General features: G+C 71.2%; 39 protein-coding genes and 2 riboswitches. Of the genes, 25 read left to right on the top strand and 14 right to left on the bottom strand.

The window, feature by feature from the left end; all coding sequences use genetic code 11:
- Positions 1 to 118: 118 nt before the first annotated feature.
- Both AB0M73_RS42985 and AB0M73_RS42980 read right to left on the bottom strand, forming a co-directional pair.
- Complete coding sequence (locus tag AB0M73_RS42985) at positions 119 to 1,492, bottom strand: mycothione reductase (RefSeq protein ID WP_363904470.1); 1,374 nt, start codon at positions 1,490 to 1,492, stop codon at positions 119 to 121.
- Between the two features lie 64 nt (positions 1,493 to 1,556).
- Positions 1,557 to 2,099, bottom strand: a complete 543-nt coding sequence (locus AB0M73_RS42980; protein WP_363904467.1) for a kinase inhibitor — start codon at positions 2,097 to 2,099, stop codon at positions 1,557 to 1,559.
- Positions 2,100 to 2,382: 283 nt separating this feature from the next.
- On the opposite strand from AB0M73_RS42980, the gene AB0M73_RS42975 reads away from it, so the two are divergent.
- Positions 2,383 to 3,048, top strand: a complete 666-nt coding sequence (locus AB0M73_RS42975) for a polysaccharide deacetylase family protein (RefSeq protein WP_363904464.1) — start codon at positions 2,383 to 2,385, stop codon at positions 3,046 to 3,048.
- On the opposite strand, the gene AB0M73_RS42970 is transcribed toward AB0M73_RS42975, so the two are convergent.
- Positions 3,049 to 3,624, bottom strand: coding sequence for a TetR family transcriptional regulator (locus AB0M73_RS42970; RefSeq protein ID WP_363904461.1), 576 nt, complete (start codon positions 3,622 to 3,624; stop codon positions 3,049 to 3,051).
- Between the two features lie 106 nt (positions 3,625 to 3,730).
- Here AB0M73_RS42970 and AB0M73_RS42965 point away from each other — a divergent pair, with 106 nt between their 5' ends.
- On the top strand, positions 3,731 to 4,657 hold the full coding sequence (locus tag AB0M73_RS42965) for an oxidoreductase (protein ID WP_363904458.1): 927 nt from the start codon (positions 3,731 to 3,733) through the stop codon (positions 4,655 to 4,657).
- 81 nt (positions 4,658 to 4,738) lie between these two features.
- Here AB0M73_RS42965 and AB0M73_RS42960 read toward each other — a convergent pair whose 3' ends face one another.
- Complete coding sequence (locus AB0M73_RS42960) at positions 4,739 to 6,169, bottom strand: FAD-dependent oxidoreductase (protein WP_363904455.1); 1,431 nt, start codon at positions 6,167 to 6,169, stop codon at positions 4,739 to 4,741.
- 72 nt (positions 6,170 to 6,241) lie between these two features.
- Between AB0M73_RS42960 and AB0M73_RS42955 the strand changes: the two genes are divergently transcribed.
- Complete coding sequence (locus tag AB0M73_RS42955) at positions 6,242 to 6,949, top strand: TetR/AcrR family transcriptional regulator (protein ID WP_363904452.1); 708 nt, start codon at positions 6,242 to 6,244, stop codon at positions 6,947 to 6,949.
- A 51-nt stretch (positions 6,950 to 7,000) separates the two neighbouring features.
- Here AB0M73_RS42955 and lon read toward each other — a convergent pair whose 3' ends face one another.
- On the bottom strand, positions 7,001 to 9,340 hold the full coding sequence (gene lon / locus AB0M73_RS42950) for an endopeptidase La (protein ID WP_363904449.1): 2,340 nt from the start codon (positions 9,338 to 9,340) through the stop codon (positions 7,001 to 7,003).
- Between the two features lie 255 nt (positions 9,341 to 9,595).
- Here lon and AB0M73_RS42945 point away from each other — a divergent pair, with 255 nt between their 5' ends.
- From AB0M73_RS42945 to AB0M73_RS42935, 3 genes are all read left to right on the top strand, one after another.
- Positions 9,596 to 10,408 carry an SAM-dependent methyltransferase gene (locus AB0M73_RS42945; protein WP_363904446.1) on the top strand — a complete coding sequence of 271 codons (813 nt, stop codon included), beginning with the start codon at positions 9,596 to 9,598 and terminating at the stop codon, positions 10,406 to 10,408.
- Between the two features lie 142 nt (positions 10,409 to 10,550).
- A riboswitch (cobalamin riboswitch) is annotated at positions 10,551 to 10,653 on the top strand.
- Between the two features lie 35 nt (positions 10,654 to 10,688).
- Positions 10,689 to 14,345, top strand: coding sequence for a cobaltochelatase subunit CobN (cobN, locus tag AB0M73_RS42940; RefSeq protein WP_363904443.1), 3,657 nt, complete (start codon positions 10,689 to 10,691; stop codon positions 14,343 to 14,345).
- Between the two features lie 185 nt (positions 14,346 to 14,530).
- A complete protein-coding gene (locus AB0M73_RS42935) occupies positions 14,531 to 14,815 on the top strand; it encodes a hypothetical protein (RefSeq protein ID WP_363904441.1) in 285 nt (94 codons plus the stop codon).
- A 28-nt stretch (positions 14,816 to 14,843) separates the two neighbouring features.
- On the opposite strand, the gene AB0M73_RS42930 is transcribed toward AB0M73_RS42935, so the two are convergent.
- Genes AB0M73_RS42930 through AB0M73_RS42910 form a run of 5 tightly spaced genes read right to left on the bottom strand, consistent with a single transcriptional unit; the run spans position 14,844 to position 19,942 of the window.
- Positions 14,844 to 15,902, bottom strand: a complete 1,059-nt coding sequence (locus AB0M73_RS42930; protein ID WP_363904438.1) for a glycoside hydrolase family 76 protein — start codon at positions 15,900 to 15,902, stop codon at positions 14,844 to 14,846.
- Positions 15,903 to 15,920: 18 nt separating this feature from the next.
- Positions 15,921 to 16,994 (bottom strand): histidinol-phosphate transaminase, encoded by a 1,074-nt coding sequence (hisC, locus tag AB0M73_RS42925; protein WP_363904435.1) that lies wholly within the window; start codon positions 16,992 to 16,994, stop codon positions 15,921 to 15,923.
- A gap of 5 nt (positions 16,995 to 16,999) precedes the next feature.
- A complete protein-coding gene (locus AB0M73_RS42920; protein WP_363904432.1) occupies positions 17,000 to 17,995 on the bottom strand; it encodes an alpha/beta hydrolase in 996 nt (331 codons plus the stop codon).
- A gap of 26 nt (positions 17,996 to 18,021) precedes the next feature.
- Positions 18,022 to 19,209: a cytochrome P450 gene (locus AB0M73_RS42915; RefSeq protein WP_363904428.1), complete on the bottom strand. Its 1,188-nt coding sequence runs from the start codon at positions 19,207 to 19,209 to the stop codon at positions 18,022 to 18,024.
- A 31-nt stretch (positions 19,210 to 19,240) separates the two neighbouring features.
- The gene (locus tag AB0M73_RS42910; protein WP_363904425.1) at positions 19,241 to 19,942 is read right to left on the bottom strand and encodes a TetR/AcrR family transcriptional regulator; all 702 of its coding nucleotides are present in this window, start codon (positions 19,940 to 19,942) and stop codon (positions 19,241 to 19,243) included.
- A gap of 148 nt (positions 19,943 to 20,090) precedes the next feature.
- Between AB0M73_RS42910 and AB0M73_RS42905 the strand changes: the two genes are divergently transcribed.
- Entirely contained in the window at positions 20,091 to 20,879 is a 789-nt protein-coding gene (locus AB0M73_RS42905; protein WP_363904422.1) for a serine protease, read from the top strand.
- Positions 20,880 to 20,934: 55 nt separating this feature from the next.
- Here the strand turns inward: AB0M73_RS42905 and AB0M73_RS42900 are convergent, their stop codons facing one another.
- Positions 20,935 to 21,549 (bottom strand): LysE family translocator, encoded by a 615-nt coding sequence (locus AB0M73_RS42900; RefSeq protein WP_363904419.1) that lies wholly within the window; start codon positions 21,547 to 21,549, stop codon positions 20,935 to 20,937.
- A gap of 204 nt (positions 21,550 to 21,753) precedes the next feature.
- On the opposite strand from AB0M73_RS42900, the gene AB0M73_RS42895 reads away from it, so the two are divergent.
- The 3 genes from AB0M73_RS42895 (at position 21,754) to AB0M73_RS42885 (ending at position 23,548) form a co-directional block, all read left to right on the top strand.
- A complete protein-coding gene (locus AB0M73_RS42895; RefSeq protein WP_363904417.1) occupies positions 21,754 to 22,551 on the top strand; it encodes a serine protease in 798 nt (265 codons plus the stop codon).
- An 11-nt stretch (positions 22,552 to 22,562) separates the two neighbouring features.
- Positions 22,563 to 23,009 carry a GNAT family N-acetyltransferase gene (locus AB0M73_RS42890; RefSeq protein WP_363904414.1) on the top strand — a complete coding sequence of 149 codons (447 nt, stop codon included), beginning with the start codon at positions 22,563 to 22,565 and terminating at the stop codon, positions 23,007 to 23,009.
- A 146-nt stretch (positions 23,010 to 23,155) separates the two neighbouring features.
- Positions 23,156 to 23,548: a hypothetical protein gene (locus tag AB0M73_RS42885; RefSeq protein ID WP_363904411.1), complete on the top strand. Its 393-nt coding sequence runs from the start codon at positions 23,156 to 23,158 to the stop codon at positions 23,546 to 23,548.
- Between the two features lie 46 nt (positions 23,549 to 23,594).
- Here the strand turns inward: AB0M73_RS42885 and AB0M73_RS42880 are convergent, their stop codons facing one another.
- Together AB0M73_RS42880 and AB0M73_RS42875 are read right to left on the bottom strand one after the other, a co-directional pair.
- Positions 23,595 to 24,764 (bottom strand): 8-amino-7-oxononanoate synthase, encoded by a 1,170-nt coding sequence (locus tag AB0M73_RS42880; protein WP_363904408.1) that lies wholly within the window; start codon positions 24,762 to 24,764, stop codon positions 23,595 to 23,597.
- Positions 24,765 to 24,813: 49 nt separating this feature from the next.
- The gene (locus AB0M73_RS42875; protein WP_363904405.1) at positions 24,814 to 25,710 is read right to left on the bottom strand and encodes an AraC family transcriptional regulator; all 897 of its coding nucleotides are present in this window, start codon (positions 25,708 to 25,710) and stop codon (positions 24,814 to 24,816) included.
- Between the two features lie 125 nt (positions 25,711 to 25,835).
- On the opposite strand from AB0M73_RS42875, the gene AB0M73_RS42870 reads away from it, so the two are divergent.
- Entirely contained in the window at positions 25,836 to 26,915 is a 1,080-nt protein-coding gene (locus AB0M73_RS42870) for an aldo/keto reductase (RefSeq protein WP_363904402.1), read from the top strand.
- A 7-nt stretch (positions 26,916 to 26,922) separates the two neighbouring features.
- Here AB0M73_RS42870 and AB0M73_RS42865 read toward each other — a convergent pair whose 3' ends face one another.
- Complete coding sequence (locus AB0M73_RS42865; RefSeq protein ID WP_363904399.1) at positions 26,923 to 27,870, bottom strand: zinc-binding dehydrogenase; 948 nt, start codon at positions 27,868 to 27,870, stop codon at positions 26,923 to 26,925.
- A 91-nt stretch (positions 27,871 to 27,961) separates the two neighbouring features.
- On the opposite strand from AB0M73_RS42865, the gene AB0M73_RS42860 reads away from it, so the two are divergent.
- The 14 genes from AB0M73_RS42860 to cobA all read left to right on the top strand — a co-directional run bounded on the left by AB0M73_RS42860 (position 27,962) and on the right by cobA (position 40,695).
- Entirely contained in the window at positions 27,962 to 28,492 is a 531-nt protein-coding gene (locus AB0M73_RS42860; RefSeq protein WP_363904396.1) for a TetR/AcrR family transcriptional regulator, read from the top strand.
- Positions 28,493 to 28,553: 61 nt separating this feature from the next.
- On the top strand, positions 28,554 to 29,516 hold the full coding sequence (locus AB0M73_RS42855; RefSeq protein WP_363904393.1) for an SGNH/GDSL hydrolase family protein: 963 nt from the start codon (positions 28,554 to 28,556) through the stop codon (positions 29,514 to 29,516).
- A gap of 61 nt (positions 29,517 to 29,577) precedes the next feature.
- Positions 29,578 to 29,661, top strand: a riboswitch (cobalamin riboswitch).
- Between the two features lie 51 nt (positions 29,662 to 29,712).
- Positions 29,713 to 31,677, top strand: a complete 1,965-nt coding sequence (locus tag AB0M73_RS42850; RefSeq protein WP_363904391.1) for a putative cobaltochelatase — start codon at positions 29,713 to 29,715, stop codon at positions 31,675 to 31,677.
- Position 31,678: 1 nt separating this feature from the next.
- Complete coding sequence (gene cobO, locus AB0M73_RS42845) at positions 31,679 to 32,293, top strand: cob(I)yrinic acid a,c-diamide adenosyltransferase (RefSeq protein ID WP_363904388.1); 615 nt, start codon at positions 31,679 to 31,681, stop codon at positions 32,291 to 32,293.
- Positions 32,287 to 33,618 carry a cobyrinate a,c-diamide synthase gene (locus AB0M73_RS42840; RefSeq protein ID WP_363904386.1) on the top strand — a complete coding sequence of 444 codons (1,332 nt, stop codon included), beginning with the start codon at positions 32,287 to 32,289 and terminating at the stop codon, positions 33,616 to 33,618. The genes cobO and AB0M73_RS42840 overlap by 7 nt, the downstream gene beginning before the upstream one ends.
- Positions 33,615 to 34,367: a precorrin-2 C(20)-methyltransferase gene (gene cobI / locus AB0M73_RS42835; protein WP_363904383.1), complete on the top strand. Its 753-nt coding sequence runs from the start codon at positions 33,615 to 33,617 to the stop codon at positions 34,365 to 34,367. Before AB0M73_RS42840 ends, cobI begins: the two co-directional genes overlap by 4 nt.
- Positions 34,364 to 35,515, top strand: coding sequence for an SAM-dependent methyltransferase (locus tag AB0M73_RS42830; RefSeq protein WP_363904380.1), 1,152 nt, complete (start codon positions 34,364 to 34,366; stop codon positions 35,513 to 35,515). Before cobI ends, AB0M73_RS42830 begins: the two co-directional genes overlap by 4 nt.
- Positions 35,516 to 35,519: 4 nt before the next feature.
- A complete protein-coding gene (gene cbiE, locus AB0M73_RS42825) occupies positions 35,520 to 36,716 on the top strand; it encodes a precorrin-6y C5,15-methyltransferase (decarboxylating) subunit CbiE (RefSeq protein WP_363904377.1) in 1,197 nt (398 codons plus the stop codon).
- Positions 36,713 to 37,735, top strand: coding sequence for a cobalamin biosynthesis protein (locus tag AB0M73_RS42820; RefSeq protein ID WP_363904374.1), 1,023 nt, complete (start codon positions 36,713 to 36,715; stop codon positions 37,733 to 37,735). The genes cbiE and AB0M73_RS42820 overlap by 4 nt, the downstream gene beginning before the upstream one ends.
- A 73-nt stretch (positions 37,736 to 37,808) precedes the next feature.
- Complete coding sequence (locus AB0M73_RS42815) at positions 37,809 to 38,432, top strand: hypothetical protein (protein ID WP_363904371.1); 624 nt, start codon at positions 37,809 to 37,811, stop codon at positions 38,430 to 38,432.
- Positions 38,432 to 38,593 (top strand): hypothetical protein, encoded by a 162-nt coding sequence (locus AB0M73_RS42810; RefSeq protein ID WP_157494951.1) that lies wholly within the window; start codon positions 38,432 to 38,434, stop codon positions 38,591 to 38,593. Before AB0M73_RS42815 ends, AB0M73_RS42810 begins: the two co-directional genes overlap by 1 nt.
- Positions 38,590 to 38,895: a hypothetical protein gene (locus tag AB0M73_RS42805; protein ID WP_363904367.1), complete on the top strand. Its 306-nt coding sequence runs from the start codon at positions 38,590 to 38,592 to the stop codon at positions 38,893 to 38,895. The genes AB0M73_RS42810 and AB0M73_RS42805 overlap by 4 nt, the downstream gene beginning before the upstream one ends.
- Positions 38,896 to 38,900: 5 nt before the next feature.
- Positions 38,901 to 39,491 (top strand): precorrin-8X methylmutase, encoded by a 591-nt coding sequence (locus tag AB0M73_RS42800; RefSeq protein WP_363904364.1) that lies wholly within the window; start codon positions 38,901 to 38,903, stop codon positions 39,489 to 39,491.
- A complete protein-coding gene (gene cobA / locus AB0M73_RS42795) occupies positions 39,481 to 40,695 on the top strand; it encodes a uroporphyrinogen-III C-methyltransferase (protein WP_363904361.1) in 1,215 nt (404 codons plus the stop codon). The genes AB0M73_RS42800 and cobA overlap by 11 nt, the downstream gene beginning before the upstream one ends.
- Positions 40,696 to 40,779 lie beyond the last annotated feature (84 nt).

The following is a 40,779-nucleotide window of genomic DNA, read 5'->3' as shown; positions in this document are numbered from 1 at the left end:
CCCGTGCTACCCGCAAGAAGAGCACGAAGACCACGAGCCGCACGACCACAGGTCGGAAGACAACCAAGACCCAAGCCACACGTTAAAACTCAAGGGCGTCCTTCCCTGCATGAAGTCCTCAGTCGAGGGGGAGTTTCAGGAGGGCGTTTTCGAGGAGTTCGGGCATGGCGGGGTGGATCCAGTACTGGCCGCGGGTCAGGTCCCGGGCGCTGATGCCGAAGCTCATGGCCTGGATGACCAGCTGGATCAGGGTCGGCGCCTGCGGGCCGATGATGTGCGCGCCGAGCAGCTGCCCGGTGGCGGGGTCGGCGATGACCTTGGCGAAGCCGGTGGTGTCCTCCATGGCCCAGCCGTAGGCGATGTCGCCGTAGTCCTGACTGGCCGTCACATAACGGATGCCGCGCTCCCGGGCCTGCTGCTCGGTCAGGCCGACGGAGCCGATCTGCGGCGAGGAGAACACGCCGTGCGGCACGAAACGGTGGTCGGCGTCGATCTGCTCGTCGGGGTGGAGCAGGTTGTGCTGCACGACCCGGGCCTCGTGGTTGGCCACGTGCTTGAGCTGGTAATCGGAGCTGACGTCGCCCAGCGCCCAGATGCCGTCGACCGCGGTCCGCTGCTTGTCGTCCACGACGGCCCGGCCGTCGCGGTGCAGGGTGACGCCGGTGGCCTCGACGTTGAGCAGGTCGGTGTTGGGGATCCGGCCCACGGCGGCCAGCAGCACGTCGCCCTCGACGACCTCGGCGCCGCGCGGCGTCTCCAGGTGCAGGCGGATCGTGCCGTCGACCTTCTCGACGCGGACGGCCTTGGAGTACAGGCGCACGTCCCACTTCTTCGAGGCCAGCTCGGTGAAGCGGGTGGCGACGTCCTCGTCCTCGGCCCGCAGCAGCACGCCGGAGCGGGCGACCAGCGTCACCTCGACGCCGAAGGAGGCGAAGACGTGGGCGAACTCGGTGGCCACGAAACCGCTGCCCAGCACGATCATGCGGCGGGGCAGCTCGTCGAGGCGCATCACGTCCTCGTTGGTGAGGAAGCCGACGTCCTCGATGCCGGCCACGTCCGGCACGATCGGCCGCGAGCCGGCGGCGATCACGAACCGGTCGGCGGTGATGGTCTCGCCCGTACCCGTGTCGAGGGTCTTGGGGCCGACGAAGTGGGCCTGGCCCTCGTACACGGTGACGTTGGCGTTGCCCTCCATCCGCCAGCGGCGTCCGCCGGCGGCGATGGGGTCGATCCGGCCGAAGACCCGGTCCCGGATCTCGGGCCAGCGCACGCCGAGCAGCTGCTCGTCCACGCCCAGCCGCGCGGCGCCGGCCGGCGTGGCCGCCACGTCCGCAGTGTGCACGAACATCTTGGTGGGGATGCACCCCACGTTCAGGCACGTGCCGCCGAACACGCCCTTCTCGACGATCGCCACGTCCCAGTCGCCGAAGCGCTCGTCGACGATCGAGTTGCCGGATCCGGTGCCGATTACCACCAAGTCGAAGTGCCGCACATACCCATCAAACAGGACGGGAGGCCGGAGGATTCCCCCGGCCACCCTCGGCGTAAGGGATTCGTCAGTGTGAGTAGACCGGCGTGATGATCGCCCGGGCCAGCGTGTGGAAGGCCAGGTTGAAGCTGACGAACGCGGGCGAGGCGTCCGCCGTGACCCCCAGCTGCTCGACGTCGACGGCGTGCACGACGAAGTAGTAGCGGTGCACCTGGTCGCCCTGCGGCGGGGCCGCGCCGCCGTAGTTGGCGGTGCCGTAGTCGGTCCGGGTGTGGAAGGCGCCGGCCGGCAGCGAGTCGTCGCCCGCGCCCGCGCCGGTGGGCAGCTCCGTCACCGAAGCGGGGATGTCGACCACGAGCCAGTGCCAGAAGCCCGACGGGGTGGGGGCGTCCGGGTCGTAGCAGGTCACCACGAAGCTCTTGGTCTCCGCGGGGAAGCCGGCCCAGCTCAGCTGGGGCGAGATGTTGTCGCCGCTGACGCCGAAGCTGTTGAACACCTGGGCGTTGGGCAACTGCTGGCCGTCCGTGACGTCCTTCGAGGTGACCTCGAACGAGCCGACCGCGGGAAGCAGCTCGTAGGGGTCCGGTGCGACGGGACGATCGAGACTCATGGTGTGGCCTCCGTGACGCGGGGTTGTCGTCACCAACCCTAGTCCCGTCATTTCCCGCCAGCCTGTCGACGCGGAGCAACCTCGACACCCGATGAGGCGTCCCCAATTCGAGTGATTCTCACTTCGGGGTGGAAGGTTCTGTCACGTGCGTGTTGGTCTTGCGGCGGTTGCCGCCATTGTCACGGTGTGTCTGCTGGCCGGCTGTGAAGCCGGCACCGACCGTTCGATCGCGGACATGACGCCTGGCACCACGAGTAGCACTCCGACTCCGACGAGTAGCAGCGTGACGGCGACCACGACGACCCCGCCCCCGGCCGCCCAGCCGTATCCGTTCGGCACGGAGCAGGCCAAGGCCCCGGCCACGGTCGGCGGGAAGGCGCCGGTGGTGCGGCACATCGACACCGGCGGCAAGCCGTACGTGTTCATCACCATCGACGACGGCGCCGTGCAGGACCCGCACGCGCTGGACCTGATCAAGCAGTCCGGCGCGCGGCCCACGTTGTTCCTCAACGAGAACTACGTGAAGGGGCACGAGGACTACTTCAAGCAGTTGCAGGACAAGGACGATCTGGTCATCGGCAACCACACGGTGAACCACCCGGACCTGTCCAAGATGTCGTACGCGGCGCAGCGCAAGGAGATCTGCGACGACTCCGACGCCTTCGTCAAGGCCTTCGGCCACCGCCCGACCCTGTTCCGGCCGCCGTTCGGCAACTTCAACGCCGAGACCCAGCGCGCAGCCGCCGACTGCGGCCTCAAGGCCCTCGTGATGTGGACCGCCGCGGTCAACGACGGCGTAGTCCAGTTCCAGGGCGGCAACAAGCTCAAGGCCGGCGACATCGTGCTCATGCACTTCCGCAAGACCTTCGTGCAGGACTACACGGCGTTCGTCAACCGGGCCAGGCAGGACGGCCTCACCCCGGCCCCGCTGCCGGACTGGCTGGCGTGATCAGGCCTCGCGTGACGGCCTGAGCACGGCGAAGGCCTCGGCCATCAGCGCCGCCGGGTCGGCGGCCGGGTCGGCCAGCCACTGCCGACAGACGACGTCGAACACGGCCAGGGCGGCGCTGGCCAGCACGTCGGCCTCCAGTGCGGGGGCCGACCGACCGCGCAGGGCGTCGACGAGCAGCCTGCGCCAGCGGTCCTGCTTGTCCTGGTGTCGGGCCCGCAGGGTCGGCGTGTCGTGGATGAGGCGGAGCAGCGCCATGGCCTCGTCGCTGCGGTGCAGCATGGGGCCGAGCAGCACCGCGCAGGCGGCGTGCAGCGCCGTCCATGGCGGCTCCTCGGCCGGGCGGGCCGTGACGGCGGCGGCCAGTTCCTCGCCGAGGTCGTAGAGCAGGCCGAAAACGGCGTCTTCCTTGCTGGGGAAGTAGCGGAAGAAGCTGCGTCGGGACAGGCCGGCCGCCTCGGCGATCTCGTCCACCGTGGTCTGCTCGAAGCCGCGCCGGACGAACAGGGCGAAGGCGGTCTCGGCGATCTCGGTGCGCATCGCCAGCCGGGCCCGTGCCCGCAACCCCTCCGTCATGTCCCCTCCCGCATGACCCTGAGTGTAACGGAGGGCATCGGATGACACGGGTGGCACCGAGTGTCATACTCGGGGGACACACGCCCCCCGCACCAGGAGAGCACGGATGGCACAGCACTGGACCGAAGCGGACATCCCCGACCAGACTGGCCGCACCGCGCTGGTCACCGGCGGCAACACCGGCCTCGGGTTCCTGGAGGCCCTGAACCTGGCCAAGCGCGGCGCGCACGTCTACGTCGCCGCCCGCAACCCCGAGCGCGGGCAGGCGGCCCTGGCCAAGCTGCGCCAGCAGGCCCCGCCCGAGAACCTGGAGCTGGTGTCGCTGGACCTGGCCGACCTGGACTCCGTGCGCAAGCTCGCCACCGAGCTGCCGGCCCTGGACCTGCTGCTGAACAACGCCGGTGTGATGGCCGTGCCCCGCCGGCACACCACCAAGCAGGGTTTCGAGCTCCAGCTGGGCACCAACCACCTCGGCCACTTCGCGCTGACCGGGTTGCTGCTGCCGGGGCTGCTGTCCAAGCCCGGCAGCCGGGTCGTCTCGGTCAGCAGCATCGCCGCCCGGATGGGGCGGATCAACTTCGACGACCTCCAGCTGGAGCGGGGCTACGGCGCCAACGTGGCGTACAGCCAGTCGAAGCTGGCCAACTCGATCTTCGCGGTGGAGCTCGACCGTCGGCTCCGGGCCGTCGGCGCGGACGTCGCCAGCATCGGCGCCCACCCCGGCTACAGCGCCACGGAGCTCCAGTACAGCGGCCCGCAGCTGGGCGGCGGCGGCCTGTACGCGCAGTTCATGAAGATCGTCACGCCCCTCATCGCGCAGCCGGCCGCCCGCGGCGCGCTGCCGATCCTGCGGGCGGCGGTCGACCCCAACGCCAGGGGCGGCGAGTACTACGGCCCCAACGGCCCCGGCAACGTCCGCGGCTACCCCGTCGCCCAGTCCTTCCTGAAGCCGGCCTACGACCCCGAGGTCGGCCGCCGCCTCTGGGAAGTCTCCGCCGACCTCACCGACGTCACCTACCCCGAACTCTCCTGACACCGCGAGTCCCGCTCTGGGGCAAGCATGTGTCGAGTTTCGGAACTCGACACATAGCTGCCTGAGAGCGGGACTCGCGGTTTAGCGGCAGAGGATCTGAGTGTGGGCGGCCTGGAGGTCGGCTGCTGTTCCCTCGCCCTTGGTGCGCCAGCCGACAAAGCCGTCGGGGCGGACGAGGACGGCGCCGGATTCGTCGATGCCGGCGGCGGAGGCCCAGCCGGTTACGGGGTGGGCCGGGAGGTCCAAGGCTGAGGCGGCGGAGAGCCAGCCGGCGGCGTTGGCGCCGGTGATGAGGGTGAAGCCGTCGACCAGGTCCAAAGTGGACGTTCCCGGCGACACCCACAGGTGGGGGATGCGGCTGCCGGGGGAGCCGTCGAGCGTGAGGTCTTCCATGGAGGGCAACGGTTCCGGGTCGATGACGGCGGCGGAGTCGTAGCGGTAGCCGGCGATCACCACGGTCGCGTTGGCCATGCCGACGGCGGCCCGCTCGGCGGCCCGGGCCGGGCTGAGATCCCAGTGCAGTTCCCGGTGTTCGCCGCGGATCAGGGACTGCTCCATGACGAACTGGGCCACCGGCTTGCGTTCCTGCTCGTACGTGTCGAGCAGCGCATCCCCGCCAACAGCCAGCTTCCACGCCAGGTTGTGGCCGTCGGCGACCCCCGTGTTCAGGCCGAAACCACCGGTCGGCGGCACCACGTGGGCGGCGTCGCCGATGAGGAACACGTTGCCCTGCCGGAACTTCTCCGCCACGCGCGCCGTGGAGGCCCACGGCAGCAGGCTGATCACGTCCACGTCGAGGTCGGAAACCCCAGTGGCGGCGCGGATCCGCCGCTGGAACTCCTCGACCGGCATCGCGGGGTCGCCGCCGGGCACGTGGAATATCCACCGGTCGCCGTCGTCGACCTTCATCAGGATCCCGGTTGACTCCTCGTTGCGCAGCACGGTCATCGAGTACTCGGGCACCGGCAGACCGGCGGCCCGGAACAGCACGTTGAGCATGTGGCCGCCCAGCACGCCTGGGCCGGTCGTGCCGATGCCGAGCAGCTCCCGGACCCGGCTGCGCGCGCCGTCGGCGGCGATCACGTAGTCGGCCTCCACGGTCTCGCCCGACGCCGTGGTCACGTAGCCGTCGCCGACGGCCACCACCTCGGCGCCGAAGTCGACCCGCCCGCCGAGGCTTCGGACCAGCTCCAGCGCCGCCCGGTCGATGTGGTGCTGTGGGCAGCCACGGGAGGCCGCCGGCCCGATCTCGGGCAGCTGGATGTGGCCGCTGACCTCGGTGAGCTTGGTCAGGCTGGGGCCGGTGGCCACGCCCGGCTTCCGGTCGTCGACCTCGAATTCGATGCCGGCCCAGCGGGCGATCTCGGCCGACCGCGGGTTCAGGCCGAAGGCCCGCGGGTGGTCCGACACCGCCGCCCGGCGCTCCAGCACCCGCACCGAAACGCCCTGCCGGGCCAGGAAAACGGCGGTGCACAGGCCGACCGTGCCACCCCCGACGATCACTGCGTCCATGGTCTCTCTCCCTCATCTGGGAACGTCGTTCCCGACTTGGAAACACTGTACCCACTTAGTAGGGTGAGCGCCATGGCCCCACCGTTCACGCTGGTCTGGACGCGACTCACGGAGCAGCGCAGGCGTACCGCGCTGAGCGTCGAGCAGATCGTCGCCGTCGCGATCCGGATCGCCGACGCCGAGGGCACGCCGGCGCTGACCATGCGCCGGGTGGCGACCGAGGCCGGCACCGGCACCACCTCGCTCTACCGCTACGTCACCAACAAGGACGAGCTGCTGGAGCTGATGGTCGACGCCGTGCAGGGCGAGGGCGAGCTGCCGACGGAACCCTCCGGCGACTGGCGGGCCGATCTGACCCTGGTCGCCGACGGCATGCGGGCCTCGATGCTGCGCCACCCGTGGCTGGCCACCGAGCTGCGCAGCCGGCCGTCGCTGGGCCCGAACGCCTTGCGCCGCTCCGACTTCGCCCTCGCCGCGGCCGGCGGCGCGACCGCCGACATCACCGTCGCCTCGGCCCTGCTGGGGACGGTGGCCAACTACGTGCACGGGGCGGTGCTGGCCGAGCTGTCGGAGCGGGAAGACGTGCGCAGCACGGGAATGACCCAGGACGAGTGGCGCAATGCGGTGTCGCCGTACGTGCGGAAGGTCATCATCGACAGCGGGGACTACCCGTGGGTGGCGCGCCGCATCTTCGAGGCCGAGGACTTCAGCCACGACCAGCAGTTCGCCTTCGGACTGGACTGTGTGTTGGCGGGCATAGAAAAACGCGTGGCCCGCTGAGGAACAGCGGGCCACGCGATCATTCAATTCGTCTGGCCGAAGGCGGTTCGGTCAGGCGCTCAGCACCGGCGCGTTCACCGGTTGCAGGGCGATGTCCAGCACCTCGCGCACGTCGGCCACCAGGTGCACCTCCAGCTGCTCACGAACCGAGGCCGGGACGTCGTCCAGATCGGGCTCGTTCCGCTTGGGCAGCAACACCGTGGTGATGCCGGCCCGGTGCGCCGCCAGCAGCTTCTGCTTGACGCCGCCGATGGGCAGCACCCGTCCGGTCAGCGACACCTCGCCGGTCATGGCCACGTCCGAGCGGACGGGCCGGCCCGACAGCAGCGACGCCAGCGCGGTGGTCATGGTGACACCGGCGCTCGGGCCGTCCTTCGGCACCGCGCCGGCCGGCACGTGGACGTGCACGCCGCGGTCCTTCAGGTCGCCCACCGGCAGCTCCAGCTCGGCCCCGTGGGAACGGAGGTAGCTCAGCGCGATGTGCGCCGACTCCTTCATCACGTCGCCCAGCTGCCCGGTCAGCGACACCCCGGTTGAGCCCGTCTCCGGGTCGGCCAGCGAGGCCTCCACGAAGAGAACGTCACCGCCGACGCCGGTGACCGCGAGACCGGTGGCCACACCGGGAACCGATGTGCGCTCGGCCGACTCCGGTGTGTGCCGCGGCCGTCCGAGGAAGTCGGGCAGGTTGGCGTCGCTGACGGTCAGCGGCAGCTTGGTCTCGTCCACGGCCGCCTTGCGCAGCACGCGGGCGATGGACCGCTCCAGGTCGCGGACCCCGGCCTCCCGGGTGTACTCCGCGGCCAGCCGGCGCAGCGCCTCGTCCGTGACGGTCACGTCGTCGGTGGTCAGACCGGCGCGCTCCAGCTGGCGGGCCAGCAGGTGGTCGCGGGCGATGGTGACCTTCTCGTCCTCGGTGTAGCCGTCCAGCCGGACCAGCTCCATGCGGTCCAGCAGCGGGCCGGGGATGGAGTCCAGCATGTTGGCCGTGGCCAGGAACAGCACGTCCGACAGGTCCAGCTCGACCTCCAGGTAGTGGTCCCGGAACGTGTGGTTCTGCGCCGGGTCCAGCACCTCCAGCAGGGCCGCCGTCGGGTCGCCGCGGTAGTCGGAGCCGACCTTGTCGACCTCGTCCAGCAGCACGACCGGGTTCATCGAGCCGGCCTCCTTGATGGCCCGCACGATGCGGCCGGGCAGCGCGCCAACGTAGGTGCGCCGGTGGCCTCGGATCTCGGCCTCGTCCCGCACGCCGCCCAGGGCGACCCGGACGAACTTGCGGCCCATGGACCGCGCGACCGACTCACCCAGCGACGTCTTGCCGACGCCGGGTGGGCCGACCAGTGCGAGCACGGCGCCGCTGCGCCGGCCGCCGACGACACCGAGGCCCTTGTCGGCCCGGCGCCGCCGCACCGCGAGGTGCTCGATGATGCGGTCCTTCACGTCGTCCAGGCCCGCGTGGTCGGCGTCCAGCACCGCCCGCGCGCCCGTGATGTCGTAGGCGTCCTCGGTCCGCTCGTTCCACGGGATGTCGAGGACCGTGTCCAGCCAGGTGCGGATCCAGCTGACCTCGGGCGACTGCTCGGAGGTCCGCTCCAGCTTGTCCACCTCGGTCAGCGCGGCGTCGCGCACCTTCTCCGGCAGGTCGGCGGCCTCCACCCGGGCCCGGTAGTCCTGCTCCTCGGAGGCCGGCTTGCCGTCCAGCTCGGCCAGCTCCTTGCGGATGGCCGACAGCTGCTGGCGCAGCAGGAACTCGCGCTGCTGCTTCTCCATGCCCTCCTTGACGTCCTTGCGGATCGTCTCGGCCACGTCCAGCTCGGCCATGTGCTCACGGCCCCAGGCCAGCAGCTTCTCCAGCCGCTCGCGGACGTCCGCGGTCTCCAGCAGCCAGATCTTCTGCTCGTCGGTGATGTACGAGGCGTAGCCGGCCAGGTCGGCCAGCGCCGACGGGTCGTCGACGCCCTGCACCGAGTCGACCACCTGCCACGCGCCCCGCTGCTGCAGGATCGAGGTGACCAGGGTGCGGTACTCCTTGGCCAGCTCGCGGGTGCTCTCGTCGACCGGCGGTTCGTCCTGGACCACGGCCTCGACCCACAGGGCCGCGCCGGGTCCGGTCGTGCCGGTGCCGATCTTCACGCGGTCGGTGCCCCGCACCACGGCCGCGCGCTCGCCGCCGGGCAGGCGGCCGATCTGGGTGATCACGCCCAGCGTGCCCACCTTGGCGTACTTGCCCTCCAGGCGGGGAACCAGCAACACCTTCGACCCGGTGTCGCCGGCCTGCGCGGCCTCGACGGCCGCGCGGATCTCCGCGTCGGCGAGCTTGACCGGCACCACCATGCCGGGCAGCACGACCACGTCGTCCAGCGGGAGCACCGGGAGTGCCAGTGTTTCGCTCACGTCATCCTCCAAGGTTGAGTCGTACTGGCTCAACCAACTGGAGCCGGGAAGTGTTCCCGACCGTCTGTTCGCCGTGAGCGATCCCGGCCTTACGTCACCCTGCGTCAACTGGTTGACGGCGCGGCACACCTTGTACAACGCCCGGTGACGCGACAAAATCCCTGCGTGTTCGTGACCGCGGCGAGGTGGACAGCCGGTGACCGCGCCCCCACCATTAACACGATCGGGTGAAGTTTGGCGGAAGGGGTCGCGCGGATGCACCGTCCTCGGTGGATACCGGCCGACGTCAACCTGGACCGCCCCAATCCGGCCCGCATCCTCGACTACTTCCTGGGCGGGGCCCACAACTTCGCCGTCGACCGCGCCGCCGCCAAGAAGGCCGTGCAGGCCATGCCCGAGGTGGCCAACGGCATGCGGGCCAGCCGCTCGTTCCTGCGCCGCGCCGTCAACTGCCTGGTCGAGGCCGGTGTCGACCAGTTCCTCGACCTCGGCTCCGGCATTCCGACCGTGGGCAACGTGCACGAGATCGCCCACCGCATCGCTCCCGCCGCCCGCGTCGTGTACGTGGACAACGAGCCCATCGCCGTCGCGCACAGCCGGACCATTCTCGGCAACAACCCCCTGGTCGCGCCCGTGCGGGCCGATCTTCGGCACCCCGATTCCGTGCTCAACCTGCCCCAGGTCCGGGAGATGATCGACTTCTCCCGGCCGGTCGGCCTGATCGCCATCGCCGTCCTGCACTACCTGCCCGACGCCGACGACCCGCACGGCCTGGTCGAGGCCTACCGCGACGCCCTGGCCCCCGGCAGCTACATGGCCATCTCCCACGCCACCGTCGACTTCGTGCCGGAGGGGCAGCTCGGGGCCGTCAGCCAGGTCGAGGGCATCTACCGCCAGATCAGCGCCCAGTTGCACCCCCGCCCGTACGGCGAGGTGGCCAAGTTCTTCACCGGCCTGGAACTGCTCGACCCCGGCGTGGTCCCCGTCCGCCAGTGGCGCTCCGAGTGGAGCGACCAGAACGAGGGCAAGGTACATCTGTCCTACGGCGGCGTAGCCCGCAAGCCCTGACTTTTTTGCTACGTGAGTGGCTCATTTCGCATACAGGCGCACCTGAGCCACTCAGGTGGGGGTTCAGCGCGAAGTGAGCCACTCACGTGCGCATGAGGTGGATCTCGTGGGGCCGGGCCCAGCGGGGGACGCGCGGCATAGACTCAGCCGACCAGACGGCGGTGGGAGCGAGGAACCCGGTGGGAGTCCGGGGCGGTCGCGCCACTGTGAAAGCCAGACACTCCACCACCGGCCGTGATGTCTCTACCCGGGGCGCAGGACCCCGAGGAGGGTACGGCTGATGACTTCGCGCGTCCTGCTGCTCTCGACGGCAGACACGGACCTGTTGGCGGCCAAGGCCAGCGGGGCCGACTACACGGTCGGCAACCCGGCTCGGCTGGAGGTCGACGACCTGCCGGCGCTGCTGGCCGACGCCGACCTGGTGGTGGTGCGGCTGCTGGGCGGCCGACGGGCCTGGGAGGAGGGCCTGGCGGCGGTCCTGGCCAGCATGAAGCCGACGGTGTGCCTCGGGGGCGAGGCGACGCCGGACGCGGAGCTGATGGCGGCCTCGACGGTGCCGGCGGGCGTGGCCACGCAGGCCCTGGCCTACCTGGTCGAGGGCGGCCCGGCCAACCTGGGGCAGCTGGCCAACTTCCTGTCGGACACGGTGTTGCTGACGGGCGAGGGCTTCGAGGCGCCGGTCCGCACGCCGGTCTACGGCGTTCACGGCGAGCGCCAGCACGTGGAGGGCCGGCCGACGGTGGGCGTCGTGTTCTACCGGGCGCACGCGCTGGCCGGGAACACGGCGTTCGTGGACACGCTGGCCGACGCGGTGGAGGCGGCCGGGGCCAATGTGCTGCCGGTGTTCTGCGGCTCGCTGCGCGGCCTGGCCGCCGACGAGTCGGACGCCCTGTTGGAGGTCCTGAGCCGCTGCGACGCAGTGGTGGCGACGGTGCTCGCGGCCGGCGGGGTGGTGGCGGCGGAGGCCAGCGCGGGCGGCGACGAAGACGCCTGGGACGCGGGCGCGCTGGCGAAGCTGGACATCCCGGTGCTGCAAGGGCTTTGCCTCACGTCGTCACAGGCGGCGTGGCGGGAGTCCGACGCGGCACTGTCCCCGATGGACGCGGCGATGCAGGTGGCGATCCCGGAGTTCGATGGCCGACTGATCGGGGTTCCCTTCTCCTTCAAGGAGAACGGCCCGGACGGCATCCCGGTCTACGTGGCCGACCCGGAGCGGGCGGCCCGCGTGGCCGGCACGGCGGTGGGCCTGGCGCGGCTGCGGCACGTGCCGAACAAGGACAAGCGGGTCGCCGTCGTGCTGTCGTCGTACCCGACGAAGCACGCCCGGGTCGGCAACGCGGTCGGCCTGGACACGCCGGCCTCGGCGGTGATCCTGCTGCACCGCATGGCCGAGCAGGGCTACGACCTCGGCGGCCTCGATGTGTCCTCATTGGACGGTGACACGCTGATCCACCGGCTGATCGCGGCCGGCGGGCACGACGTGGACTGGCTGACCGAGGAGCAGATGTCCGGCGCGGCCATCAAGGTCCCGTCGGCCACCTATCGCGCGTGGTTCGACGCGCTGCCGGCCGGTTTTCGTGATGGCGTCACGCAACACTGGGGCGCGGCGCCGGGGCAGCTCTACGTCACCGACGACGAGATCTACGTGGCCTCGCTACAGTTCGGCAACGTGATGCTGATGATCCAGCCGCCGCGCGGCTTCGGCGAGAACCCGGTGGCCATCTACCACGACCCGAACCTGCCGCCCTCGCACCAGTATCTGGCCGCCTACCGCTGGCTGGACGAGGAGTTCGGCGCGCACGCGGTGCTGCACCTCGGCAAGCACGGCACGCTGGAGTGGTTGCCGGGCAAGGGATTGGGCCTGGCCGACGACTGCGCCCCGGACGCGGTGCTTGGCAGCCTGCCGCTGATCTACCCGTTCATCGTGAACGACCCGGGCGAGGGCACGCAGGCCAAGCGCCGCGCGCACGCCACCGTGGTGGACCACATGATCCCGCCGATGGCCCGCGCCGACACCTACGGCGACATGGCCAAGCTGGAGCAGCTGCTCGACGAGTACGCCACCGTGCAGGCGCTGGACCCGACCAAGCTGGCCACCGTGCGCGGCCAGATCTGGGAGCTGGTCACCAGTGCCAAGCTGCACCACGACCTGCACCAGTCCGAGGCGCCCGGCGAGGACGACTTCGACGACTTCGTCATGCACATCGACGGCTACCTGTGCGAGATCAAGGACGTGCAGATCCGGGACGGCCTGCACATCCTCGGCCGGGCCCCGGAGGGCGAGGAGCTGATCAACGACGTGCTCGCGGTGCTGCGGGCGCGGCAGGTGTTCGGCGGCAAGATCGGCGCCATCACGGGACTTCGCGCCGCGCTGGCCGTCCACTTCGGACTGGACGAGGAAGCGCTGCTGGCCGACCCCGGCATCAGGGTGGTGACCACCGGCGGACTGTCCGAACTGGTCGAGGGCCCGGCGCAGACCGGCGCCGACGTGATCGACCTGCTGGAGGAGCTGGCCCGCCGGCTGGTGACCGGCGTGCACGACAACGGCTGGGTCACCGACGGCATCACGGAAACCGTGCTGGGGGAACGGGTCGAGGCCGTGGCGGCGGTGCTCGGCTTCGCCTGCGACGAGGTGGTGCCGCGGCTGGCGCGGACCACCGACGAGATCCGCAACGTGCTGCGGGCCCTGGACGGCCGGTTCATCGAGCCGGGTCCGTCCGGATCCCCGACCCGCGGCCTGGTCTCGGTGCTGCCCACCGGCCGCAACTTCTATTCCGTCGACCCCAAGGCGATCCCGTCCCGCAACGCCTTCGACGTCGGCTCGGCGTTGGCCGATTCGTTGCTGGACCGGCACCGCGCCGACACCGGGGAGTGGCCGCGCAGCGTCGGCCTCACGGTGTGGGGCACCTCGGCGATGCGCACGCAGGGCGACGACATCGCGGAACTGCTGTGGCTGCTGGGAACCCGGCCGGTGTGGGACGACGCGTCGCGCCGGGTCACCGGCTTCGAGATCGTGCCGGTTCCGGAACTGGGGCGTCCCCGGATCGATGTGGTGGTGCGGATATCCGGCTTCTTCCGCGACGCCTTCCCGCACGTGGTGGCCGTGCTGGACGACGCCGTCGCGGCGGTGGCCCGGCTCGATGAGTCCGACGAGGACAACTACGTGGCCGCCCACTTCCGCCGAGACTTGGAAGAACACGGCGACGAGCGTCGGGCCACCACAAGGATCTTCGGCTCCAAGCCCGGCGCCTACGGGGCCGGCCTGCTGCCGCTGATCGACTCCCGGAACTGGCGCGACGACGCCGATCTGGCCGAGGTCTACGCCACCTGGGGCGGCTACGCCTACGGCCGCGGCCTCGACGGCGCGCAGGCCCGTGACGACATGGAGACTGCATACCGCAGGATCCAGGTGGCGGCCAAGAACGTCGACACGCGTGAGCACGACATCGCCGATTCGGACGACTATTTCCAGTACCACGGCGGCATGGTGGCCATGGTGCGCTCGCTGACCGGCGACAACCCGGCGGCCTACGTCGGCGACTCGGCGGTGCCGCACGCGGTCCGCACGCGCACGCTCGGCGAGGAGACCAAGCGGGTGTTCCGGGCCCGGGTTGTCAACCCCCGCTGGATCTCGGCCATGCGTCGACATGGTTACAAAGGGGCATTCGAGCTGGCGGCCACTGTGGACTATCTGTTCGGTTTCGATGCCACGGCCGGGGTTGTCGACGACTGGATGTACGCGCAACTCGCCGAATCCTACGTTTTTGACAAGGAAGTCCAGGACTTCATGCGCAAGTCCAACCCCTGGGCGCTGCGCGGCGTGACCGAGCGCCTGTTGGAAGCAGCCGATCGGGGACTGTGGTCGCAACCGGACGAGACCGTTCTCGACCAACTGCGCACGGTCTATCTGGAACTGGAAGGCCAGTTGGAGGAATAACCCGCGCCGTTTGACCCCAGACCGGTGACTTCACGCGCATTTCCGCGCCGAAGGTCCTTTAATGACAGGTAGCGCACAACGGGTTCGCCGCCGCGGAGACGATGCCGCGGCGGTGAACCCGGGGGCCGTCGGCGCCGTACCTGATAGCGCGCCGACCGGTCCGTCACTGGGGAAGGGGGTGCGCCGTGCGGGTGGAGTTGGTGGTGTTGTCCGCGATCGCCGGCGGCGGCCTCCTGCTGGGCTGGTGGCTCACCTCGCCCAGGTTCATCGGCCTCCTGGCGGCCCGCCGGCTGCGCCGGCTCAAGGCGGTGGCCCGCTCGCTGTCGCCGATGCTGACCGACGACCCCGACCCGATGGCCAACGTCGTCGTGATCAACCGGGCCGAGTCGACACCGGTTCCGGCCCAGCGCAGCGCCGAGCTGCCGCCGGGGGACACGATCGACACGCTGACCCAGCCGATCGTCAACTGAACCAAGGAAAGAACAGCTCAGGCCCGGGTCAGCTCAGACGCAGGGCCGAGTTCAGGCAGTCCAGCGCCGAGCTCTGCCGGCTGGCGTCGGCGAGGTCGAACGGTCCACTCCAGAACAGACCGAGCTGATAGGCCTGGTTGCGGGTCCTCCACACGGCCAGCGCGTTGCGCACGGTGAAGGACGTGTAGGTCGACGAGGGCGCGACCTCGTTGAGCGCCACCAGGTTCCGGACGAAGATCCCCTTGAACTGGGTCTGGTCCACATCGCATCGCTGAGCCTCACACGGCTCATGAAGCACACCGTTCCCATCGGTGAGCTTCGTCATCGCGGCGTTGGCGATGGAGGTGGCCGACTGCAACAGGTCCCGGCGCCCGGTGAGCCGGTACAGATCGGCAAGACCACCCAGGACCACACCCTGGTTGTAGGTCCACGTGGTACGCCCGTTGTTCTTGCAGTCGTCGGTCAGACCGTCGTTGACCAGACCCTGAGCATTGATCATGTCGGTGTGGGCGAACCAGTCCCACTCCAGCAGCGCCCACTGCTTGTAGTTGGCCGCCGCCGGCCCAGCGGTGCGCAGCGCCAGCGCTGCGGCCAGCGACAGGAACAGCTCGTTGGGAATCGCGTTCTTGTAGTCCCGGTTGCGTGACCACCAGATGCCGCCGCCGCAGGTCAGGTCCCAGCCGCCGGCCATGTCGGTGAACAGCGACTCGGCCGCCACCAGGTAGCGCTTCTCGCCGGTCTGGTCGTAGGCCTGCAGCCAGGTCAGGCCCCACCAGCCCTCGTCGTCGTAGTAGTCGTTCCGGAACGAGGTGCCGATGTTCTGGTCGTAGGTGTTGGCCGCGCGCTTCTCGCCAAGGTCGTTGCCGAGCAGACTGGAGGCGACCAGCTGGGCCTGCAGCGCGTTGGCCGAGTTCCACCAGTTCGTCGTGCGGTAGCGGCCGTCGTCCGGGTTGTACCAGTGGTCCAGTGTCGCGGACGCCTCAGTGATCCACTTGATGGCGGGCGACGGCGCCGTCGGCGCCGCCTGCGCGGTGACAGGCAGCGCCGACAGCGCGACGCAGAGCAGCGCACCGAGACGTGACAACATGGCCCTGATCGTGACAGATCAAGATCGGAAGGCCGCGGCGACTCCGAGGAACAGGTCGTTGCCGTCGACCTCGCCGATGGAGATCCGCGCCCCCTCGCCGGCGAACGGCCGCACCATCACGCCCTTGGCCTGCGCGAGCTCCGCGAACTCGGTGGTCCGCTCGCCCAGCCGCAGCCACACGAAGTTGCCCTGCGAGTCCGGCACCGTCCAGCCCTGGTCGCGCAGCGCGTCCAGCACCCGCCCGCGCTCCTTGGTGATGTGCTCGACCCGCTCGAACAGCTCGGCCTCGGCCGCCAGCGACGCGATCGCGGCGTCCTGCGCGAGCTGGCTCACGCCGAACGGCACGGCCATCTTGCGCAGCGCGTCGGCCACCGGCTCGTGCGCCACGGCGTACCCGACGCGCAGCCCGGCCAGGCCGTAGGCCTTGGAGAAGGTCCGCAGCACGGCCACGTTCGGGCGGTCGCGGTAGACCTCCAGGCCGTCCGGCACCTCGGGGTCGCGCACGAACTCGCGGTACGCCTCGTCGATCAGCACCAGCACGTCGCTTGGCACCCGGTCCAGGAACGCCTCCAGCTCCGCGCGCCGGATCGCGGTGCCGGTGGGGTTGTTGGGGTTGCACAGGATGATCAGCCGGGTCCGGTCGCTGACCGCCGCGGCGATCGCGTCCAGGTCCTGGTGCTCGTCCGGGGTCAGCGGCACCTCGACCGGGTGCGCGCCGACCATCTTGGTGATGATCGGGTACGCCTCGAACGACCGCCACGGGTAGATGACCTGGTCGCGGTCGTCGCACACGGCCTGCAGCACCTGCTGGATCACGCCGACGCCGCCGGTGCCGGTGGCCACGCGCGCCTCCGGCACGCCCAGCCGCGCGGCGATGGCCGGGATCAGGGCCGAGCAGCCCATGTCCGGGTACCGGTTGTGCGAGCGCAGCGCCCGCTCCATGGCCTCGACCACGCCGGGCAGCGGGTCGTGCGGGTTCTCGTTCGACGAGAGCTTGAACGCCGGGGCGCCGTCCGCGCCGACGGCCGGCTTGCCCGGCTTGTAGGTCGGAATGTCGTCCAGCGCGACGCGCAGCTTGGGTCCGGTGCTCATGGCCCTCACTCTACGAGCCGGTCTCGTGAGTGGAGACCCTCCAACCAGTCGACGGTCTCGGAAAGGGCGCGCTCCCGGACCGCCTCGGGCGACAGGAACAGGTCGTGCATGCCGCCCTCGACCGACACCACAGTCACGTGCGGGCCGATCTTGGAGGCCCACTTCTGCATGTGGGTCACGTCCAGCACGGTGTCGGCGCGCATCGCCTCCGGGCTCCACGCCTTGGTCTTGAGCAGGCTGTGCGAGGACCGCAGCAGCAGCACCGGCACCCGCACGTCCAGCCCGCGGTGCAGCCGGGCGTGCTGGCGGCGGATCGTGCGCAGCCAGCCGGCCCGCACCGGGAACCCGTTGGTGGGCTTCCAGTCGGTGTTGAAGTCCCACTCGCCGTTGTTGTCCCGGTGCAGGCTCAGGCCGTAGGGGCTCTCCAAGCCCTTCTGCACCACGGCGGTCGGGCTGACCCGGCCCAGCACGTCGACCACCCGGGTGCCGACGGTGCGCAGGAACCAGCCCTCGGCCAGGTCCATCCACGGGCTGTTGAGCACCAGCGCGTCCACCACGTTGTCGTCGCGCCGCTCGTGGGCCCACATGATGGAGATCAGCCCGCCGGTGGAGTGGCCCATCAACGTCAGCCGGGAGTGGCCGTCCTCGTCGTGGATGATGCGCGCCGCCGCGTCCAGCTCCTCGAAGTGGAAATTGAGGTCGGTGACGAAGTTGGGCAGCTGCCCCGGTTGCAGCGACCGGCCGTAGGCCCTGAGGTCCACGGCGTAGAAGTCGTAGCCGCGGGCCGCGAAGTGCTCGGCGACGTGGGTCTGGAAGAAGTAGTCGGTGAAGCCGTGCACGTAGAGCAGGGCCCCGTTCACGGGCTTGCCCGCGTTCACGCCCTTGGGCCGATACCGGACCAGGTGGGCGACATTGTCGCCACCCGGTCCGGCGCCCGCCGGCAGTGCGCCGAGCGGGAGCGTCAACACCTCGTAGTCGTCACCGAGCACATCGCGTTCCACGCCCGACAGTATCGGCCATGAGCTGGCTAAACCGGCCTCACGGCGAGCGGCAGCTTGGTCACGGCGACCATGGCGAACGGGTTGCGCTCCTCGACCCCGTCCTCGACCACCTGGATGTCGGCGTAGCGCTCGAACATGATCTTCAACGCCACCCTGGCCTCCAGCCGGGCCAAGGGCGCGCCGAGGCAGACGTGGATGCCCCGGCCGAACGAGGCGTGGTGGTTGGGGTCCCGGTGCAGGTCGAAGGCGTTCGGGTTCGGGTAGACCCGCTCGTCCCGGTTGGCCGCGGTCAGCATCGGCAGCACCATCTGCTTGGCCGGGATGGTGACGCCGCCGAGCACGGTCTCCTCGTGGGTCATCCGGGCCACCCGCGGGAACGGCGTGCGCAGCCGCAGTACCTCCTCGATCGCCGCCGGCAGCAGCGACAGGTCCCGGCGGACCTCGGCGATGGCGTCCTGGTTCTCGTGGAACGTCAGGATGCTGTTGCCCAGGGTGGCCGTGGTGGTGATGTGGCCGGCCAGCAGCAGCAGGCCGACGAAGCCGATGATCTCGGTGTCGTCGAGCTTCTTGCCGTCCTCCTCGACCAGGGTGAGCTGGCTGGTCAGGTCGTCGCCCGGGTTGCGGCGGCGGTCCTTGATGAACTCCAGGAAGTACTCGTTCATCTCGCGCATCACCGGCACGACCTGGGCGGTGAGCTCCTCGCGGATCTGCGCGATCGGCTTGTCCCGCGGGATGTCCCGGTCCAGCAGGCTGCTGGCCCAGCGGCGGAACACCGCCTGGTCGGACAGCGGGATGCCGAGCAGGTTGGCGATGACGATCACCGGCAGCGGATAGGCCAGCGCGTCGACCAGGTCGAACTCGGTGCCGGCGGCGTCGAGCAGCTCGTGGGTCAGCCGGTCGATGGCCGGCTCCATGTCGGCCACGAACCTCGGCGTGAAGGCCCGGCTGACCATGCCCCGCAGCTGCTTGTGCCGCGGGTCGTCCATCTGGACGAAGTTGCCCTTCTGGAACAAGGCGAAGTCGTCCTGCGACGGCACCAGCTCGGACAGGTCCGAGCCGAACACGCGCGCGTTGTGCAGCACCTCGTTGACCTCGGGCTGGCCCAGCACCATCCAGGACTGCGACCGCTCGTCGTACATGACCTGGCCCTGCGCCCGCAGGCCCTCCAGGTAGTCAAGGAAGTCCTGGAGGGTGGGCTTCGCGGTGGTGGTCATGGGAAATCCCCCTAGCTTTGAAGTTGTGTGCTCAGTCCTCCGGCGAGCTGCCGTGGACCGTGGCCGCGAGTGCGTTGTGGAAGTCCGTCAGCATCGCGAGCACCTTGGGCTGCAGCGCCTCGAGCACCGCCCGGTCGGGCGGGCCGGGCGCGTGCAATGCCTCGCGGACGGTGTGGGCCAGCAGTGCCGCCGTGGCCTCGTCGTCGTGCGTGTTGTACGGCCCCAACATCGGCCCGGCCAGGTAGAACCCGGTCTGCACGGCCGACATCACGTGGCGCTGGGCCTCGATGCTCTGGTCGGTGCGGACCAGCTCGTGCTCGCGCAGCACCTGGAACAGATCGCCGAACAGATCGATCTTCACCCGGCGCAGCGGCTGCATGGCCGGGTCCAGCGCGAGGTCGCCGAGGATCTCGATGTTGCGACTGAACATGGCCCGCAGCAACGGCCGCTTCATCACGCCCAGGTAGACCAGCTGCGCCTGCTCGGCCGGCAGCATCATGATCGGGTCCTGCCGGAGCTCGTCGAGCATCTCGCCGGTCAGCTGGACCGACTCCCGCACCAGCACGCTCAGGAACAGCTCGCTGCGGTTGCGGAAGTGCAGGTAGACGGTGCCCTTGCCGATGCCGGCCTGTTTGGCCACCTCTTCGATGGTCACCCGCTTGTAGCCCCAGCGCAGGACCAGGTCGGCGGCCGCGTCGAGGATCCGCTCCCCACGCTCGTGCTGCCCCGGCATCGTCCGCCTCCTTGACTCGTGACCAGATTTCTTATCCGGTCACGAGTCACGCTAGACCCGCGCCGTCGGGCCGTCAACGCCAATCGTGTGACACCCCGGCGAGTGGGTTTCCTTGTGACGGAGGGCACTGGCCTGTTCCGTTACGGGTATGCGAATCTCCAGGTCGAGCCGCCTGACCGTGGTGGTGGCCGCCGTCTTAGTCGCCCTCGCCGCCGCCGTTCCGGCGGCCGCCACACCCCGCGTCGTCGGCGGCGAACGGGCCAGCATCGTGGAGTACCCGTGGGTCGTCTATCTGACCGACGCCACCGGGTTCCAGTTCTGCGGCGGCACCGTGGTCGCGGCCACCAAGGTGCTCACCGCGGCGCACTGCATGGCCGACCAGCGGGCGGACAACCTGCGGGCGGTCGTCGGCCGCGAGGACAAGCAGAGCACCGAGGGGCGGGTCGTCACCGCCAAGTCCATCTGGGTCTCCCCGGACTACAAGGGCGATCCGACCAGTGGCTCCGACTTCGCGGTGATCACGTTGAGCCGTCCCGTCAACGTGCCACCGCTGCCGCTGGCCAAGGACATGTCGCTGTACCAGGCCAATGCCATGGCCACGGTGCTCGGCTGGGGTCGGACCGCGGAGTCCGGCGAGGTGTCGAGGTACCTGATGATGGCTCAGGTGCCGCTGGCCGCGGCTGACGCGTGCGGCAAGTCCTATCCGGAGTTCCGCGCCACGGCGATGGTGTGCGCGGGCTACGCCCAGGGCGGCGTCGACACGTGTCAGGGCGATTCCGGTGGGCCGCTGGAGATCGGCGGGGTGCTGATCGGCATCACGTCGTTCGGCGAGGGCTGCGCTCGGCCCGGTTACTACGGCGTCTACACCCGCGTGGCGTCGTATGAGCCGGCGATCGAGGCGCAGTTGGGCGGTTCGGCGCCGCCGACCGGATTCTGACCACTCTGCTGGCCGCGGCGCCCGTCCCGGACTTTTCCGGGGCGGGCGTCGTCGTTCAGGCCAGGACCAGCCCCACCGAGATGGTCAGGAACGCGGCCGCCGACACGGCGTCCAGAGTGGTCGTGACGCCCGGCCGCTGCAGCCGCCGCGACATGCGGCCGGCGGCGAGCACGATCGTCGCCTCCCAGCACGCGGCCAGCACCAGGAAGATCACGCCCAGCACCCCGAGCTGGAGCACGGCGTCACCCGATCCGATGAATTGCGGCAGGAACGCCAGGGAGAACAGCAGCATCTTCGGGTTCATCAGGTTGGACAGGAAGCCCTGCCGGAACGGATGGGTCACGACGACCGGTTCGTCCGACTCCTGGGGGCGCGGCCTCAGCAGGCCCCGGACGATCTGCGCGGCGAGGAAGGCCAGGTAGGCGGCCCCGAGCCAGCGCAGCACCTGGAGCAACGCGGGGTAACCGGCCAGCAGCGCGCCCAGGCCCGAGACGACGAGGCCGATCTGCACCGCGCTCGCCGTGTGCACGCCGGCCAACGCCCGCAGGCCGGCCCTCGTTCCCGCCCTTAACGACGTCCTGAGCAGCAGGAACGCGTCCATGCCCGGCGTGATGACCACGACCAGGCAGGCGAGCAGGAAGGCGGGCAGGGTGGTGACGTCGAACTTCACGGCAAAACTCCGGTCCAAGCGGGGCGTCGCAGAACAAACGCCCGTCGTCAGGCGCGCTGACAGCGGATTCTTCGTACTTACGAGATTCTAACGGGAGATTTTCCGGTATTGACACGTTCGGGTGAGTGATCTCGGTCGCGGCCCACCCCGGGTTGTGGATCGGCTACGGTCTGTGGCCTCCCCCTCCCTGTAGGAGTGCTCGCCGTGCCCTCTTATGTCCGGCGGTCGGCCGCCGTCCTCGCCTCGCTCCTGCTGTGCTCCGCGCCCGCTTACGGCGCCGGCGCCGGCACGCCCCGCATCGTCGGCGGCGACGAGGCCAGCACCACCACCACGCCATGGGTCGTCGCCCTGACCACCAGCAACGGCGCCTTCTTCTGCGGCGGCACCCTCGTCGGGCCGACCAAGGTCGTCACCGCCGCGCACTGCGTCACGCAGGCGCTGGCCACCGGCGGCATGACCACCAAGTCGCCGTCCGCGCTGCGGATCGTCGCCGGCCGCACCGACCTGCGCACCAGCGACGGCATGCAGGTCCGGGTCTCGTCGGTGTGGGCCGATCCGAGCTTCCGCGACGTCGGCACCGGGCACGACGTCGCCGTGCTGACGCTGTCCCGCTCCGTGCCGTACCGGACGCTGCCCCTGGTCGCCGCCGGCGACGCCTCCGGCTACGCCCCCGGCGTCGTGGCCACCGTGCTCGGCTGGGGCCGGGTCGGCGAGACCGCCGGGCCTTCGCCCACGCTCCAGTCGGTGCGGGTGCCCGTGGTCTCCGACCAGACCTGCTCCAGCGAGGAATCCGACTACGACGCCACGTCCATGGTGTGCGCGGGCTATCCCAACGGCGGCCGGGACGCCTGCGCCGGCGACTCCGGCGGGCCCATGGTCGTCGACGGCCGGCTGGTCGGCGTCGTGTCGTGGGGCGACGGCTGCGCGCGTGCCGGCAAACCTGGCGTGTACACCCGGCTGACCTCCTACGAAGACGAGGTTTCTGCCCAGCTCCACGCGTGATACCAAGTGGCATGACGCTTCATGCCACCCTGCGCCGCGAGTGGGCCGCCGACCTGACGCCGCAGCAGCTCTACGACCTGCTGCGGCTCCGGGTCGACATCTTCGTCGTCGAGCAGAAGTGCCCCTATCCCGAGCTCGACGGCCGGGACCTGGAGCCCTCCACCCGGCACTTCTGGCTGGCCGGCGACGACGGCCGGATGCTGGCCACGCTTCGGCTGCTGGAGGAGCGGGACGGCTCCTTCCGCGTCGGCCGCGTCTGCACCGCCGCCGACGCCCGCGGCAACGGCCTGTCCGGCCGGCTCATGGAGGCCGCCGTGGCCGAGATCGGCTCCGCGCCCAGCGTGCTGGACGCTCAGGTGGCCGTGAAGTCCTTCTACGACCGCTTCGGCTACGTGACCGAGGGTGAGGAGTTCCTGGAGGACGGCATCCCGCACATTGTCATGCGCCGCAACGGCTAGTCGGATGTGACAGTTCGTCATATCGACGGGTGAGCCCTTTGACGCTCCGTCATCTACTGACGAGCCTCTTGTGCGATCCCGCGCAGGTTTTCCGCTCACTAGCGTCCATCCGTGGATTCCCCTTCGAGCTCTTGGAGGTTCCCCGGATGACGCCCAGATCCACGGCCGTGTCGGCGGTGCTCGCCGCCGGCATGGCCGCGCTCGCCCTCGTTCCGCCCGCCCATGCCGGTGCGGTGCGCACCCCGCCCAACCATCCCGATCTGGGCTGCGCGGCCAATTCCGTGGCCAACCCCTACTTCAAGATCACCGTGACCCGAGGACTGCTCACCTGCGACGTCACCGAGGTCGGCGTCAGCGGCATGCCCGGCCTCCCGCCCTCCGGCGCCGATCTCAGCGTGTGGGGCCCCGACTCCTTCACCCATCTCACCCACGCCGACCCCGGCATCTACAAGACCGTCTGGCGCGGCGCCCACCCCGCCGGCGGACGCTGGTGCGTCAGCTTCGTCGGCGACGCCTGGGAGCTCTGCCTGACCAGCTGACGCGCGCGGCTCTGCGCCATCACCGCGCCCGCGTTCGGCCTGGGGGCTACTGCGCGGGTGCGGTGCGGGTGATGACGTCGACCGCGCGGTCGACGTCGGCAGGGGACAGGTCGGCTCGGGCGGTCAGGCGCAGGCGGGAGATCTGGTCGGGGGTCGACGGCGGGCGGAAGCAGCCGACCACGACGCCGGCGGTCCGGCAGTCGTTGGCCCAGGCCACGGCGGCCTCGGGGGACGGGGCCCGCACGGAGACGACGGCGGCGGTCGGGGTGCTGACCTGGAGGCCGGCGGCGGTGAGGCGCTCGGTGAGTTCGAGGGCGTTCTGGCGGGCCTGGCCGGCCAGCTGCGGCTCCTCCTTGAGGACGCGCAGGGCGGTCAGGGCCGCGGCGACGCTGCCGGGGGCGAGGCCGGTGTCGAAGATGAAGCTGCGGGCGTGGTCGACCATGTGCTTGATCACCCGGCGCGGGCCGAGGATGGCCCCGCCCTGGGCGCCGAGGGACTTGGACAGGGTCAGCGTCATCACCACGTTCGGCGAACCGGCCAGGCCGGCGTCGTGCACCGCGCCCTTGCCGGCCTCCCCGATCACGCCGAAGCCGTGGGCGTCGTCCACCAGCAGCGCCGCCCCGTGCTTGCCACACGCATGGGCCAGCGGCGCCAGCGGCGCGAGGTCCCCGTCCACGGAGAAGACGGAGTCGGTGACCACCAGCGCCCGCTCGTGCTTGCGCTTGGCCAGCGCGTTGGTCACGCCGGCCACGTCGCAGTGGCCCATGACCGCCACGTCGGCCTTGGACAGCCGCGTCCCGTCGATCAGCGAGGCGTGGATCAGCTTGTCGGCCACGATCGCCGTGCCCGGCCCGGTCAGCGCCGACACCGCGGCCAGGTTGGCCATGAAGCCCGAGGAGAACACCAGCGCCGCCTGCATGCCGCAGAACGACGCGAGCTCCAGCTCCAGCTCGGTGTGCAGCTCGGTCGAGCCCGTCACCAGACGCGACCCCGTCGACCCGGCCCCCCACTTCAGCGCCGCCGCCGCGGCCGCGCCGGCCACCCGCTTGTCCCGGGCCAGGCCCAGGTAGTCGTTGCTGGCCAGATCCAGCGCGTCCGACCCGGCCGCCCGCGGCCGCAGCTGGCGGGCCAGCCCCGCCTCCTGCCGGGCCTGCGCCCGGACGTCGATCCAGTCGAACACCTCGTCGGGCGCGGGAAGCGGGTTACCAGCGGTCACGCCCGCCAGTCTCGCATCAGGCGCCTGGCCCGCTGCCAGGACGGGTCGGTCAGGCGCCGACCTCGGTGTATTCCTGGATGCGGTGCATGTCGCGGCCGGGGGGCTCGCCGAACAGGCGCCGGTACTCGCGGCTGAACTGGGAGGGGCTGTCGTAGCCGACGGCGTAACCGACGGCGGCGACGTCGTCGGGGGCGGCCATCAGGCGCAGGCGGGCCTGCTGGAGGCGGAGCTGCTTCTGGTACTGGAGCGGGCTCATGGCCGTGACGGCGCGGAAGTGGCGGTTGAGGGTGGCGACGCTGACTCCGATCTCGTCGGCCAGGTCGGCGATGCGGATGGTGCGGTCGAAGTGGCGGGAGATCCACTGGGTGGCCCGTCCGACCAGCGACACGCGGCTGTCCTCCATGCCGATGCGGCGGACGGCGGCGCCACGGGGGCCGTTCATGAGGCGCCAGTGGATCTCGCGTTCGACGCCGGGCCCGAGCACGGTGAAGTCGGCGGGGCGGTCGAACAGCCGCAGCAGGCGGACGACGGCGTCCAGGAGCTCCTCGTCGGCGTCGGCGGTGACGATGCCGCTGCCGGCGTCGTCATCGGCGCGACTGCCGCCGCCGGTCTCCAGCAACAGCTCGGTGATCACCTCCTTGCGTAGGGGCAGCCCCAGCCCGATGAAGGGCTCGGCGGCGCTGGCCTGGGTGACCCGTCCGGTCACCGGCAGCTCCAGTGACGCGATCAGGTACTGCCCGGCCCGGTAGTCGTAGACCCGATCGGCCAGGGTGGTCTGCTTCGCGCCCTGGGCGACCAGCGCCAGCACGGGCCGGGTGAGACCGCCCATCCCGGCGGAGGTCGTGGTGCTGACGTTCACCCGCAGGCCGTCGAGCCACACCGGGTGAGTGGGGCTCGCATGCAGCCGGGCGATCCGCCCGGCCAGTTCCCGCATCGTCGTCAGCACGCCCCCATCGCACCAAACTTGCGCAGATCGTGCAACCGACGGCGCTGATCGTTCTAGGAGAGATGCGGATCCGCTGGTCAACTAGAAGAAGCAAGTGATCGGATCAGACAACAGGAGCGTGTGTCATGTCGCTGGACTCGTACGTCACCCTCGGACAGTCCGGCCTGCGGGTCAGCCCCTTCACCTTGGGCACCATGACCTTCGGCGAGGACTTCGGCTGGGGCAGCAGCCCCGAGGTGTCGGCCGACATCCTCGCCGCCTACCTCGACCGGGGCGGCAACTCGATCGACACGGCCAACATCTACACCGCAGGCCACTCCGAGCGCATCATCGGCGACTACTTCGCCGCCCACCCCGGCGTGCGCGACGGCGTGGTGCTGGGCACCAAGTTCTTCTGCAACCTCCGTCCCGGCGACCCCAACGGCGGTGGCATCGGCCGCAAGGCGATCATCCAGCAGCTGGAGAACTCGCTGCGCCGGCTCCGGACCGACTACGTGGACATGTACTGGGTGCACAACTACGACGGCCACATGCCGATCGAGGAGACCATGCGCACCCTGGACGACCTGGTCACCGCGGGCAAGATCCGCTACGTCGGCCTGTCCGACGTGCCGGCGTGGAAGGTGGCCGAGGCCGTGGTCACCGCCAAGTTCCGCTCGTGGGTGTCGGTCACCGCCATGCAGCTGGAGTACTCGCTGCTGGAGCGGACCTCGGAGGGCGAGATGATCCCGGCGGCCAGGGAGCTGGGCATCGGCGTCATGCCGTGGAGCCCGCTGAAGAACGGCTTCCTCTCCGGCAAGTACTCCAGCGGCCAACCGACGACCGCGGCCCGCGGCAACAACGGCTTCTTCCAGCCGCCGACCACCGCCGAGTACGAGGTCATCGACGCCGTCAACGAGATCGCCAAGGAGATCGGCGCCAGCTCGGCCGCGGTGGCGCTGTCCTGGGTGCAGGACCGGCCCGGTGTCACCTCGACGATCATCGGCGCCCGCACCATGGAGCAGTTCCGGTCCAACATCACCGCGCTGGACATCACGCTCAGCCCGGGTCAGCGCGCCCGCCTGGACAAGCTGTCCGAGCCGAAGCTGGCCTTCCCGGCCAGTGCCAACCGGCACGCGCCGGCGCTCGAGTTCGGCGGCATGACCGTGGACGGTGTGACCTACCCGGCGCACCCGGCGGTGGGCGCGGCGGCCGACCAGCGCTGAGTCGACGTCACGGCACCAGGACCAGCTTGCCGACCGAGCTCCTCTCCTCCAGCGCACGGTGGGCCTTGGCCGCCTCGGCCAGGGGTAAGACCTCGCCGATGACGGGCTTGAGCTCGGCGGCCAGCTCGAACGCCCGCAGCGTGTAGGCGGGCAGCAGACCGGCGTCGTAGGTGAGGCTGAGCGGGATGAGCTCGGCGCCGCCGGTGAAGACGTCGGTGGTGGTGATGGCGGCGGGCTCGCCGGAGGCGTAGCCGTAGAGCACCATGCGGCCGAACGGGGAAAGCAGGCGGTAGGCCTCGGCGGCGGTCTTACCGCCCACGGCCTCCAACACCACGGTGACTGGGCCGACCCCCTCGGTCCAGCCATCGCGGCTGTAGTCCACCACCCGGTCCGCGCCCAGGCTGCGGGCGAGATCGAGCTTGCTGGCGCTGGAGGCGGCGGCGATGACGGTGGCGCCGGTGCGTTTGGCCAGCTGGACCAACAGCGAACCGACGCCACCGGCGGCCGCCTCCACCAGCACCGTGTCTGCGGCGGTGAGGCGGGCGACGTCGATCACGCCGACGGCGGTGGCCCCCTGGGCGAACAGGGCCAGGGCCTGATGGTCGTCCAGGTCGTCGGGAATGGGGATGGCCGCGGCCGCGGGGACCACGGCCAGCTCGGCATAGCCGCCGAACTGGATGAAGCTGACCACCCGCCGGCCGACCAGGGTGGCGTCGGTGTCGGGACCGGCCGACAGCACGATGCCGGCGACCTCGATGCCGGGGGTGACGGGAAAAACGGCCGGTGGGCGGAAGCGCTCGTCGGGCTCGTGGGCCCGCAGCATGGTGTCGGCGTAGTTGACCCCGGCCGCCGCCACCCGAACGAGCAGCTCGCCGGGGCCCGGCGTGGGATCCGGCACGTCCTCCAGCACGAGGACCTCCGGGCCGCCATAGCGGTGGTGACGCACTGCCTTCATGATTCCCCCTGACCTGCGGACCGGCGGTCCGCTTGTGACGTCGACTATACGGACCGCCGGTCCGGTCGTGTCAAGGGGCAAGATGGGATCCATGCGAGTCGACGCCGTGCGCAACCACCGGGCGATCATTCAGGTGGCCGGCGACCTGCTGTGCCACCACGGCCCCGGGGTCTCCATGGACGCCATCGCATCGGCCGCCGGCGTCGGCAAGGGCACCCTGTTCCGCCGCTTCGGCGACCGTGACGGCCTGGTTCGGGCGGTGGTCGACGAGCGGACCGCGCAGTGGTGGATCGCGGCCAACGAGCGGGCCGCGGACGTGACCGTGCCGGCCCGGGAGCGGGCGATCCGCCTGGTCGACGAGATGTTCGAGCTGATCGTGTTGCGGCTGCGGCCGCTGATGGCGGCGATGGAGCGGACCGAGTGCACCGGCGGCGGCGCCTCGCTGCCGCGCTGGGGGGTCCAGCTGGCCGAGCTGATCGCCGAGGTCCGGCCCGAGGCCGACGGTGAGTTCCTGGCCAAGGTGATCATCGGCAGCATGCGCAGCGAGATGGTGGAGCCGGGACAGGAGGACACACTCAGGGTGAACGTGCTGGCCCTGACATCGAGCGTGTTGGGTGATTGACCCGCGCTAGGCCGATCCGACCACACTGAGCGGTCGATTCGCTGCTCAGCGTGGAGGAGCCATGACCCTGCGCCGCGTGCTCACGGCTGCGGTTGTTGTCGTCACGTCACTCGTCACCGTGGGAGCCGGGGCCGCCACCGCGGCCACGCCCGCCTACTCCCGCTATGTCGCCCTCGGCGACTCCTACACCTCGGGCCCGTTCATCCCGTTCATGCGCCTGGACCCGCTCGGGTGCGCGCGCTCCACCAACAACTACCCGGCGCTGCTGGCCGCGACCCTTCGCGTGGACAGCTACCGGGACGCCAGCTGCGGCGGCGCGGACACCACCGACATGACCACCTCGCAGAGCGTGCCGCTGGGCAGCAATGCCCCGCAGTTCAACGCCCTGCGCGCGGACACGGACCTGGTCACGCTGGGCATCGGCGGCAATGACGACGGCGTGTTCGGCAACGTCGTCGGCACCTGCCCCGACCTGCGCGACTCGGACCCGCACGGCGCGCCGTGCAAGGCGCACTTCACCGTGAACGGGCAGGACACGCTGCTGACCAGCATCGCCGCCACACAGGACAAGGTGACGGCCGTGCTGCAGGGCATCCACCAGCGGTCGCCGCACGCGAAGGTGCTGGTCATCGGCTACCCGCGCATCGCGCCGCCCACCGGCACGTGCCCGGACGTGCTGCCGTTCGCCGACGGCGACTACCCGTACCTGGACAGCATCGAGCGTGCCCTCAACACCGCCGTGTCCAACGCGGCGAGCGCCGCCGACGCGACCTACGTCGACACCTACACGCCGTCGCTCGGGCACGACGCCTGCGCCGGCAGCAACGCCTGGATCCAGGGCAAGAACTTCAACCTGTTCGCCGCGTTCCCGTACCACCCGCGCAAGGCGGGCATGGTCGGCGAGGCGGCGGTCATCGCCAGGGCCCTCGGCGTGAGCCGCAGTGTGACGTCCGCGGCGCCGCACGGGTCCGTCGCGAGTGTGAGCACCCTCACGCAGCTGGCCCAGGCCCTGCTCAAGGGCTGATTCGACTCCCCGCTGTCGGCGGCCGTCCAACTAGACTGCCCGCCGACAGCGAGGTGTGCGCGAGGAACCCGGTGCGAGCCCGGGACGGTCCCGCCACTGTGACCTGGCCGCGGTTCATCGACTGCGGCCCGGGAGTCAGGAACTCGGCCCCTCGCCCGACCGGACCCGGGCGTGGACACCCGAGGAAGGACCTGGCATGGCACCTCGCTTCCCGTTCTCCGCAGTAGTGGGGCACGACGACCTACGGCTGTCCCTGTTGCTCAACGCCGTGCACCCGGCCATCGGCGGTGTGCTGGTGCGCGGCGAGAAGGGCACCGCGAAGTCGACGATCGTGCGCGCGCTGGCCGCGCTGCTGCCGGAGTTGGACGTGGTGCCGGACTGCCGGTTCGCGTGCGACCCGGCCAATCCCGACCCCGACTGTCCGGACGGCCCGCACGCCGTGGGCAACGACCGTCGGCCGTCACGGCTGGTGGAGCTGCCGGTCGGCGCGACGGAGGACCGCCTCGTCGGCTCGCTGGACCTGGAGCGCGCGTTGACCGAGGGGGTCCGCGCGTACCAGCCGGGCCTGCTCGCGGCGGCGCATCGCGGCGTCTTGTACGTGGATGAGGTCAACCTCCTGCACGACCACCTCGTGGACCTGCTGCTGGACGCGGCGGCGATGGGGCGGGCGCACGTGGAGCGCGAGGGCGTCTCCGTGTCGCACGCGGCGTCGTTCCTGCTCGTGGGCACGATGAACCCCGAGGAAGGCGAGCTGCGGCCGCAGCTGCTCGACCGCTTCGGTCTCACGGTGCAGGTACTGGCCTCACGCGACGTGTCGACGCGCACGGAGGTCGTGCGCCGCCGTCTCGCCTACGAGGCCGACCCAGCCGGCTTCGCCGCCGACTGGGCCGAGGCCGACGCCGAGTTGGCGGTGCGCATCGTGAAGGCGCGCGAGGAGCTGCCGAACGTGGTGCTGCCGGATACGGAGCTGCGCCGCATCGCCGCCGTGTGCGCGGCGTTCGAGGTGGACGGCATGCGCGCCGACCTGGTCGTCGCACGCACCTCCATCGCGCACTGCGTGTGGCGCGGCGCGAACACCGTGACGGAGGAGGACGTGGAGGCCGCGGTTCGGCTCGCGCTGCCGCACCGCCGCCGTCGCGACCCGTTCGACGAGCCCGGCGTGGACGAGCAGCAGCTCCAGGACGCCATGCAGCAGGCCGCCGCCGAGCTCGAAGAGCCCGACAACGACCCCGACGACGACCCGGACGGCGGCGAGGCTCCACCAGATTCCCGCGGGCCAGATTCCCAAGCCCCGCAACAGCAACCGCAGCCGGGCGAGGGCAAGGCCCCGAAGGAGCAGGCCCCGGCCGCCCCCTCGTCGGCGTTCAAGGCGCGGCTGTTGCAGGTCCCCGGCGTCGGCGAAGGCGCTCCGGGCCGGCGATCCAGGGCCCGTGCGGCCGGTGGTCGCACGATTCGGTCGTCCATTGTGGACGGACACGGCCTGCACCTCGTCGGCACGGTCACGGCGGCGGCCCCGCACCAGAAGGCGCGCGGCCGTGACGGCGCGGGCCTCCGGCTCAAGGGCGAGGACCTGCGCCTCGCCGTCCGTGAAGGCAAAGAGGGCAACCTGGTCCTGTTCGCCGTTGACGCCTCCGGCTCGATGGCCGCGCGCCAGCGCATGTCGGCCGTGAGCGGCGCCGTGCTGTCCCTGCTCCGCGACGCCTACCAGCGCCGCGACAAGGTCGGCGTCGTGACGTTCCGCGGCACCGAGGCCCAGGTGGCGCTGCCGCCTACCTCCTCCGTGGACGCGGCCGTGGCGCGGCTGCGCAAGCTGCGCACCGGCGGCCGGACGCCACTGGCCGACGGCTTGCTCAAGGCGCACAAGGTGTTGACGGTCGAGAAGCTGCGGGATCCGCGGCGACGCCCCCTGCTGGTGGTCGTCACCGACGGCCGTGCGACCTCCGCGCGCCCCGGCCACGACCCCGTGCAGGACTCGCTCAAGGCGGCGGCGTTGCTGGCCAACGCCGGCGTCGCGGCGGTGGTCGTGGACTGCGAGCACGGGCCCGTGCGCCTGGGCCTGGCCGACAAACTGGCCGTGGCGCTGGGCGGCGTGTGCCTGCGGCTGGAGCAGTTGTCGGCCGAGCGGGTAGCCGGCGTGGTGCGAGCGACGAGGGCGGCCTGACATGCCACAGGGAAAGCCGGAGACCGTCCCCGAGGACGGCCTGACCACCCGGCAGCGCCGCAACCGGCCGCTGCTGGTGGTGCACACGGGCGTGATGAAGGGCAAGTCCACCGCCGCCTTCGGGTTGGCGCTGCGCGGCTGGAACCAGGGCTGGTCGATCGGCGTGTTCCAGTTCGTGAAGTCGGCGAAGTGGAAGGTCGGCGAGGAGGCCGCGTTCAAGGCGCTGGGCGAGGTGCACGAGCGCACCGGCCAGGGCGGGCCCGTGCAGTGGCACAAGATGGGCGAGGGCTGGTCGTGGACCCGCAAGCCGGGTTCGGACTCCGACCACGCCGCCGCCGCGCTGGAGGGCTGGCGCGAGATCCAGCGCCGGCTCGCCGCCGAGGAGCACGGCCTGTACGTGCTGGACGAGTTCACGTACCCGATGAAGTGGGGCTGGGTGGACGTCGACGAGGTGGTGGCCACGCTGCGCGACCGCCCCGGCTTCCAGCACGTCGTGATCACCGGCCGGGACGCGCCGAAGGCCCTGGTCGACGCGGCCGACCTCGTGGTGGAGATGACCAAGGTCAAGCACCCGATGGACGCCGGACAGAAGGGCCAGCGGGGGATCGAGTGGTAGCCCGGCTGGTGATCGCGGCCCCCGCCTCGGGCAGCGGCAAGACCACCGTCGCCACCGGGCTGATGACCGCGCTGCGCAAAAGGGGCGACCGGGTCGCGCCGTTCAAGGTCGGCCCCGACTACATCGACCCGGGCTATCACGCGCTGGCCGCCGGCCGTCCGGGGCGCAACCTCGATCCGGTGCTGGTCGGCGAGGAACGGATCGCGCCGCTGTTCCGGCACGGCGCCCACGACACGGACATCGCTGTGATCGAGGGCGTGATGGGCCTGTTCGACGGCCGTGTCGGCACCGACGGCTTCGGTTCCACCGCTCATGTCGCAACGTTGTTGGAAGCCCCGGTCGTGCTCGTGGTCGACGGCCGGGGCCAGGGTCGGAGCCTTGCCGCCCTGTTGCACGGATTTCGCAGCTATGACGCCAAGATCCGGCTGGCCGGGGTGATCCTGAACCAGGTCGGCTCCGAGCGGCACGAAGAAGTGCTCCGGGACGCCTGCGACGAGATCGGCCTGGACGTGCTGGGCGTGGTCCGCCGCGGCACCGGCCTGGAGGTGCCCTCCCGGCACCTCGGGCTCGTCACGGCGGCGGAGCACGGATCCGTTGCCGTGCAAGCGGTCGAGGCGATGGCCGACGCCGTCACGGCAGGGGTGGACCTGTTGGCGGTCAAGGCCCTTGCCGCCACCGCGCCGGAACTGGCCGCCGAACCGTGGCGGCCGGACCTGGAACCGGCCGCCGGCCGGCCGGTGGTGGCGGTGGCCGGGGGATCGGCCTTCACGTTCGGTTACGCCGAACATGTGGAGCTGCTCAAGGCCGCCGGCGCCGAGGTGGTGACCCTGGATCCGTTGCGGGACAAGCAACTCCCCGACAACACGGCCGGACTTGTGCTGCCCGGCGGCTTCCCCGAGCAGCATGCCGCCGAGTTGTCGGCCAACGAGTCGCTCCGGCAGGACGTCGCGGAGTTGGCCCTCCGAGGGGCTCCCGTGCATGCCGAATGCGGCGGCCTGCTCTACCTGGCCCGGGAGCTGGACGGCCTGCCGATGTGCGGCGTGCTCGACGCCACGGCCACCATGACTTCCCGACTGACCCTCGGCTACCGCGACGCTCTAGCCCCGGTCGAGTCAATATTGCACTCGATCGGGGACCGGGTGACGGGGCACGAGTTCCACCGCACCGCCGTCACGCCCCGGCACGGCGCCCAGCCGGCCTGGCGCTGGCGCGGGGCGGAGCCCGAGGGCTTCGTGCACGGCGGCGTGCACGCTTCCTACCTGCACACACATCCGGCCGGCGCCCCGCTCGCCATCCGGCGGTTCGTCGAAAGGTGCGCACAGTGAGACTGGTCGGACTCGGGGTCGGACCGGGTGACCCGGAGCTGCTCACGCTGGCCGGGCTCCGGGAGCTCAAGGCCGCGGGCCGGGTGTTCGTGCCGGTGATGTCGGCGGACGAGGAAGGCCGTTCCGAGGCCGTGGTCCGCGCGCATCTGCCGGTCGACGCCCCGGTCGAACGGCTCACGTTCGCATTGAACGACGACGTGCGCGGTTCACAACAACGTCGTAACGAACTGTGGGACGCCGCGGGCGCACAGGTGGCCGAACACCTTCGTGAGCACGGCGGCACCGCGGTGTTCGCGACCATCGGCGACCCGATGATCTACTCCACTTTCACCTATCTCGCGGCCACCGTTCGGCGGTTGCTGCCCGCGGTGGAAGTGGTGCTCAGTCCCGGAATCACGGCGATGCAGGCGGCGGCCAGCGCGGCCGGACTCCATCTGGTGGAGGGCACTGAGTCGCTGACCCTGGTGCCGGTGACCCGTGAGGTGACCGGGCTGCGGGCGGCCTTGCGGGGTGGCGGTACCGTCGTCGCCTACAAGGGCGGCCGACGACTCGACGAGCTGCGGGCCGAGATCGAGGCCGCCGGGGCGCTGGACCGCTCGGTGTACGCCGAGCATCTCGGCACACAGAGGGCACGGGTGCTCCCGCTGTCTGAAGTGACAGTGTCGGATTCTTCGGGATCGGTTGCTGCGCCGTACTTGTCCACTGTCGTGATACTTCCGCCCCGTGGCGGGAGAGGAGAGCAACTGTGAAGTCGGGGTTGGTGTCCTTCGTCGGCGCGGGTCCGGGCGCCGCCGACCTGATCACGCTGCGCGGCGCGCGCCGGCTGGCCGCCGCGGACGTGGTCGTCTGGGCCCCGAGCCTGGTGGACGCCGAGTGCATTCGCGAGCACGTCCGCGAGGACGCCGAGCTGATCGACCTGTCCCGGTCGGCCACCGAGGACTTGGTGGAGCTGTTCCGCCGGGCCGCGCGGGACAAGCTCCAGGTGGTCCGGATGATCACCGGCGACCCGGTGCTGTGGGGCGCGGTCCGCGACCAGGTGGACGCCTGCCGCCGGATCGGCGTCGAGACGGAGATCGTGCCCGGCGTGTCGCAGGTGTCGGCGGCGGTGTCCGCGGTCGGCCGCGAGCTGACCGACGCCGACCAGTCGCTGATCCTGACCCGGGTGGACGCCACGGCGCTGCCCGACGCCACCCAGATCCGTCAGTTCGCCGAGCACGGCGCGACGATGGGCGTTTTCGTCGCGGCGGCCCGCACCGGGCAGCTGGTCGAGGAGCTGACCGAGGGCGGCTACGCCGCGGACACCCCGGTCGTGGTGGCGTACAAGACGACCTGGCCGGACGAGCTGTTGCTGACCACCACGCTGGGTGAGCTGGAGGCGGCCGTCAAGCAGCGCAAGCTGTGGCGGCACACGCTGTTCCTGGTCGGCAAGGCGATGGCCCCGGGCGCCAAGGCCCGCTACCGCCGTGCCGAGACCACCGCCGAACCGGTCGAGGAGGCCGTCGACGCGACGGGGGAGCGCGCCGCGCGCCGCACGTCGTGGTCGGCCCGCGCCGGACGCACCAACCGGATCGCCGCCGCCCGCACCGAGGTGCCGACGCAGGCCTCCGGCGAGGCCTCGCAGGCAGCGTGGCGGGCCGTGCACAGCTGGCAGGCCGACGCCCGCACCAAGTCGCCGTCGTCGAGGCCCGCCGCCAAGCCGGACGTCGACCAGACCACGCTGGACATGCCGGCCGAGGAGCCGCAGAAGATGGCGGTCTCTCCGGCCGCCATCGCGCAGGCGCCGCGGACCACGGCGCGGGCCGACAAGCCCGCCGCCGCGGTGACGAAGCAGCAGTCGGGGGCCAAGCCGGCCAGGGCACGGACCACGCAGGCGAAGAGGACACGCAAGAGCGGGTGAACTGATGACGATCACCGTGATCGGGGTGGACGGGGCCGCGCTGCCACCCGGCGGCGAGGCCCTGCTGGACAAGGCGACCCTGGTCGTCGGCGGTCGTCGACACCTGGAGCTGCACGTCCGCAACGGCGCCACCACCATCGAGCTGGGGGCGCTGGACAAGGCGCTGGAGGCGCTGGCCGCGCACACCGCCGAGCACGGACCGGCGGTGGTGCTGGCCTCCGGCGACCCCGGCTGGTTCGGGGTGCTCAGGGCGTTGCGGGACAAGGGAATCCGGCCGCAGGTGCTGCCGGCCCCGTCCAGCGTGCAGCGGCTGGCGGCGCTGGTCGGCCGGCCGTGGGACGACGTCACGGTGGTCAGCGCGCACGGCCGCGGGCTGCGCGCGGCGCTCAACGTCTGCCGGGCCCGGCCGGCCGTCGCGGTGCTGACCGCGCCCGGCGCCGGGCCGGCGGAGCTGGCGGCCGGGCTGACCGGCTGGCGGCGGACTTTTGTGGTGGCGGAGGACATCGGCGGCGACGAGGTCGTGTCCACTGTGGACGCGTCCGAGGCCGCCCGGCGGACCTGGCGTGAGCCCAATGTCGTGCTGTGTCTGGCCGATCCGGACGCGGTGCCCCCACGCGGCTGGCTGGCCGGCGGCGAGCCGCTGCCCGGCACCGCCGGCTGGGCGCTGCCGGAGGACGACTTCGCCCACCGGGACGGCATGGTCACCAAGGCCGAGGTCCGGGCGATCGCGCTGGCCAAGCTGGCCCCCGCGCCGGGCACGCTGATCTGGGACGTGGGCGCGGGATCCGGCTCCGTCGCGGTGGAATGCGCCCGGTTCGGCGCGGCGGTGGTCGCCGTGGAGCGCGATCCGGTGCAGTGCGTGCGCATCATCGCCAACGTCACGACGCACGGCGTGGAAGTGCGCGTGGTGGAGGCGGAGTTCCTGGCCGCGGTACACGGTCTGCCGCAGCCCGACGCGATTTTCGTCGGGGGCGGAGGCACGAAGGTGGTGCGGGCGGCGGCGAGCGTCGGCGCGCCGCGCATGGTGGTTTCGCTGGCGGCGGTCGACCGGATCGCGCCGGCGCGGGATGCGTTGCGGGAGAGCGGTTACCGGGTCGAGGGCGTGCAGATGTCCGCCTCCCGGCTGGCCGATCTGCCCGACGGGTCGAGCCGGTTGTCGGCGGTGAACCCGGTGACGGTGTTGTGGGGGGTGCGGTCGTGATCGGGTTGTTCGCCATCGACGCGGAGCAGCGCAAGCTGGCTGTGGAGCTGTCGGCGATGCTGGGCCGGGACACCGTCGTCGCGGACGGCGCGGTGCACCAGGCGGTGCACCGGATGTGGACCAAGATGGGCGCGGCGGTGCTGCTGATGCCGACCGGCGCGGCGGTGCGGACCATCGCGCCGATGCTGGTGCAGGACGAGTCCTCGCCGGCGGTCGTGTGCGTGACCGAGGGCTTTGTGGTGGTGCTGGCCGGCGGCAGCTCCGGCGGGGCCAACGCCCTGGCCGACCGCGTCGCCGAGGTGCTGGGCCTGACCATGGTGCAGTCCAGCGGCAGCGACAACACCGGCGACACCGTGCTGGAGCAGCTCGTCGACCGGCTCGACGCCACTGTGGACGGTGACCTTGCCGAGTGCGCGGCCGCGATGCTCGACGGGGAGCCGATCCGGCTGCTCAACCCGATGGGCTTCGAGCTGCCGCCGATGCCGGACAACGTGGGCCAGACCAACGGCGCCCGCTGGACGATCGTGATCGACGACCGGCTGGGGCAGCCGGTGCCCGACGGCGGCGAGATGCTGCGCATCGTGCCCCGCACGCTGGTGGTCGGGCTGGGCGCGTCCAAGGGCGTGTCCGGCGACGAGGTCACCTCCGTGCTGTCCATGCTGGAGTGGGACTTCGGGCTGGACCTGCGGGCGGTGCGGGCGTTTGCCAGCATCGACCTCAAGGCCCGCGAGGAAGGCGTGCTCCAGGCCCTGGAGGACTGGAACTTCTGGCACGGCCAGGGCAGCGTCGGCGAGGACCCGCCGACGCTGTTGACCTATCCGGCCGAGACTCTGTCCACTGTGGATGTTCCCAATCCGAGTCCGGTGGTGGAGCGGGAAACCGGCACGGCCAGCGTCGCCGAGGCGGCCGCGCTGTTCGCGGCGGGCGAGATGGCCGAGGGCCGGGCCGTGGAGCTCGTGGTGCCGAAGGCCAAGAGCGAGAACGTGACGGTCGCGGCCGCGCGCATCAAGCCCCAGTAGTGGGTCGCACAGGCGGGTGAACTCCTCGCCAGCCTGTGCTGGAACGCGCCCGTCGGCGAGCACAATCGAGGGTGTGCGTCCCTGGACCCGGTACTGGCTGACCGCCGCCGTCGCCGTACCCGCTGTGTTGGCGGTGGTCGGCATCGCGGTGCAGGGCAACGACATCGAGCGTCAGATCTCCGCCGAGTCGACGAAGGCCCTGAGCGGCGCGGGCGACGTGGTGGTGAGCGGCCGGGACGTGACGCTGGTCGGCGTGCCCTACGAGCGCATCCCGGACGCCAAGAAGGCCGTGCAGGCGCTGCCGGGAGTGCGGGCGGTGAGCGCGCGGGATCCGGCGCTGGGGCCGCTCACGATTTCCGTCGACGACAAGCAGGTCGTCATCGCCGGGACCACGCAGCAGGACGCGTGGCGCAAGCAGTTCCTGCACGTGATCGGGGAATACGCGCACGGCCGCGCCCTCGTCGACCACACCTCGACCAGTCCCGGCACCGACTTCGCCATGACCACCACCGCCGCCGCGGCCCTGGTTTCCGTGCTGACGCTGGAACCCGGCTCGGACGTGAAGGTGTCGGTCGTGGACGGTCAGGTCGTGCTGGACGGCGTGCTGCCCGATGCCGCGCGCAAGGCCAACACCATCGCGCTGCTGGAGCGGCTGTTCGGCAAGGGCGTGGTCGTGGACAAGACCAGGAGTGCGTGATGTTGTGGTTGTTCAGCCAGGTTTTTGTGCTGTGCCTGGTGTCCTTCGTGGCCGGTTCGGCGATGACCGCCGTGGTGTTCGTGATGCAGCGCCGGTTGGCGCCGCCGCCCGCGGTCGAGCCGACCGGGGAGCGTCAGCTCGTCGAGATGGAGGCGGAGTGAGGACGCTGTTGGTGGCCGCCCTGATGCTGGCCACGGCCGGCGTCGCCTCGGCCCAGTCCGTCTCGGTTCACGCCGGCCCGGCTGTTCCGCGTGACAGCGGCCTGCACGACTGCGGCACCCGCCTCGACGCCACGTCCGCGCTCGGCTGGTGTCACGGCACCGGTGGCTTCTCCATGGACGTGCTGTGCGCGGACGGCTCGATCGAGCACAGCGGCACCGTGTTCATCCGTGACGGCTACGGCCTGGTCAGCGCCTCCTGCTTCAACCGGCCCCAGGCCGCCCGGATCGTCATGAAATCCTGAGCCATGTGACCGACCAGCTCTCCGTCCTGCGGTCCCGGGTGGACACCGGGCACCTGCCGCCGCTCACCCGCGCCGTGGTGGAGCGGGTGATGCTCACCACGGCCGACCCGACCTGGCTCGGCGACCTCGTGCTGGACGAGGCGGCGCTGGCCGCCGGCCGAGACGCGCTGGGCGGGGGTGCGCCGCTGGTGGTGGACGTCCGCATGCTGGCCGCCGCCGTCGCGCCGCGCGAGGCCGTGATCGGGCTGGACATGCCGGGCGTGGCCGAGCTGGCCAAGGCCGAGGGCACCACCCGGTCCGCGGCCGGAATCCGGTTGGCGGCCAAGGCTTTTCCCGACGGCGCGGTGTGGGCCGTGGGCAATGCGCCGACCGCGCTGCACGAGGTGCTGCGGCTGGCGGCGCTCGGCGTTGTCCGGCCGGCGCTGGTGATCGGCATCCCGGTCGGCTTCGTCGGATCGGTCGACGCCAAGGCCGCGCTGCGGCGCTCCGGGCTGCCGGCGGCCAGCTCCGCCACCGAGCGGGGCGGGGCGGCGATCGCCGGTTCCGTCGTCAACGCGCTGGTGGACGCATGGCAGGCTGACGCCCATGTCCGTTGAGCAACACTATTTGGTCGGACTCGACCTGACCGGACGCCGGGCCGTCGTGGTCGGCGGTGGGACCGTGGCGCAGCGTCGGCTGCCCCGGCTGGTGGCGTCCGGCGCGGCGGTCGAGGTGATCGCGCCGCACATCACCCCGGCCGTGCAGGGCATGGCCGACGCCGGCGAACTGACCTGGCACCAGCGGCCGTACGCCGACGGCGACCTGGACGGCGCCTGGTACGTCGTCACCTGCACCCAGGTGACCGAGGTGAACGAGGCCGTCGCGGCCGAGGCCGAGCGCCGTCGGATCTTCTGCGTGCGGTCGGACGCCGGCACCCAGGGCACCGCCGTCACGCCGGCCGTCGGCGAGCACGACGGGCTGCTGGTCGGCGTGCTGTCCGGCGGTCAGCCCCGGCGTTCCGCCGCCGTGCGGGACGGCGTGCTCACCGCCCTGCGCACCGGCTCGGTCGTCGACCACCCCGAGAAGCCCCGCGAGGGCGGTGTCGCGCTGGTCGGCGGCGGCCCCGGCGACCCCGAGCTGATCACCGTGCGCGGGCGACGGCTGCTGTCGCTGGCCGACGTCGTGGTGGTGGACCGCCTCGGGCCCATGGAGCTGCTGGACGAGCTGCCGCCGCACGTGCGCGTGGTGGACGCGGCCAAGATCCCGTACGGGCGGGCGGCCAGCCAGGAAGTGATCAACTCGACGTTGATCGAGGAGGCCAAGGCCGGCAAGTTCGTGGTCCGGCTCAAGGGCGGCGACCCGTACCTGTTCGGCCGGGGCTTCGAGGAGCTGCTGGCCTGCGCCGAGGCCGGCGTGCCGGTGACCATCGTGCCCGGCGTGACCAGCGCCTTCGGCGTGCCGGCGGTGGCCGGCGTGCCGGTGACGCATCGCGGCGTGGCCCACGAGGTGGTGGTCGTCTCCGGCCATGTCGCCCCGGACGACCCGCGGTCCCTGGTCGACTGGCCCGCGCTGGCCCGGCTTCGCGGCACCCTGGTGCTGCTCATGGGTGTGGAACGCATCCGCGCCTTCGCCGACGCCCTGCTCGAAGGACGCCCCGCCGACACCCCGGTCGCGGTCATCCAGGAGGGCACCACCCGGTCCCAGCGCATCCTCCGCACGACCCTGTCCGACGTGGCCGATCAGGTGGCCGCCGAGGAGATCCGCCCCCCAGCGATCATCGTCTTCGGCCCGGTAGCCGCCCTCGGCAACCACTTGGCCTGACCCACGCCGGCGAGTCCCGCCCAGCGTCACACCGAAATTGAGAATAGGGGGGCTCTTATTTTTGGGGGGTCGGTATTTGCGAAA

This window comes from Kutzneria sp. NPDC051319 (assembly GCF_040682195.1).
Classification (GTDB): domain Bacteria; phylum Actinomycetota; class Actinomycetes; order Mycobacteriales; family Pseudonocardiaceae; genus Kutzneria.
This window is presented reverse-complemented; position numbering and strand designations above follow the sequence as displayed.

What these genes read in the sequence shown, in the direction of transcription:
- AB0M73_RS42810 (WP_157494951.1), top strand. Translation starts at nt 38,432, where the DNA reads ATGTTGTGGTTGTTCAGCCAGGTTTTTGTGCTGTGCCTGGTGTCCTTC.
- AB0M73_RS42890 (WP_363904414.1), top strand. Translation starts at nt 22,563, where the DNA reads ATGACGCTTCATGCCACCCTGCGCCGCGAGTGGGCCGCCGACCTGACG.
- AB0M73_RS42910 (WP_363904425.1), bottom strand. Translation starts at nt 19,942, where the DNA reads ATGCCGGGGCAGCACGAGCGTGGGGAGCGGATCCTCGACGCGGCCGCC.
- AB0M73_RS42930 (WP_363904438.1), bottom strand. Translation starts at nt 15,902, where the DNA reads ATGTTGTCACGTCTCGGTGCGCTGCTCTGCGTCGCGCTGTCGGCGCTG.
- AB0M73_RS42970 (WP_363904461.1), bottom strand. Translation starts at nt 3,624, where the DNA reads ATGACGGAGGGGTTGCGGGCACGGGCCCGGCTGGCGATGCGCACCGAG.
- AB0M73_RS42860 (WP_363904396.1), top strand. Translation starts at nt 27,962, where the DNA reads ATGCGAGTCGACGCCGTGCGCAACCACCGGGCGATCATTCAGGTGGCC.
- AB0M73_RS42855 (WP_363904393.1), top strand. Translation starts at nt 28,554, where the DNA reads ATGACCCTGCGCCGCGTGCTCACGGCTGCGGTTGTTGTCGTCACGTCA.
- cobO (WP_363904388.1), top strand. Translation starts at nt 31,679, where the DNA reads ATGCCACAGGGAAAGCCGGAGACCGTCCCCGAGGACGGCCTGACCACC.
- AB0M73_RS42960 (WP_363904455.1), bottom strand. Translation starts at nt 6,169, where the DNA reads ATGGACGCAGTGATCGTCGGGGGTGGCACGGTCGGCCTGTGCACCGCC.
- AB0M73_RS42965 (WP_363904458.1), top strand. Translation starts at nt 3,731, where the DNA reads ATGGCACAGCACTGGACCGAAGCGGACATCCCCGACCAGACTGGCCGC.
- AB0M73_RS42885 (WP_363904411.1), top strand. Translation starts at nt 23,156, where the DNA reads ATGACGCCCAGATCCACGGCCGTGTCGGCGGTGCTCGCCGCCGGCATG.
- hisC (WP_363904435.1), bottom strand. Translation starts at nt 16,994, where the DNA reads ATGAGCACCGGACCCAAGCTGCGCGTCGCGCTGGACGACATTCCGACC.
- AB0M73_RS42955 (WP_363904452.1), top strand. Translation starts at nt 6,242, where the DNA reads ATGGCCCCACCGTTCACGCTGGTCTGGACGCGACTCACGGAGCAGCGC.
- cobN (WP_363904443.1), top strand. Translation starts at nt 10,689, where the DNA reads ATGACTTCGCGCGTCCTGCTGCTCTCGACGGCAGACACGGACCTGTTG.
- AB0M73_RS42870 (WP_363904402.1), top strand. Translation starts at nt 25,836, where the DNA reads ATGTCGCTGGACTCGTACGTCACCCTCGGACAGTCCGGCCTGCGGGTC.
- cbiE (WP_363904377.1), top strand. Translation starts at nt 35,520, where the DNA reads ATGACGATCACCGTGATCGGGGTGGACGGGGCCGCGCTGCCACCCGGC.
- AB0M73_RS42865 (WP_363904399.1), bottom strand. Translation starts at nt 27,870, where the DNA reads ATGAAGGCAGTGCGTCACCACCGCTATGGCGGCCCGGAGGTCCTCGTG.
- AB0M73_RS42850 (WP_363904391.1), top strand. Translation starts at nt 29,713, where the DNA reads ATGGCACCTCGCTTCCCGTTCTCCGCAGTAGTGGGGCACGACGACCTA.
- cobA (WP_363904361.1), top strand. Translation starts at nt 39,481, where the DNA reads ATGTCCGTTGAGCAACACTATTTGGTCGGACTCGACCTGACCGGACGC.
- AB0M73_RS42945 (WP_363904446.1), top strand. Translation starts at nt 9,596, where the DNA reads ATGCACCGTCCTCGGTGGATACCGGCCGACGTCAACCTGGACCGCCCC.
- AB0M73_RS42905 (WP_363904422.1), top strand. Translation starts at nt 20,091, where the DNA reads ATGCGAATCTCCAGGTCGAGCCGCCTGACCGTGGTGGTGGCCGCCGTC.
- AB0M73_RS42915 (WP_363904428.1), bottom strand. Translation starts at nt 19,209, where the DNA reads ATGACCACCACCGCGAAGCCCACCCTCCAGGACTTCCTTGACTACCTG.
- AB0M73_RS42980 (WP_363904467.1), bottom strand. Translation starts at nt 2,099, where the DNA reads ATGAGTCTCGATCGTCCCGTCGCACCGGACCCCTACGAGCTGCTTCCC.